The following is a 56,668-nucleotide window of genomic DNA, read 5'->3' as shown; positions in this document are numbered from 1 at the left end:
TGCTCACGGCATCTGCCTTTCCCAGGGTGTCCGTTGTGTCCCAGGCCACAGCTCATCAGACCCGGGGGCCCGATGACAAGGGCCGACCGAGAATTGGTTTAGACCTGTCGTCCGGGCTGGTCGACGAGGCCGCCCCCAGCGCCGTGGCCCGGGTCATCCGTACCCACGGAGGCCGACCGGGCGGGGTTCAGCGATGTGCTGCCACTCACACCCGCCCGGCGCCCCGATCAGGCGGACAGATCCGACACCCCCACATGGTCGAACACGCGCTTCTCACCCGTCTCGGCCAGCAGATACGCCTGCGCCTCACCCACATGGAAGTACATCCCGTGCAGTTCGAGCTTTCCCTCCCGCACGGCCCGTGCCACCGACGGGTGGGCGCTCAGGTGCTCCAACTGCTGGACGACATTGGTCAGGCACAGCTGCTCGACCGCGTCGGCGGGTGCCCGGCCGGCCAGACGGGCCCAGGGCCGACCGCCGTCGGCCATCCGCTCCAGACTCGGCAGTCCGTGCCGCAGCCACCGCTGGAGCGGTGTCCGGGCGCCGGTGGGCTCGGAGTTGAGCAGCGCCTGCATGGCTCCGCACCCGGAGTGCCCGCACACCGTGACGGACCGCACGCCCAGGACGTCCACCGCGTACTCGATAGCGGCCGCCACCGAGTCGTCGCCGCTCTCCCGACCGGGCGGCGGCACGAGATTGCCGACGTTGCGCACCACGAACAGGTCACCCGGACCACTGGAGGTGATCATCGACGTGACGAGCCGCGAGTCCGCACAGGTGAGGAACAGCTGGGAGGGCCGCTGCCCCTCCCTGGCCAGCCGCGCCAGCTCCCCCCGCACCAGCGGTGCGGTGTTGCGCTGGAACGCGCTGATGCCGCGGGCCAGTTGGTGACCTCCGGAGGTTCGGGCGGTGTGGGCGGTGTGGGCGGTGTCGGCGTCTGCGGATGCGCCGGGTACGCGCGAACCGGATCTGCCTGCACCGGATCTGCTCGCACCAGGGTCGCTCGGATCGGGTCTGCTGTGGTCGTTCGGATCGTCCGGAGTGGCTGACGCACCGCGGGTGCCGGGCGCGTCGAGGGCGTCGGACGCACCGGGGCTCGCACCGGGCCGCGCCCCGGGGGTTCTCGATGCGCCGGGCCGCGTATCGGGGGCGCCGGCCGCCTCGGACACACCGGAGTACGGCGCGGTGCGTGGGAGCTCGCACTGGTGGTTGCGCCAGGGCGTCCAGGGGCGGCAGCGGCAGCCGACGGAGGGGGGCGAGGCGGCGGTTGACGGGGCTGTCGGCTCCGTCCCGAGGCCGGGCTGAGGCTGAGGTGCTGTGGGCTCGGTGTCGCTCAACCCCGTGCGGCGGCCGGTGATGTCAGCGGTGCCGCCCTGTGCGGTGTGCGTGTTGTGCCAGTCCTGCAGTGACTCGTACGCCGCGTGGTCCATGAACGACCCGTCCAACTCCACGACGGCGTGCGCGCTGTGGGGAACGAGATGCAGGGCGCGGCTCAGCCGCGGTACCGCGAGGAACGTCAACTGGCCCCGGACATGTACGTGATGGACTCCCTCCTTCTCCTCGTGCGTGATGCGGGTGTGGGCGAGGCGCTGCATGGCGACGGCGACGGCCACGGCGATCCCCAGCGCCACGCCTTCCAGGACGCCGAAGACCACCACGCCGAGTGTGGTGACGGCGTACACCAGTACTTCGCGGTGGCGGGTCACCGTGCGGATGTGGTGCAGGGACACCATCTGGATGCCGACGGCCATCACCAGTGCGGCGAGTGCGGCGAGCGGAATGCACTCCAGGATCGGGACCATCAGCAGCGCGGCGATCACTACGAGAACGCCGTGCAGCATCGTGGAGTTCCGGCTGAGGGCACCCGCCCTCACATTCGCCGAACTTCTCACCGCCACCCCGGCGACCGGCAGTCCGCCGAGCGCGCCGGAGACCACGTTGGCGGCGCCCTGGCCCAGCAGTTCGCGGTCGAGGTCGGAGCGGCCCACCCGGGCCGGGAGGCCGGGGCGGGCGGCCGCCAGCTTGTCGACGGCGACGGCGCCGAGCAGCGACTGCACGCTGCAGACCAGGGTGGTGGTGAGCACGGCGGCGGTCAGCCCGAGCACCGGGCCCTCGGGCAGGCCGGCCAGGGCGTGACTGCTCCAGGACGGCAGGTCGACCCTGGGCAGGGTGAGGCCGGCGAGCGAGGCGGCCGTGGTGGCGCCGGCAACGGCGACGAGCGGGGCCGGGATCGTGCGCAGCAGGCGCCCGGCCCGGCCGGGAAGGCGCGGCCAGAGCAGCAGCAGGGTCAGGGTCAGCGCGCTGACGGTCACCGAGGCGGGCTGCAGCCCCGCCAACTGGGCGGGCAGAGCACGCAGGTTGGCGAGGACGGAGCTCTGTGGGGTGCCGCCGAGGACGATGTGCAGTTGGGCGACGGCGATGGTGACGCCGATGCCGGCGAGCATGCCGTGCACGATGGCGGGGCTGACGGCGAGCGCGGTGCGCGCCACGCGCAGGCAGCCGAGGCCGAGTTGGGCGAGGCCGGCGAGGACGGTGATGGCGCAGGTGGTACGCCAGCCGTAGCGGTGGATGAGGTCGGCGGTGACCACCGTCAGGCCCGCCGCCGGCCCGCTGACCTGGAGCGGGCAGCCGCCGAGCCGGCCGACGACGATGCCGCCGACGGCGGCCGCGACGAGGCCCGCCTGGAGCGGTGCGCCGGTGGCGAGGGCGATGCCCAGGGACAGCGGGAGGGCGATCAGGAAGACCGCGATCGAGGCGGACACGTCGGCGCCCGCGAGGCGGAAGCGACGGTGCGGGCCGGGGGGTGGACTGTGGGCTGGGTGGACGCGCGGGGGCCGATTCGGATCGGCGGCGTGGGTGGGGGCGCAGGCGGACATGGTTCCCGTCTCCTCCGGGGCAGCGCGGTCGCGGATCAGGTGGTCCCCGCCGGGGGCGGGGTCGGTACGCGGCCGTGGGTCACGGCGTACAGCGGGATGGATCTACATTCGGTAAACGAATCGTAATTCAGAGTAAAGGGCAGGCATAGACTTTTCTGGCAAATGGCGTATCGGCTCACCTAGATGGGTGAAGTGGGCATTTCATCGGCTTGTCGTACTAATTCCTTCTCGGCTCCGTGCGACCTTGACGGCGCTGCCGGGCCCGCCCGGCACATCGCCAGAAAACGCCCTTACCGGCGTCGGTCTGAGAGAAGGAAGAAGGTGGGCGGAAGATGGCCGCCACCCAGAGGATCGCCACCGGAGCAGTGATCGCCGCGGCCTGTGCCGTGTCGATCGCCGGCTGCGCGGTCGGCTCCAACGGCTCCAAGCCAGGTGCCTCCGGTCCCCAGAAGGCCAGGCCGGCCCAGGCGCCGGGCAGTGTGGTCCGACTGATCGGCGACGGCTCCACCGCGTACACCGGAGCGCAGCCGCACCTGCCCAGACCGGAGCGGCTCAAGCCCGGCCAGAAGCCCCCGCAGTTCGTCGTCTTCTCCTGGGACGGCGCCGGCGAGGACAGCCAGAAGCTCTTCTCGCACTTCCGCAAGGTCGCCAAGGCCAACCACGCGACGATGACGTACTTCCTCAGCGGCGTGTACATGCTCCCGGAGGAGAAGCGCGACCTGTACAAGCCGCCGCAGCACTCGCCGGGGCGCTCCGACATCGGCTTCAACGACGAGAAGGGCATCGCCGACACCGTCAAGCAGCTGCGCCTGGCGTGGCTGGAGGGCAACGAGATCGGCACCCACTTCAACGGCCACTTCTGCGGCAAGAACGGCGGCGTCGGCGAGTGGTCGGTCGACGAGTGGAAGGACGAGATCGCCCAGGCGAAGCAGTTCGTGAAGTCCTGGAAGACCAACGCCGGGATGAAGAACGCGGCCCCGCTGCCCTTCGACTACGACAAGGAGCTGATCGGCGCCCGCACGCCCTGTCTGGAGGGTCAGCAGAACTTCGTGAAGGCCGCGAGCCAGCTGGGCTTCCGCTACGACACCAGCGGGGTGAACGAGCAAGTCTGGCCGAAGAAGAGGGAGAACCTCTGGGACCTGTCGATGCAGCTCGTGCCCTTCCCCGGGCATTCCTACGAGCAGTTGACCATGGACTACAACTTCATGGTCAACCAGTCCGGCACCCGGACCCAGGGCGACCCCGACAAGTTCGCCTACTGGGGCGACCAGATGCGCGAGGGTCTGCTCGCCGGCTTCAAGCGCGCCTATGACGGCAACCGGGCGCCCCTGATCATCGGCAACCACTTCGAGTCGTGGAACGGCCGCACCTACATGCACGCCCTCGACGACGTCATCGCGGACGTCTGCAACAAGCCCGAGGTGCGCTGCGTCTCCTTCCACCAACTGGCCGACTGGCTGGACGCCCAGGACCCGCAGGTCCTGGCGAAGCTGCGCACCCTGAACGTCGGGGAGGCCCCGAAGCAGGGCTGGGCGTCCTTCCTGTCGGCACGCCCGGCCCCGGCGCCGAAGGGTGTACCGGGAGCGCCGGCGGCCAAGCAGTAGCCAACCCTCGGGCGCGGTCAGGCGGTTGCCGTCAGGCTCTCGCCCAGCACGAACCCGGGGTCGACCTGAGCCGCCAGGTCGGCCCCGGTGCGCGCGCTGCCCCAGGAGCCCGCGTTCTTCAGATGGAAGTGCACCATCTGCCGGGTGTAGCGCCCCCAGTCACGCAGTTCGTACGTCGCGTCCGCGGCGACCTGAAGGATGCGCAGGGCACGGCGGTTGGCGTCCTCCAGCAACTCGAACCGGGGCGGACGGCCCTTCTCCATGGCGCGCACCCAGTCCGAGTGCCCGACGGCCACCAGCAGGTCGTCCCCGACCTCGGCGCGCAGGAAATCCAGATCCTCCTGCCCCTGCACCTTGTTGCCGACGACCTTCAGGACGACCCCGAAGTCGCGGGCGTACTCCTTGTACTGGCGATAGACGGAGACCCCCTTCCGGGTCGGCTCGGCCACGAGGAACGTGATGTCGAAACGGGTGAACATGCCGGAGGCGAAGGAGTCCGAGCCCGCCGTCATGTCCACCACGACGTACTCGCCCTGCCCGTCCACCAGGTGGTTCAGGAACAGCTCCACCGCTCCCGTCTTGGAGTGGTAGCAGGCGATCCCCAGGTCGGCGTCGGTGAAGGGGCCGGTGACCATCAAACGGACGGCGCCGCCGTCGAGTTCCACCGGCCGGGCGCAGGCCTCGTACACCGGGTTGTCCTCGCGCACCCGCAGCAGCCGGGAGCCCTCGCCGGGCGGGGTCGTCTTGATCATCGTCTCGGCGGAGGCGATGCGGGGGTTGGAGCCGCGCAGATACTCCTTGATCAGGGGCAGCCGGCCGCCCATCGCGGGCAGTGCGGCGGCCGCCGTCTCGTCCAGGCCGAGGGCGGGTCCCAGGTGCTGGTTGATGTCCGCGTCGATCGCGACGACCGGCGCGCCGCCGGCCGCGAGGTGGCGGACGAACAGAGAGGACAGGGTGGTCTTTCCACTGCCGCCCTTACCGACGAAAGCAATTTTCATGTTCGCGAAGAGTAGTGGCGAGGTAGCTGTATGTGGCAGATGGGCGTGAAGAAGACCACTCATTCGTGGGGCACGCGCGCGGGGTGGCTACTGTCGTACTCATGAGTACGACAGGCGCGACCGCCGATCCGCTCGCCGCCCTGGGCTCGCTGCCCGGCGTGGCCGAGTCCGTGGAGTCCGTGCGCAAGGCCGTGGACCGGGTCTACGGGCACCGGGTCATGCGGCGCCGCAGCAACGAGATCACCTCCGAGGCGGCGCTGCGGGGCGCCCGCGGCTCGGCGGCGCTGTCCGGCGCCGACTGGGCTCTGGAGGAGGTGCGGCGGCGCACCGACTTCAGCGGCGACGGGGACGCGCGCGTGATGGGCGCGGCCCTCAGGCTGACCGCCGAGGCCGGACAGCTGTTGTCCATCTGGCGGCAGTCACCTCTGCGGGTGCTGGCCCGGCTGCACCTGGTGGCCGCCGCGACCAGCGGGGACGAGGTGGGGCGGCCCCGGCGGGCGGGCGAGCCGGTCGACGAGCCGTTGGTCGAGCTGCGGCTGCCGGACGCCGACGAGGTGCACGGCAGGCTGGATGGTCTGTCCGAACTGATCATCGCCGGCAGCTCGGCCCCGGCTCTGGTGACGGCGGCCGTCGTGCACGGCGAACTCCTAGCCCTGCGCCCCTTCACCTCCCACAACGGTCTCGTGGCACGCACCGCCGAGCGCATCGTCCTGGTGGGCAGTGGCCTCGACCCGAAGTCGGTCTGCCCGGCGGAGGTGGGCCACGCCGAACTGGGCCGGGCGGCCTATCTGGCGGCGCTGGAGGGGTACGTCTCCGGCACGCCGGAGGGAATGGCTGCCTGGATCGCGCACTGCGGTCGGGCGGTCGAGCTGGGTGCGCGCGAGTCGACGGCCGTGTGCGAGGCACTGCAGCGCGGGGCGGCGTAGAAAACTTCGGGAAAAGAGGTGCGGCGGTACGAGGATTCGTACCGCCGCTGGCATGCTCACCGGGTTACCAAGCGTCCTCGATATGTTGCCCATCAGGTCGGGAACTTTGCCCGTCACCTGGTGCGGCTGGCCCGTAATCGACGGGTCGACGTCGCGTGGGTGCCCGGTGTTCATGCTCGGTCCGTGGGGCCAAATGCGTTGTTTAAGGTGATCCTCTCGGATGTCCTTGGTCTCGCGGGCCGTTAACCCCTTTGTACTCCAGGCGTGATGCAAGCGGAACCCCCGCCCGCGCTTCTTTACTTTTGGTCTCAAATCAGTTTCAAACGGACTCCGGTCACATGGGTGTGGCCCGTCGCCTGCTCGCGTACCAGACGAAGCCCGCGGTGGCGGCCGCCGCGCCGATCGCCGCGACCGCGACAAGGGCCGGCCGCGGCGGCACCGAGAACGCCGGAATCCGCTGCTTGAGCCGGACCGGGCGGTGGAAGTCCAGAATCGGCCACCCGCGCGCGAGTGCCTCGCGGCGCAGCGCGCGGTCCGGGTTGACGGCATGCGGGTGGCCCACGGCCTGCAGCATCGGCAGATCGGTCGCGGAGTCGCTGTAGGCGTAGCAGCGTTCGAGGTCGTACCCCTCGGACTCGGCCAGCTCCCTGACCGCCTCCGCCTTGGTCGGGCCGTACGCGTAGTACTCCACCTCGCCGGTGTAACAGCCGTCCTCGCCCACGACCATACGGGTGGCCACCACCCGGTCCGCGCCCAGCAGTTCGCCGATCGGCTCGACCACCTCGGCGCCCGAGGTGGAGACGATGACGACGTCGCGGCCGGCCGTGTGGTGCTCCTCGATGAGGGAGGCGGCCTCGTCGTAGATGATCGGGTCGATCAGGCCGTGCAGGGTCTCGGCGACGATCTCCTTGACCTGCTGGACGTTCCAGCCGCGCACGAGCTGGGAGAGGTACTCGCGGGTCCGCTCCATCTGGTCGTGGTCCATACCGCCGACGAGGAAGACGAACTGGGCATAGGCGGTGCGCAGGGCGGCCCGGCGGTTGATCAGGCCGCCTTGGTAGAAGGACTTGCCGAAGGTGAGCGTGCTCGACTTCGCAATGACCGTCTTGTCCAGGTCAAAGAAGGCCGCTGTGCGGGGCAACGAGTGGTTTTCCACGACCCCGAGCATAGGCGCAGCCCATTCGGCGTAAGGTGGGCGCGTGGGTTTGCCTGAGAGGGCTCTCGGGTACACCATGGAAGTCACGGATCGTTCGCGACCGTGCTAACCCGGTCCGGCTCCTCCCCCCCCGAGTCGGCCGTGGAGACGACCCCCGCTCTCCCCCCCGGCGGGGGTCGTCGCATGTCCGGGTGGGTTTTTCCCCTTCTCTTCGCGCTCGTACGTCTGCTCAGGTGCCACTGCGGCCGCCGGTTCGGCATGCTCACGAAAGATTACTCAACGTAGTCGTCGCGCTGCTCTGTGGATGTCGTACGGGGATCCGTGCGGGGGTCACCGGTATGGGTGACGGCCATATTCACAACCGCCGGCTTGTCCACAGTTATCGATCAAGATCCACATCATTTCCGGGATCGCTGCACCGTGATTCCAACGCGTCCCGCACGGCCCGAGTTCATGACGGGTTCCGGTTAGTCGGGCGGGTTTGGCCGGTTCGTATCGGCCGTTCATATGGAGACCGCTTGCCGGTTCTTCAGATGTTTGGGAATCGCGGGGCCGCAGGGGCCTTCGCGAGACACAGCGAAGGGGGATGGACCACGTGACCGGAGCCGTCACACACGACCCACCGCCCGCCGTCCCGGGGCGGCAGGCCGGACCACTCATCGTCACGGAGGACGTCGAGCTGCTCGACGACCTGCTGCGGCTGTGCGCCGCGGCAGGAGCGACACCGGAGGTCCACCACTCCGTGCCGAAGAGGGCGGGCAGCTGGGAGGCCGCACCGCTCGTCCTCGTCGGCGACGACGCCGCGCGGCGGGTGCGCGGGGCCGCGCGCAGAAGGGGAGTGGTGCTGGTCGGCCGCGACCAGGACGACTCCGGGGTCTGGCGCCGGGCCGTCGAGATCGGCGCCGACCACGTCCTGATGCTGCCCGACGGCGAGCAGTGGCTGGTCGACCGCATCGCCGACGTCGCCGAGGGCGTCGGCCGGCCCGCCCTCACCGTCGGCGTGATCGGCGGACGCGGCGGGGCCGGGGCATCCACGCTCGCGTGCGCCCTCGCCGTCACCTCCGCACGCGAAGGACTGCGCACCCTGCTCGTGGACGCCGATCCGCTGGGCGGCGGACTCGACGTCCTCCTCGGCGGCGAGAGCGCGGAGGGACTGCGCTGGCCCGCCTTCGCCGCCTCGCGCGGAAGGGTCGGCGGCGGCGCCCTGGAGGAATCGCTGCCGGAACTGCACTCGCTGCGGGTGCTGAGCTGGGACCGCGGCGACTGCGTCGCCATCCCGGCCCAGGCCGTCCGCGCGGTGCTCGCCGCGGCCCGACGCCGCGGCGGCACGGTCGTCGTCGACCTGCCGCGCCGCATCGACGACGGGGTCGCCGAGGCCCTCGCCCAGATCGACCTCGGCATCCTCGTGGTCCCCGGCGAACTGCGGGCCGTCGCGGCGGCGGGGCGCGTCGCCTCGGCCGCAGGGATGGTCCTGCGCGACCTGCGCGTGGCGGTACGCGGCCCGTACGCCCCCGGCCTCGACGACCGCGAGGTGGCCCGGCTGCTCGGTCTGCCCCTGGTCGGCGAGGTGCCGGTGGAGGTCGGACTGGTGCGGCCGGGGGAGGGCAGGACACCGCCCGGAGCCGCCCGGCGCGGCCCCCTGGCGCGCTTCTGCAAGGAGTTCTGGGAGCGGGCGCTGATGGAAGCGGGTGCGGCGTGAGCGCATCCCCTGGGCTCCTCGACGGAGTCCGCCAATGGCTGGTGGAGAGCGGGGCCGAGCCGACGCCCGCGCGAGTGGCGCAGGCCCTTCGGGAACAGGGCCGGGTGCTGGGGGACGCCGAAGTCCTCGGCACGGCCGAGCAGTTGCGGTCCGAACTGGTCGGCAGCGGCCCCCTGGAACCGCTGCTCGCCGATCCCTCCGTCACCGACGTCCTGGTGTCGGCCCCGGACCGGGTGTGGGTGGACCGGGGCGGCGGCCTGGAACTGACCGGAGTCGCCTTCCCGGACGCCGCGGCCGTGCGACGCCTCGCGCAACGACTCGCCGCGGTGGCCGGACGCCGGCTCGACGACGCACGGCCCTGGGCGGACGCCCGGCTGCCCGACGGCACCCGGCTGCACGCGGTGCTGCCACCGGTGGCCGTGGGCTGCACCTGCCTCTCACTGCGCGTGGTACGGCCCCGGGCGTTCACGCTCGGTGAACTGGTCGCGGCGGGCACGGTGCCGCCGGGCGGGGACCGCGTGCTGCGGGCGCTGATCGAGGCCCGGCTGTCCTTCCTGGTCAGCGGCGGAACCGGCAGTGGCAAGACGACACTCCTGAGCGCGCTGCTGGGGCTCGTCGGACCCGGTGAGCGGATCGTGCTCGCCGAGGACTCCGCCGAGCTCAGGCCGGACCATCCGCACGTCGTCCGGCTGGAGACCAGACCCGCCAACCAGGAGGGCGCGGGGCTGGTCACGCTCCAGGACCTGGTGCGGCAGGCGCTGCGGATACGGCCGGACCGGCTGGTCGTCGGTGAGGTGCGGGGGCCTGAAGTGGTGCATCTGCTCGCGGCGTTGAACACCGGCCACGAAGGCGGCTCCGGCACTGTCCACGCCAATGCCGCCGCCGATGTCCCAGCCCGCCTGGAGGCGCTCGGTACGGCGGCCGGGCTCGACCGGGCCGCGCTGCACAGCCAGTTGGCTGCCGCGCTGTCGGTGGTGCTGCATCTCGTACGGGACCGGGCGGGACGGCGCCGCATCGCCGAGGTGCACGTGCTGGAGCGGGACCCGTCGGGCCTGGTCCGGACGGTGCCGGCGCTGCGGTGGGGCGCGCAGGAGTTCGAGCGGGAGCGCGGATGGGAGCGGCTGCGGGGGCTGCTCCGCGGCGGGATGTCGGGAGGAGAAGGGCAAGGGATGCGAGGAGAGGGGCACGGGATGTCGGGAGGAGAGGGGCACGGGATGTCGGGAGGAGTGGGGCATGGGTGAGATTGCCATGGGGGCCGCCGTGTTGTGCGTCGGTGCCGCGGCGCTGCTGCTGGGCGGTTGGCACTCCGGGGCCCGGCGGGCGCAGGTGCTGCTCGCCGGCGGTGGGGTGGTGGGAGCCGGGCCGCCGTCCTGGCGGGAGATCGCCGGGTGGCTGCGGCGGATGCGTGGGCGACTTGGGGCCGAATGGTGGGTGCTGGCGGCCGGGTTGGCGCTGGCGGTGCTGGGGGCCTCGGTGTTGCCGGTCGTCGCGGGGGCGGCCGGGGTGCCGTTGGCGCGGCGGGTCCGGGTGGCCGGGCAGGCCCGCCGGGCCCGGGAGTCACGCGGGAACGCGGTGATCGCGCTGTGCTCGGCGCTCGCCGGAGAAGTGCGGGCCGGGCGACAGCCGGGAGAGGCGCTGCTGCGTGCCGCGCGGGACTCCGGAGGGCTCGGCGACGCCCAGGCGGCGGTGCTGGCGGCCGCGCGGTTCGGCGGCGACGTGCCCGGCGCGCTCTCGGGCGCGGCACGGCAGCCTGGCGCCGAGGGCCTGTTGGGACTCGCCGCCTGCTGGCGGGTGGCCGTGGACCAGGGCGCGGGCCTCGCCGCCGGACTCGACCGGCTCGAAGCGGCGTTGCGGGCGGAGCGGGACCAACGGGCCGACCTGCGCGCCCAGTTGGCGGGCGCGCGCTCGACGGCACTGATGCTCGCGGGACTGCCGGTGCTCGGCCTCCTACTGGGCACGGCCCTGGGCGCCGACCCCCTCCACGTCCTGCTGCACAGCGGCGCAGGCCTTGGGTGCCTGCTGATCGGCGGTCTGCTGGAGGGGCTGGGGATGTGGTGGGCGCTGGGGATCGTACGGCGGGCGGGGGCGGCGTGAGGCGGTGGCGGGGTCGGTCGTAGGACGGGTGCGGTGCGAGGTCGGAGTTGGACGGACGGGGAGTGGGGTTCGGTGTGAGCGCGGATGTTGTCCACAGGCTGGGGGTGACCGTGGGGATCGTGGTCGTCCTCGGGTGGCTGCTGCGGTGGCTGGAGGCGGTGCGGCGGGAGCGGAGAGTGCGTCGGCGACTGACCGGGCTGGTGTCCGACGTGGAACGAGCGGTGGGCGGGCCTCGGTTCGAGGTCGGTGAGGCCGCGCGGCGGTGGGCGCCGGTGGCCGGGGTCGTGGGCGCCGGGTGGGTCCTGGTCGGCGGACTGGCCGGGTTCGCGGTCGGGTCGGTCGTAGGGGCGGGGTTGTGGTGGTGGCGCCGTCGGCAGGGTGCGCCCGCCGTCGCGGAGGTGGTCGACGCGGCCAAGGCTGCCGGGCAACTGCCGCTCGCCTCCGATCTGTTGGCGGCCTGCATCGCTGCGGGGGCCGCTCCGGTGGTCGCCGCGCAGGCGGTGGGGGAGGCCCTGGGCGGAGTGGTCGGGGAGGCGTTGGCGCGGGGCGCGGCCGAGGTACGGCTCGGGGGTGAACCGGGGGAGGCGTGGCGGAGGTTGGGCGCCCTGCCGGGTGCACAGCCCCTGGCCCGGCTCCTGGAACGGGCCGACGTGTCGGGTCTCCCCGCCGCCGCACCGGTGGCCCGGCTGGCGACCGAGGCCCGGGCCGACTGGGCCCGCGCCGCGACCGAGCGAGCCAGACGTGCGGCCGTCATGGTGACCGTGCCGGTAGGGCTGTGCTTCCTGCCCGCGTTCATCGCGGTCGGCGTACTGCCCGTGGTGATCGGGCTCGCGGGTGGGGTCCTGGGGGGAGGGGGTGGTGGCTGACGGTCGTGGAGCAAGCAGGTAGCAGCAAGTAGCAGTGGAGCAATCAAGCAGCTGAGCAATCCAGCAACAGCAATCAAGCAATCGAGCAACAGGAACGAACCTCACGGGGGTTGAGATGTGCAAGGCGGTACGGGCGCGGCTGCGCGCCCTGGTGTGCAGGGTGCGTGCGGTACGGAAGGACTCGGGAATGGTGACCTCCGAGTACGCGATGGGGATCGTGGCGGCGGTGGCGTTCGCGGTGGTCCTCTACAAGGTGGTGACGAGCGGGGCGGTCAGCGCGGAGCTGCAGGCCATCGTGAAGCGGGCGCTCGATGCGCGGACGTGAACGGCGGGACGCGGACCGTGGGTTCGTGACGGCGGAGTCGGCCGTGGTGCTGCCCGTGCTGGTGATGTTCGCGATGGCGCTGGTGTGGGGACTGCTCGTGGTCGCCGCGCAGATCCAGTGCGTGGACGCGGCGCGCACGGGGGCGCGGGCGGCCGCCCGTCAGGACCCGGCCGACGCGGTCGTCGAAGTGGCCCGCGAAGCCGCCCCGCGCGGCGCGTCGGTCACGGTCAGCCGGGAAGGCGACCAGGTCCGCGTCACCGTCGTGGCGAAGCCGCCGGCGCTGCACGGGCTGCCCTTCGAGGTACGCGAGGAGGCCGTGGCGTCGGCGGAGGAGACGGTGGGGGTGAGGGGGCCGTGACCGGCGCGTTCGCTCGACGTCGGCGGGACGCGGCGGCCGTACGGGAGCCGAGGCGCGGGCCGACGGTTGGGCGGCGCTCCTGCGGCAGCTCAGCCGGGGGCGGGCGCGGTGACCGTGACTTCCGTGGCCGTCGGCATGACGACCGTGGATCCGCCACCGTCTGGAGCGTCGGTGCCATCGCCGTGCTGTGTGTGGTGTTCGGGGTAGTGCTCGCCCTGGGGCAGGCCGTCGTGGTCCGGCACCGGGCGGCCGGTGGCGCGGATCTGGCGGCGCTCGCCGCAGCCGATCACTGGGCGGACGGCGGTGCGGCGGCCTGCGCCCGGGCCGACCGGGTGGCCAGAGCACAGGGCGTGCGGCTCGTGCGGTGTGTGATCGTGGGCGAGATCTCGGACGTGACGGCGGCTTCGGGAACGGGCCCGTTCGCCGCGGAGGTCAGGGCACGGGCAGGTCCTGCGGAGCCGAACGCGGCATCGGCCTCTCCACCGGCACCACGGGCTCCGCCACAGCCGCCGCTTCCGGAACCCGGCCCCGCCCAACCGGCGTCACCCCGGTGACCGAACCCGCTGCCGTCACGCCGACGGCCCGCTCGCCAGGCCGCGTTCCCGCGCCACGCCGGTGACCGAATCCGCCGGCGTCACCCCGACCGGCCGAGCTCCAGCCCCCTTCGGGCGTCACCCCGACCGCCCGGACTCCAAGCCCCCACCCTCCGGCACCCCCACCACTCCACCCTCCGCCGCACCCGCTACCCCATCCCCCGGCTTCTCCTCCGGTGCCCCCCGTAGCAGCGTCGTGAGGAGTCGTACCGCGCCCCTCTTGTGGAGTGGGTCGTTGCCGTTGCCGCACTTGGGGGACTGGATGCAGGACGGGCAGCCGGCGTCGCACTCGCAGGAGGCGATGGCCTGGCGGGTGGCGGTGAGCCAGGTGTGGGCGGTGTGGAAGGCGCGCTCGGCGAAGCCCGCACCGCCGGGGTGGCCGTCGTACACGAAGACCGTCGGCAGGAGCGTGTCGGGGTGGAGGGGGATCGACACGCCGCCGATGTCCCAGCGGTCGCAGGTCGCGAAGAGGGGCAGCATGCCGATCGACGCGTGTTCGGCGGCGTGCAGGGCGCCGCCGAGGATCTCGGGGTTGATGCGGGCCTCGTCGAGCTGGTCCTCGGTGACCGTCCACCACACCGCGCGCGTGCGCAGCGTACGAGGAGGGAGGTCGAGTTTCGTCTCGCCCAGGACCTCGCCGGTGATCAGACGCCGGCGGAGGAAGGAGACGACCTGGTTGGTGACCTCGACGGAGCCGTAGCACAGGCGGCCCGCGCCCCAGGGGATCTCGGTGTCGGTCTCCAGGACGGCGATGGAGGTCGTGTCCCGGGCGACCGTCGAGTAGGGCGGGTTCGCCTCCGAGACCAGGGCGACGGAGTCCTCCAGGTCGAGGGAGCGGACGAGGTAGGTGCGGCCCTGGTGGAGATGGACCGCGCCCTCGTGCACGGTCGTGTGCGCCGCGCCCGCGTCCACGGTGCCCAGCAGACGGCCCGTGCCGGCTTCGACGATCTGGACCGGGCGTCCGCCCTCGCCGCGGATGTCGGTGAGGTCGGCGGCCCGTTCCCGGCGGGTCCAGTGCCAGGCCTTCGTACGGCGGCGCAGGAGCTTCGCGGCCTCCAGCTGGGGCAGCAGGCCCTCGGTCTCGGGGCCGAAGAGGTCCAGGTCCTCGTCGGTCAGGGGCATCTCCGCCGCGGCCGCGCACAGGTGCGGGGCGAGGACGTACGGGTTGTCGGGATCGAGGACCGTGGATTCCACCGGCTGGTCGAAGAGGGCCTCGGGGTGGTGGACGAGGAAGGTGTCCAGGGGGTCGTCGCGGGCCACCAGGACGGCCAGCGCGCCCTGCCCGGCGCGACCGGCGCGGCCCGCCTGCTGCCACAGGGACGCGCGCGTGCCCGGGTAGCCGGCGATCACCACGGCGTCCAGGCCCGAGACGTCGATGCCGAGTTCGAGGGCGGTCGTCGCGGCGAGGCCCAGCAGCTCGCCGGAGTGGAGGGCCTGTTCCAGGGCGCGGCGTTCCTCCGGGAGGTAGCCGCCGCGGTAGGCCGCGACACGCCGGGCGAGGGAGCGGTCGACCTCGGCGAGACGCTCCTGGGCGATGACCGAGATCAGCTCGGCGCCGCGCCGGGAGCGGACGAAGGCGACCGAGCGCACGCCCTGCACGGCGAGGTCGGTGAGCAGGTCGGCGGTCTCGGCGGTGGCGGTACGGCGGACCGGGGCGCCCTTCTCGCCCTGCAGCTCGGTGAGCGGCGGCTCCCAGAGGGCGAACAGCAGCTCGCCGCGCGGGGAGGCGTCGTCGGCGACCTCGACGACCGGGAGGCCGGTGAGGCGGCGGGCGGCGACCGCGGGCTCGGCGGCGGTGGCGGAGGCGAGGAGGAAGACCGGAGAGGATCCGTAGCGGGCGCAGAGGCGGCGCAGCCGGCGCAGCACCTGGGCGACGTGGGAGCCGAACACGCCCCGGTAGGTGTGGCACTCGTCGATGACGACGTACTTCAGCGACTTCAGGAAGGAGGACCAGCGGGGGTGGGAGGGGAGTATCCCGCGGTGCAGCATGTCCGGATTGGTCAGGACGTAGTTGGCGTACTGGCGGATCCACTCGCGCTCCTCGAACGGCGTGTCGCCGTCGTAGACCGCGGGGCGCACCGCATTTCCCAGAGGATGTGAAAGTTCCTTCACTGATCGGCACTGGTCGGCCGCGAGCGCCTTGGTGGGGGCCAGGTAGAGGGTGGTGGCACCGCGGCCGTTCGGGGCCTCGGAGCCGTCCAGGAGGGTCGAGAGGACCGGTACGAGATACGCCAGGGACTTGCCGGACGCCGTGCCCGTGGCGACCACCACCGAGTCGCCGTCCAGGGCGTGCTCGGCGGCGATCGCCTGGTGGGCCCAGGGGTGTTCGATGCCGCAGGCCTGCACGGCCGCGACGACCTCCGAACGAATCCGGTCAGGCCAGACGGCATGCCGACCCTCGCGCGGGGGCAAGTGCTCCGTATGAGTGATGCGCGAAGCCCGGCTCGGCCCGGAGGCGAGCCGGTCCAGGACCGTGCCCGGCGAGAGCCGGGAGACGGGGTCCGTCGGGGATCGATCGGATCGGTGATTCTTGGCCATCGGCACCGAGTGTGTCACTGGCGTGACGGACAATGGGACCAAGGCGTCGTGCACGCCTGCCGGTAAGTGATTGAATGCCATCGCGGCTGGCGAACCGTTCCGGGGGCTGAAGCCGAGGTGCCCAACGGGCGACCGCTCGATAGCAAGGTGCTGGAGGATCCGTGGACCTGTCCCTGTCGACCCGTACCGTCGGCGATCGTACGGTCGTCGAGGTCGGTGGCGAAATCGACGTATATACCGCGCCCAAGCTGCGCGAGCAGCTGGTCGAGCTGGTGAACGACGGGAGTTTCCACCTCGTCGTTGACATGGAGGGCGTCGACTTCCTCGACTCCACCGGGCTCGGCGTGCTGGTCGGCGGCCTGAAGCGGGTACGAGCCCATGAGGGCTCGCTGCGCCTGGTCTGCAACCAGGAGCGCATTCTGAAGATCTTCCGCATCACCGGCCTCACCAAGGTGTTCCCGATCCACACCTCGGTCGAGGAAGCGGTGGCGGCGACCGACTGACCACCGCCCCATGGAGCGGGAAGGGTCCGCTCCCGGGACGGAAGATGTACCGACAGGGGGTCCGGGCTTTCGGCGGCCCGGTCCCCCCACAGCACGCCCGTAGTTCCGAGGGGGACGCATGGCCACCGTTGAACTCCGCTTCAGCGCGCTGCCCGAGCACGTCAGGACCGCCCGACTGGTGGCGGCAGCGGTGGCGCGCAGGGCCGGAGTGGACGAGGCCGTCCTCGACGAGGTCAGGCTCGCCGTCGGCGAGGCCTGTTCCCGTGCCGTCGGACTGCACCAGAGCGCCGGCATCACCACGCCGGTGCAGGTGAAGCTGATCGAGGAGGAGAAGCAGTTCTCCATCGAGGTCGGTGACGAGGCCCCGCGCTCGGCGCCCGGCGACCGGGCACCCGGGTCCCTGGGTGACGACGTGGAGGCCGAGGAGGACGAGATGGGCCTCGCGGTCATCAGCGGCCTCGTCGACGACGTGGAGGTCACCGCTGGGGAGAACGGCGGGTCGATCCGGATGACCTGGCCGACCACTCCGCCGGTCGCGGTACTCCCCTGACCCCACCGTCGAACCACCCGAAGACCACCTGAAGACCGCCGGAAGGGCCCTGCTGAGCAGGGCCCTTTCTGCTTTTCCGATCAGCCCTTGGAATTCGTGAATTAATTCACGATCAATGAGCTGATAATTCGATCAAGCGGCAATGCGGCCGTCAATGCCTTTGGGGCGTTACCTCTTTCGGGTTCCATGGCGTGACGTCGATCATTTGCTGAGGGGCAGGTGAAGGTTAATTCCGTTTCCCGTGCTCTGTTTTGATCAGGTCGGGGTACCTAGAATCCGTCCACATCTTGAGCTCAGCCCAAGCGTCAAGGAGGACGAATGGCGGGGCTTTCTACCCCTCATCAGTTGGACCACCCCACAACCCTCGCAGCCGCGGTGCTCACCGACGACAACCGGATCATCGTGACGGTCATCGGGGTCGTCGCGCTGGCCGCGCTCGTGGTCGCGGGCATCCTGGTGCGCCAGGTGCTGGCCGCGGGCGAGGGCACCGACAGCATGAAGAAGATCGCGGAAGCGGTCCAGGAAGGCGCCAACGCCTATCTGGGACGCCAGCTGCGCACGCTCGGCGTATTCGCCGTCGTCGTGTTCTTCCTGCTCATGCTGCTGCCCGCGGACGACTGGAATCAGCGCGCAGGCCGATCGGTGTTCTTCTTGATCGGCGCCGCGTTCTCGGCGGCCACCGGTTATATCGGCATGTGGCTGGCGGTGCGCAGCAATGTGCGTGTTGCCGCGGCGGCCCGGGAAGCGACCCCGGCGGAGGGTGAGCCGGAAAAGGATCTCACCACCGTCTCGCACAAAGCCATGAAGATCGCTTTCCGCACGGGCGGCGTCGTCGGCATGTTCACGGTGGGGCTCGGTCTGCTGGGCGCCTCCTGTGTGGTGCTGGTGTACGCGGCCGACGCGCCGAAGGTGCTCGAGGGCTTCGGCCTCGGGGCCGCTCTGATCGCCATGTTCATGCGTGTCGGCGGCGGCATCTTCACCAAGGCCGCCGACGTCGGCGCCGACCTGGTAGGCAAGGTCGAGCAGGGCATTCCGGAGGACGACCCGCGCAATGCCGCGACCATCGCCGACAACGTGGGCGACAACGTCGGCGACTGCGCCGGCATGGCGGCCGACCTCTTCGAGTCGTACGCCGTGACGCTGGTCGCCGCGCTGATCCTCGGCAAGGCGGCCTTCGGCGACTCCGGGCTCGCCTTCCCGCTGATCGTGCCGGCCATCGGCGTGATCACGGCCATGATCGGCATCTTCGCGGTCGCCCCGCGCCGGGCCGACCGCAGCGGCATGTCCGCGATCAACCGGGGCTTCTTCATCTCCGCGGTGATCTCGCTCGGTCTGGTGGCGGCGGCCGTCTTCATCTATCTCCCGGCGAAGTACAGCGACCTCGACGGCATCAGCGACGCGGCGATCCGGGCCAAGGACGGCGACCCGCGCATCCTCGCGCTCGTCGCGGTGGCGATCGGCATCCTGCTGGCGGCCGTGATCCAGCAGCTGACCGGCTACTTCACCGAGACCAACCGCCGCCCTGTCATGGACATCGGCAAGACCTCGCTGACCGGCCCGGCCACCGTCGTCCTCGCCGGTATCTCGGTGGGTCTGGAGTCGGCCGTCTACACCGCCCTGCTGATCGGCCTCAGCGTCTACGGGGCCTTCCTGCTCGGCGGTACGTCGATCATGCTCGCGCTGTTCGCGGTGGCGCTGGCCGGCACCGGTCTGCTCACCACGGTCGGCGTGATCGTCGCCATGGACACCTTCGGCCCGGTCTCCGACAACGCGCAGGGCATCGCCGAGATGTCCGGCGACGTCGAGGGCGCCGGCGCCCAGGTGCTCACCAACCTGGACGCCGTCGGCAACACGACGAAGGCCATCACCAAGGGCATCGCCATCGCCACCGCCGTCCTGGCGGCGTCGGCGCTCTTCGGGTCGTACCGGGACGCGATCACCACGAACGTTCAGGACGTGGGCGAGAAGCTGACCGGCAAGGGCGCCCCGCTGAGCCTGTCCCTGGACATCTCGCAGCCCAACAACCTCGTCGGCCTCATCGCGGGCGCGGCGGTCGTCTTCCTCTTCTCGGGGCTGGCGATCAACGCGGTGTCGCGGTCGGCGGGCTCGGTGGTCTACGAGGTGCGGCGGCAGTTCCGTGAGAAGCCCGGGATCATGGACTTCACGGAGAAGCCCGAGTACGGCAAGGTCGTCGACATCTGCACCAAGGACGCCCTGCGGGAGCTGGCCACGCCCGGTCTGCTCGCCGTGATGGCGCCCATCTTCATCGGGTTCACGCTCGGAGTCGGCGCGCTCGGCTCCTACCTCGCGGGCGCGATCGGCGCGGGCACGCTGATGGCGGTGTTCCTCGCCAACTCCGGTGGCGCCTGGGACAACGCCAAGAAACTCGTCGAGGACGGCCACCACGGCGGCAAGGGCAGCGAGGCCCACGCGGCCACGGTCATCGGCGACACGGTGGGCGACCCCTTCAAGGACACCGCGGGTCCGGCGATCAACCCGCTGCTGAAGGTGATGAACCTGGTGTCGCTGCTCATCGCCCCGGCGGTGATCAAGTTCTCCTACGGCGACGACAAGAACATCGGGGTGCGGATCCTGATCGCGATCCTCTCCCTGCTCGTCATCGTCACGGCGGTCTACATCTCCAAGCGGCGCGGCATCGCCGTGGGCGACGAGGAGGGCAAGTCGGATCGAGTGGCCAACTCGACGGATCCCGCGGTGGTTTCGTAGGCGGTCTTACGACGGTCCGCTGCAAGGGGCGGGCGGGAGACGCGTGTTGACGCGTCGACCGCCCGCCCTCGGCTGTGCGCCCTGCTGTGTGCAGGCTCATGGTGAGCCTTCTCTCGCCTGGTGCAAACGGATCCAAAAGGGTCTCTAGTGGACGCTCGGCATGGGGTCGCCGTCTGTGTGGCGTGTATGTTCCGGGGCCGAGAGCCATGGAAGGGACCAAACCGGTGAACAAGAAGCTCGCGGCCGCACTGTCCGGCGGTACGGTACTGGTACTGGCGCTGTCGGGATGCGGCAGCAGCGACAAGAACGACAAGCTGGACTCCTGGGCCAAGCAGGTCTGCGACGGCGTACAGCCGCAGGCCAAGAAGATCGAGGCCGCCAACGCCGCGATCCAGAAGGAGACCTCGGACAACAGCACGCCGGAGCAGGTCCAGCAGACCGACGCGCAGGCCTTCCAGGACATGTCCGACGCGTACAAGGCGATCGGGGCCGCGGTCCAGAACGCCGGGGCGCCGAACGTCGACGACGGGGCGAAGAAGCAGCAGGACGCGGTCAAGGAACTCAACGACATCTCCGCGTCCTACGCCTCGCTGAAGGCGCAGGTCGACAAGCTCGAGACCAAGGACCAGGCCAAGTTCGCCGACGGGCTCAAGGGCATCGCGACCTCACTGGACAAGCTGAGCCAGAGCGGGAACGACGCGCTGAAGACACTCGAGGAGGGCGAGGTCGGCAAGGCGATGGCGAAGCAGGAGAGCTGCAAGGCGGCCTCGGCGACGCCCTCCTCGGCGGCGACGGCGAGCTGAGCCGGGGCTGCGGACGGTCACCGCTGCCCGCCACAATGGGGGCGTGAGTATCTCCGGTCTGCCCGCCCTGCCCGCCTCCGACCGTCCCGACGTCGCCACCCGGCTGCGGGACGCCCTGCTCGGGGCCTCCTTCACCGCCGACGGCCTGCTCGACCTGCTCGGCGCTCCCGCGTACGCGGCGCTGGCGCGCAGCGAGACCGTGCCGGCGCTGCGGGCGACGCGCGGGGACACCCCGCTCGAGGTGCTCGTACGGCTGTTCCTGCTGCAGCAGCCCGTGCCGCACGCGCGCGTGGAGGCCGTTCTGCCGCTCGACGCCTGTCTGGAGAGCGGGTGGCTCGTCCCGGCGGGCGCGGACGAGGTGGCCGCGACCGTGGACGTACGGCCGTACGGCGGGCCCGACGGCGAGGACTGGTTCATCGTGTCCGACCTGGGCTGTGCCGTCGGCGGCGCCGGCGGCATCGGCAGCCGCGAGGAGGGCGTCGTCCTCGGCGTCGGCGGCGCCTCCACGACCCTGGCCGGCATCACCGTCCGTACGCCCGTCTCCAGCGCCCTGGACCTCGGCACGGGGTCCGGCATCCAGGCGCTGCACGCCTCCCGGCACGCCACGCGCGTGACGGCGACCGACCTCAACCCGCGCGCGTTGCACATCACCGCGCTCACCCTGGCCCTGTCCGGCGCCCCCGCGGCCGATCTGCGCGAGGGCTCGCTGTACGAGCCGGTGCGGGACGACGAGACCTACGACCTGATCGTCTCCAACCCGCCTTTCGTCATCTCGCCCGGCGCGCGGCTGACGTACCGGGACGGCGGGATGGGCGGGGACGATCTGTGCCGCTCGCTCGTTCAGGGTGCGGGGGACCGTTTGAACGAGGGCGGGTTCGCGCAGTTCCTCGCCAACTGGCAGCACGTGGAGGGGGAGGACTGGCAGGACAGGCTCAGGTCGTGGGTCCCGCGCGGCTGCGACGCGTGGATCGTGCAGCGCGAGACGCAGGACGTCACGCAGTACGCCGAGTTGTGGCTCCGGGACGCCGGTGACCATCGGGGCGACCCGGCCGAGTACCAGGCGCGGTACGACGCGTGGCTGGACGAGTTCGAGGCGCGCAAGGTGAAGGCCGTCGGCTTCGGCTGGATCACGCTGCGCAGGACGGGCGCCGCCGTGCCCTCCATCACGGTGGAGGAGTGGCCGCATTCGGTCGAGCAGCCGCTCGGAGAGGCGGTGCGGACGCACTTCGACCGCCTCGACTACCTGCGCTCGCACGACGACGCGGCCCTGCTGGAGGGGCACTTCAGGCTCGTCACCGAGGTCGTCCAGGAACAGGTGGGGCTGCCCGGCGCCGAGGACCCGGATCACGTCGTGCTGCGCCAGCACCGGGGCATGCGCCGCGCCACCAAGGTGGACACGGTCGGCGCGGGCTTCGCGGGCGTGTGCGACGGCTCGCTGAGCGCCGGCCGCATCCTGGACGCCATCGCCCAACTGGTCGGCGAGGACCCGGTGTTGCTGCGCGACCGGACACCGGCGCAGATCAGGCTGCTGGTGGAACAGGGGTTCCTCGAGCCGGTGGAGTGACGGGCGGGCCGGTAGCGGCTGATCCGGAGGCCGGACGCCGGGCGCGGGCGGCACGGGGACCAAGAACGCGGAGAAGCTCCGCACCGACGAGTTCGAGTCGACCTGGTCACCCGGCGCACGACGGAACGCGCCGAGGGCAGAAGTCGACCGGACATCTGATCCCGGCCGCCGTCCGGCTCGGCGTGACCGTCCCGTTTGGGCAACGCATGATGGTCCGGACCCCTGGCATTCACCCACGGTTCGCCCGCGCGTCTTCCGTCGCTGCGAACGTCCGGGTCCTGCACCCCCGCACGGCACGGCACGGGAGGGACCCACCATGGAGAGCGGTCCGGCGATCTTCACCGGCACGGTGTTCGCCCTGTTCGGAGCCGCCCTGCTGGCCTGGGTCGCCGTCCGGCTGCGCCACCGGCGGCCCGTCGCCCTCGGTGTGAGCCCGGTCGCATCCGCGGCCCTCGCCGCCATCGCCGGCGCGGGCGCGCTCGCCCTGGGCGTCCGGTGCCTCGCAAGCGTCTGACGACGCGATCTCCGAAGCGGCAGGGGGATGGCCGGGAGTGACCGGTACGTGACGTTCCGCGCGCTGCCCGAACGCCGCTGACCACTCCGTGCGGCAGGAATGGCGCGACTCGGGTTACCGTTCGAGTGGCCGTTGCGGGCTTTTCCCGTTTGACACGGGGGCGGGATGTACCGTCACACTCCGCAGCGTCACCATGACACGACCCCGGGAGGAACGCCTGGGGAGGCCCAGCGTCGACCGGAGAGAAGAGCGAAGTTGTCCCCGACCAGCGAGACCGCACACGGCGGCCGCCGACTCGTCATCGTCGAGTCGCCTGCCAAGGCGAAGACGATCAAGGGCTACCTCGGCCCTGGTTACGTCGTCGAGGCGAGCGTCGGGCACATCCGCGACCTCCCCAACGGCGCCGCCGAGGTGCCCGAGAAGTACACCGGCGAGGTCCGCCGCCTCGGTGTGGACGTCGAGCACGACTTCGAGCCGATCTATGTCGTCAACGCCGACAAGCGGGCCCAGGTCAAGAAGCTCAAGGATCTGCTGAAGGACTCCGACGAGCTCTACCTCGCCACCGATGAGGACCGCGAGGGCGAGGCCATCGCCTGGCACCTGCAGGAGGTGCTCAAGCCCAAGGTCCCGGTCAAGCGGATGGTCTTCCACGAGATCACCAAGTCCGCGATCCAGGCCGCCGTCGCCAACCCGCGCCAGCTCAACCAGAAGCTCGTCGACGCCCAGGAGACCCGCCGCATCCTCGACCGTCTCTACGGCTACGAGGTCTCACCGGTCCTGTGGAAGAAGGTCATGCCGCGCCTGTCGGCGGGCCGGGTCCAGTCCGTCGCCACCCGGCTCGTGGTCGAGCGGGAACGCGAGCGCATCGCTTTTCGTTCGGCTGAGTACTGGGACCTGACGGGCACCTTCGCGACCGGCCGCGCGGGGGACCCCTCGGACCCGTCGTCGCTGGTCGCCCGCCTGCAGACCGTCGACGGCAGGCGGGTCGCGCAGGGCCGCGACTTCGACTCCCTGGGACAACTCAAGAGCGAGCAGGTCCTCCACCTCGACGAGGCGAACGCCCGCGCGCTGGCCGCCGCCCTGGAGCAGACGCGGTTCGCCGTCCGCTCGGTCGAGTCGAAGCCGTACCGCCGCTCGCCGTACGCCCCGTTCCGTACGACGACGCTGCAGCAGGAAGCCTCCCGCAAGCTCGGCTTCGGCGCGAAGGCGACCATGCAGGTGGCCCAGAAGCTGTACGAGAACGGCTTCATCACCTACATGCGTACGGACTCCACGACGCTGAGCGACACCGCCGTGGCCGCGGCCCGCGCCCAGGTCACCCAGCTCTACGGTGCCGACTACCTGCCGTCGAGCCCGCGGACGTACGCCGCCAAGGTCAAGAACGCGCAGGAGGCGCACGAGGCGATCCGCCCCTCGGGTGATCGTTTCCGCACGCCCGCCGAGACCGGCCTGACCGGCGACCAGTTCAAGCTCTACGAGCTGATCTGGAAGCGGACCGTCGCCTCCCAGATGAAGGACGCGACCGGCAACAGCGTGACCGTGAAGATCGGTGGCACGGCCGCCGACGGCCGGGACGTCGAGTTCAGCGCGTCCGGCAAGACGATCACCTTCCACGGCTTCCTGAAGGCCTACGTCGAGGGCGCCGACGACCCGAACGCCGAGCTGGACGACCGCGAGCGGCGGCTGCCGCAGGTCGCCGAGGGCGACCGGCTCACCGCCGAGGAGATCACGGTCGACGGCCACGCCACCAAGCCCCCGGCCCGCTACACCGAGGCCAGCCTGGTCAAGGAGCTCGAAGAGCGCGAGATCGGCCGCCCGTCGACGTACGCGTCGATCATCGGCACGATCCTCGACCGCGGCTACGTCTTCAAGAAGGGCACGGCACTCGTCCCCTCCTTCCTGTCCTTCGCCGTCGTCAACCTTCTGGAGAAGCACTTCGGGCGGCTCGTCGACTACGACTTCACCGCCCGCATGGAGGACGACCTCGACCGGATCGCCGCCGGGCAGGCGCAGTCCGTGCCGTGGCTGAAGCGCTTCTACTTCGGCGAGGGCGGCGGCGAGGGCGGCGCGGCCGACGCCGGCAACGGCGACGGGGACCACCTCGGCGGCCTCAAGGAGCTGGTGACCGACCTGGGCGCGATCGACGCGCGCGAGGTGTCGTCGTTCCCGGTGGGCAACGGCATCGTGCTCCGCGTCGGGCGCTACGGCCCGTACATCGAGCGCGGCGAGAAGGACTCCGAGGGCCACCAGCGGGCGGACGTGCCCGAGGACCTGGCCCCCGACGAGCTGTCCGTCGAGCTCGCGGAGGAGCTGCTCGCCAAGCCGAGCGGCGACTTCGAGCTCGGCGCCGACCCGAAGACGGGCCACCAGATCATCGCCCGGGACGGCCGCTACGGCCCGTACGTCACCGAGGTGCTCCCCGAGGGCACCCCGAAGACCGGCAAGAACGCCGTGAAGCCGCGTACGGCCTCGCTGTTCAAGTCGATGTCGCTGGACACGGTGACCCTCGAGGACGCGCTGCGGCTGATGTCCCTGCCGAGGGTCGTCGGCACCGACGCCGAGGGCCAGGAGATCACCGCGCAGAACGGCCGCTACGGGCCGTACCTGAAGAAGGGCACGGACTCGCGCTCGCTGCAGTCGGAGGAGCAGCTCTTCACGATCACCCTCGAAGAGGCGCTGCAGATCTACTCCCAGCCCAAGCAGCGCGGCCGGGCCGCCGCCAAGCCGCCGCTGAAGGAGCTGGGCACCGACCCGGTCAGCGAGAAGCCCGTGGTGGTGAAGGACGGCCGCTTCGGGCCGTACGTCACCGACGGGGAGACCAACGCGACCCTGCGCTCCGGCGACAGCGTCGAGACCATCACCCCCGAGCGCGGCTTCGAACTCCTCGCCGAGAAGCGGGCCAAGGGCCCCGCCAAGAAGACGGCGAAGAAGGCTCCCGCGAAGAAGGCGGCCCCGGCCAAGAAGACGACGGCCGCCAAGAAGACCGCGGCGAAGAAGACGACGACGGCCGCGAAGAAGACGACCGCCAAGACCGCGGCGAAGAAGGCCACGGCATCCAAGTCCGCGGAGGAGTAAGGGCGTTCGGGACCCGCCAGGTCACGGCCGGGTCCTTCACCCCTCGTTCGCGAAACGAACGCCCCGGTATCGCTTTGGTGTCGGGGCGTGCGCACGTGCGGCCGCGCCCCCCGGGCTGTCAGTCGGTCCCGATAGGCTGAAAGCATGACGCGAGCCGAGCAGCCAACGGCCCACCACCCGGCCCCCGACGACGCCCTTGTCGCGGACTCCCGCGAGCGCGCCGTCCGCGCCCTGCTGCGCCAGCCCCAGCTGAAGCGGCTGTGGAGCGCCCACCTCGTGGGGTCGGTCGGCGACGCCCTCGCCCTCCTCGTGCTGGTCCTGCTCGCCCTCCAGGCGGCGATCAGCGAAGGCTCCTTCGGGGGGAACTACCGGGGCGTGGCGTTCGCAGTGGCGACCGTTTTCGGAGTGCGCATCCTGGCGACGCTGCTCTTCGGAGCGGTCCTGCTCGGCCCGCTGACTTCGCTCACTTCGCAGGAGGGTCCGCTCGACCGCCGCTGGACGATGGTCGGCGCCGACGCCGTCCGGGTCCTCGCGCTCATCGTCGCGCCCCTGTGGATCGACTGGACGCCGGACAACGCGTTGGCGATCCTTCTGGTCACCGCGTTCGTCACCGGCGTCGCCGAGCGCTTCTGGACCGTCTCCCGCGAGAGCGCCGCGCCCGCTCTGCTGCCGGCCCCGCCGCTGGAGGGCGCGACGGTACGGCCGCTGCCGGACCACATGGACGCCCTGCGCCGGCTGGCGCTGCGCACGGCCTTCGTGGCGATCCCGCTCGCGGCCGCCGTGCTCGTCGTCGCCGGACTGCTCAACAACCTGCTGGGTTCCGGGATCGCCTGGTTCGCCCAGCACCAGGCGGCCCTCGCCTCGTACGTGGCGGCGGGCCTGTTCGCCGCGTCCCTGTCCGTGCTGACCTACCTGGAGCTGCCGGCCACGCGCACCCCACGCGCGCGTTCCCCGCTCGAGGGACTGCGCCGCCCGCGCACCGGCGAGGGCGTCGACACGGGCCGCACGGGCGCCGTCCCGCTGCTGGTGCTCGCCTGCGCCGCCGTCGCCGGAGCGGTCTCCGCGGCCGTCGCCGTGACGGTGCTGCACGCCAAGGACCTGCACGGCGGCCCGGTGCTCTACGGCCTGCTGGTGCTCGCCCTGACCGGCGGAGTCGTCGTCGGCATCCGTACGGCGCCCAAGGTGCTGGTGTCGCTGTCGCGGCGCCGGCTGCTCGCGCTGGCCATCGCCTTCACCGGCGTCGCGCTGCTGGCCGCGGGTCTCGTACCGGACGTGACGACCGTCCTGCTCATCCTCGCCCTGGCCGGCATCGGCGCGGGCGTGGCCGCCAACACCGGGCACACCCTGCTCGACCAGGAGGCCGAGGACCACCGGCGCGCCCGCATGACCGAGCACCTGCACGCCGTCGTCCGCGTCTCCGTGGCGCTCGCCGCGGTCATCGCCCCGGTCGTGGCGGCGGGGATCGGGCCGCACCGCCTGGAGAACGGCAGGTTCGTCTTCGCGCACGGCGGCGCCGCCTTCACCCTGATGCTGGTCGGCGCGCTGCTGCTGCCGGTGGCCGCACTGGTGCTGGCCAAGGTCGACGACCGCTCCGGGGTCCCGCTGCGGCACGACCTGCGGGACGCGCTGCGCGGCGGCGACGACCCGGTGACGGCACCCGCCGCGAACGGTTTCTTCATCGCCCTGGAGGGCGGCGACGGCGCCGGCAAGTCCACCCAGGCCGAGGCGCTCGCCGAGTGGATCCGGGCCAAGGGCCACGAGGTCGTCGTGACCCGCGAGCCGGGCGCCACGCCGGTGGGCAAGCGGCTGCGGTCGATCCTGCTGGACGTCTCCAGCGCCGGGCTCTCGCACCGCGCGGAGGCCCTGCTGTACGCGGCGGACCGCGCGGAGCACGTGGACACGGTGGTGCGGCCGGCGCTGGAGCGCGGCGCCGTGGTCATCTCCGACCGCTACATCGACTCCTCGGTGGCCTACCAGGGGGCGGGCCGCGACCTGTCCCCGACCGAGATAGCCCGCATCAACCGCTGGGCGACCGACGGCCTCGTACCGCATCTGACCGTCCTGCTGGACATCTCCCCCGAGATCGCCCGCGAGCGGTTCACCGAGGCGCCGGACCGGCTGGAGTCGGAGCCCGCCGAGTTCCACGCACGCGTGCGCTCCGGTTTCCTCACGCTGGCCGCCGCCGACCCCGGCCGCTACCTCGTGGTGGACGCGGGCCAGGAGCCCGAGGCCGTCACCACCGTCGTACGGCACCGGCTCGACCAGATGCTGCCGCTGTCCGAGCAGGAGATCCGGGAGCAGGAGGAGGCCCGCAAGGCCGCCGAGGAGGAGGCCCGCCGCAAGGCCGAGGAGGAGGCCGCCCGCAAGGCCGAGGAGGAGCGGCTGGAGCGTGAGCGCCAGGAGCAGCTCGCCAAGCTGCGCGCCGAGGAGGAGGAGCGCAAGCGGCGCGAGCTGGAGGAGGCGCAGCGGCGCGAGGCCGAACGGCAGGCGGAGGAGGCCCGGCGACGGGCCGAGGAGGCCGCCCGGCGCGCGGAGGAGGAGCGGCAGCGGCTGCTCGCCGAGGAGAAGGCACGCGCCGAGGAGGAGGCCCGCCGCAAGGCGGAGGAGGAGCGGCGGCGCAAGCAGGCCGAGGAGGAGGCACGGCTGCGGGCCGAGGCGGAGGCGCTTCGGCTGGAGAAGCAGCGCAAGGCCGAGGAGGCGCTGCTGCGGGCCGAGGAGGCACGCCGGCTCGCCGAGCAGGCCGCGGCCGCCGCGGAGGCGGGGCCCAGGCAGCCGACGGCGCCCGCGGTCGCGCCGGAGGCCTCGACCGTGCCGACACCGGTGGTGACGCCGACGAACGCCTCGGGCGGACCGGCCGAGGAGACGGCCGTGCTGCGGCCGGTACGGGAGGACGACGCCGGGGACGCCGACGCCGCGGGCCGGGGCCGTAAGCGGTCCGTCGGCGAATCGGACTCCGAGGTGACGACGAAGCTGCCGCAGCCGCCGGCACCGACCGGCGCGACGGATGAGACGGCGGTGCTGCCGCCTGTGGTGCCGGGTGCGGCGGACGAGACGGCGGTGCTGCCGCCCGTGGTGCCGGGTGCCGCTGACGAGACGGCGGTGTTGCCGCCGGTGCGCGAGGAAGGGCCCGCGGACCGGGTGCCGCCGGGGTACTTCCGGGACGAGCGGGCGGGAGGTGCGCGGCCGGACGGCGGCGAGGAGCGTACGCGGGAGATGCCCCAGGTCGACGCGGAGGGGGCGCCTCGGCGCCGGACCCGGTCGGACTGGGCCGAAGAGACACCGCTCGACGACCTGCCGTCACTGGCCGACGAGCTGCTCGGGCCGCACCAAGATGATTACGACGAGGACCAGGGCCGGGGCAGGCGCCGCGGCCGGGGACGCTGAGCGTTCCCGCTCGGGCGGCACGAGGACGAGTACGGAGGGTCCGGGGCGGGGCCGACGCCGTGGGCAGGGTGCTGAGCCTCCCACTTGGCCACACGTGCCGGCAGTGCATCTGCGCGCGCTCTGCAACCTGCGGGGTGAGTGGTTCCTGCTCGCTCGTCCACGCGGTGTGAGTGCTCTCTGCGCGCTCGGCTCCCCGGGCCCTGGGTGTGTCCCCTTGCATGCTGGGTCACTCCGACGCCAGGGCCTGTGCGCGGGGCAGGCGCCGCGGCCGGGGGCGCTGTATCTGGCGGCGCACTCGGCGGCCCGTCGTGACCGCCTCCCCGGACACTCGGCGCCCGTTGTCAGTGCCGCCCCGCACAATGGAACCCGCAACACGAACCGTGGTGAAAGGGCGGGGGACGCATGACGGTCTGGGATGACCTCGTGGGCCAGGAGAAGGTGGCCGAGCAGCTGGACGCCGCCGCTCGGGACGCCGACGCGCTCGTCACCGCGGCCGCCACTGACGCGCCTCCGCCCGAGGCGTCGAAGATGACGCACGCCTGGTTGTTCACCGGGCCCCCGGGGGCCGGGCGGAACCAGGCGGCGCGGGCGTTCGCCGCCGCGCTGCAGTGCGTGTCGCCCGACCGCGCGCTCGGCGGATCACCGGGCTGCGGGTTCTGCGACGGATGCCACACGGCCCTGGTCGGCACGCACGCGGACGTCACCAGCGTCGCCGCCGTCGGCTCGCAGATCCTCGCCGAGGACATGCGGGACACCGTACGGAAGTCGTTCACCTCGCCGGCGAACGGCCGCTGGCAGATCATCCTCGTCGAGGACGCCGAGCGGCTGAACGAGAAGTCGGCCAACGCCGTCCTGAAGGCGGTCGAGGAACCCGCCCCGCGCACGGTCTGGCTGCTGTGCGCGCCCTCCATCGAGGACGTCCTGCCCACCATCCGCTCCCGCTGCCGGCACCTGAACCTGCTGACGCCGTCGGTGGACGCGGTCGCCGACATGCTCGTAGGGCGCGAGGGCGTGGAGCCGGCCGTCGCCGCCGCGGCGGCCCGCGCCACCCAGGGGCACGTCGACCGGGCCCGCCGGCTGGCCACCGACCCGGCGGCCCGTGAGCGCCGTGCCGCCGTGCTGAAGCTGCCGCTGCGGGTCGAGGAGATCGGCGGCGCGTTGAAGGCCGCCCAGGAGCTGGTGGACGCGGCCGCCGAGGACGCCAAGCAGCTCGCCGAGGAGATGGACGGCAAGGAGACCGAGGAGCTGAAGGCGGCACTGGGCGCGGCTCAGGGCGGCCGGATGCCGCGCGGAACGGCGGGCGTGATGAAGGACCTGGAGGACAAGCAGAAGCGGCGCCGGACAAGAACCCAGCGCGACAGCCTCGACCTCGCCCTGACCGACCTCACCGCGTTCTACCGGGACGTCCTGGCCCTGCAGCTCGGCACGCGCGTGGCGCTTGCGAACGCGGATGCCGAGGACGCCCTGGAGCGTCTGGCCCGCGGCAGCTCCCCGGAGTCGACCCTGCGCCGCATCGAGGCGATCGCCGCCTGCCGCGACGCCCTCGACCGCAATGTTGCCCCGCTGCTCGCGGTGGAGGCGATGACGATGGCCCTCAGAGCGGGCTGACCACCGAACACCGCGCGGCAACGACCCCACGGCCGATCAACGGAGGTTGACCATGTAACTCGTACGAGGCACGACGCGCACGCACGGCGTCCGCGCGGCTGCGCACGGTTAGGCTCGCCAGATGTACATCAGGCGCAGCCCCCGTCCCCGCCGGCCCCGAACCGCCGCCGCCTCTCTCCTCGCCACCGCCGCCCTGCTCGTCTCCGCCTGCTCCTCCGGTAGTACGACGACCAGCGCGGGCGGCGCCGCCGATGCGGCCCTGGCCGCGCTGCCGCAGTCGACGCCGTCCGCCCTGGCGCCGTACTACGAACAGAAGCTGAGCTGGCGCAGCTGCGGGGTGCCCGGCTTCCAGTGCGCCACGATGAAGGCGCCGCTCGACTACGCCAAGCCGGGCGCGGGGGACGTACGGCTCGCCGTCGCCCGCAAGAAGGCCACGGGCAAGGGCCGCCCGCTGGGGTCGCTGCTGGTGAACCCGGGTGGGCCGGGCGGCTCGGCGATCGGCTACCTGGAGCAGTACGCGGGCGTCGGCTATCCGGCGGAGGTGCGGGCCCGGTACGACATGGTCGCGGTCGATCCGCGCGGGGTCGCCCGCAGCGAGCCCGTCGAATGCCTGAGCGGGCGCCGGATGGACGCCTTCACGCAGACGGACACGACACCCGACGACAGGAAGGAGACCGACGAACTCGTCGACGCCTACAAGAACTTCGCCGAGGGGTGCGGGGCGCACTCGGCGGACCTGCTGCGGCACGTGTCCACGGTGGAGGCGGCCCGGGACATGGACATCCTGCGCGCGGTCCTGGGGGACCGGAAACTGACGTACGTCGGGGCGTCGTACGGGACGTTCCTCGGGGCGACGTACGCCGGGCTGTTCCCGGAGCGGGTGGGCCGGCTGGTGCTGGACGGCGCGATGGACCCCTCCCTGTCCGCCCGCCGGATGAACCTGGACCAGACGGCCGGTTTCGAGACGGCGTTCCAGTCCTTCGCGAAGGACTGCGTACGGCAGCCGGACTGTCCGCTCGGCACCAGGGGCACCACGCCGGCGCAGGTCGGCGACAACCTCAGCGCGTTCTTCAAGAAGCTGGACGCCCACCCCATCCCCACCGGCGACGCGGCCGGCCGCAAGCTCGGCGAGGCCCTCGCCACCACCGGCGTCATCGCGGCGATGTACGACGAGGGCTCGTGGGGCCAGCTGCGTGAGGCCCTGACGTCGGCGATGAAGGAGAACGACGGCGCGGGCCTGCTGGTCCTGTCCGACAGCTACTACGAGCGCGACGCCGAGGGCCGTTACTCGAACCTGATGTTCGCCAACGCGGCCGTGAACTGCCTGGACCTGCCCCCTGCCTTCTCCTCTCCCGACCAGGTCGAAAAGGCGCTCCCCGCCTTCGAGAAGGCCTCCCCGGTCTTCGGCGAGGGCCTTGCCTGGGCCTCCCTGAACTGCGCGTACTGGCCGGTCAGAGCCACGGGTGAGCCGCACCGCATCGAGGCGAAGGGTGCGGCGCCGATCGTCGTGGTCGGCACCACCCGCGACCCGGCGACCCCGTACCGCTGGGCACAGTCCCTCTCCCGCCAGCTCTCCTCGGCCCGCCTGCTCACCTACGTGGGCGACGGCCACACCGCGTACGGCCGCGGCAGCGACTGCATCGACTCCGCGATCGACACCTACCTGCTCGACGGCACCCCTCCGCCGCAGGGAAAACGCTGCTCATAGCCCCGCCGCCCGCCCCGGGAGCGCCTGCCCCGGGGCGTGGTCGGAGCACCCCCCGAAACTGTGTAGACTTACCGACGTTGCTGATCGCACCATAGTGCGGACGGCGCGCCGCCTTAGCTCAGATGGCCAGAGCAACGCACTCGTAATGCGTAGGTCTCGGGTTCGAATCCCGAAGGCGGCTCCATGGTGAACCCCAGGTTAGGCCTTTGACCTGGGGTTTTTCTCTTTCGTTGACCTTGGGATCCGGGTGAATCGGTCACCTGTGGTCTGTGCATCGTAATGCGTAGGTCAGAGGTGCCGCTTCTGTAACGAGAATCCAGCTTTGAGCCTCTGACCCGGTCTTCTATCTGCTTGAGAGGGATGGGTCAGGGTCGCGCCAAGGCTCTCGGTGGACAGCCGGTGGACAGCCGTGCGTGACAGTCCATCAGGCACCTATCGCTGCCGTACAGCGACCGATGAGATGAACTGGTCTTCGACGGGACGGTCGGCGGCGTTGGGACTGTCCGGTCCTGACAGGTCTCACGTCCAGCGGGGAACGAAGGAGCGGCTTACGGGCCGCGCTATCCGAGATTGGGGCAAGTCGCCGTGATCTCGGTCGTCGGTTCGGCACAGCGGCGTCGCGAACTGTGCGGTCTCGACACGGGCCTGGATGCTGCGCCCGTCCCAAGTCGCGCGCTCGCCCATTAAATCGGTGACTCCCTGGGATTGGGGGAGACCGTCTGCCGGTGTCCCGAAGGAGCGCAGTCGCCCTCGCGAAGACGGCGATGATCAACGTGGCCGGTTCGGCTGCCCCCGATAGAAGGCAGCCCTCGCTCGACATCAAGTCGCCCACCTGTGCGCCGTGCTGAACGCGGCTCTCTCTGTCAGCGGCATGGCGGCGATCACGATCCTCGTTCAGCCGAGCGGAGCGTCCTCCGGCTCCGTAGTTGTTGGTGCTGCCAAGCCGAATACTGGAACCGGTCGCAAGAGCGCTCCACGGGAGCCACATGGCTTCCTTAAAGAATCTCAAATCTTGGCAATGCGGAGTCGGGTGGGCTCGGCCGTAGATGGCTGGTTCTCGTTGCGGGACGGTGCGTCGATGTCCGCATTTGCATGGGCGTGAAATGTCATGGATGCCAGGAAAACATTCCAGATCGGTCATTTGGCGTCTGTGGCTGAAGATCTCCGATTGGCGTGTCCAGACGCTGCGGCCCGGGCGTTTCTCTCTTGACGTGCGCAAGTAAGACGCAGTTAAGGTCCTTTAACTTTTGAGGCTCATGTGACTCCGGGGTGGGGATTCTGTGAGGGCGGGGGAGGGCGGGGGAAATGAGTGCGTCCCGAAGACGGCGTGATGGCGGAAGAGCACTGATCGCTGTGGTCGCGTCGGCCGTGGTTGCGACTGTCGTGCCGTCGATGGGAGCCAGTAACCCAGCCCATGCGGTGGAGCGATCGACAGCCATGACGGAGGCCGGAGGCACCAAGGCGGCCGCGACACTGTCAGCCGCTGAGAAGGCCGCGGCGACAACTGATACGAATGTCGAAGTCACTTCCCTGCGGAGTGAGTCGGGTGAGATCTACGCGACGCCGGACGGCCAATTGGAGGCTGTGCAGCACCTGAAGCCGGTACGTACGCGGGTGGACGGGGCATGGACGGCGGTCGACAACACCCTGTCGAAGCGGAGCGACGGCAGTGTGATGCCGAAGGCCGCCGCTGTGGGGCTGTCGTTCTCAGGTGGTGGACAGAATCCACTGGTGACCCTGGAGAGGGCCGGGCGGAAGCTGTCATTCTGGTGGCCTGCGTCGTTGCCGGCACCGACGCTGGCGGGGGACACCGCCACGTACACAAATGTTCTGCCGGATGTGGACCTGAAGGTCCGCTCGGTGACCGATGGCTTCAGCGAGTTGCTGGTGGTGAAGACCGCCGACGCGGCGAAGAACCCGGCGTTGGCCCAATTGAAGTTGGGCGTCGATTCTCCAGGCCTCGACCTGCAGGAGACCGCATCGGGCGGCCTGGAAGCGGTGGACCGGACAGCAGGCGGCGTCGTCTTCCAGGCGGCCAAGCCCGTCATGTGGGACTCGGCGGAGGCTTCCGGCACGCAAACGCAGCTGGTTCGGGGAGCGGCCGGTGAGAAGGCCGTCGCCGCAGTATCCGGTTCCGCGGCAGCCGATACCGAAGATGGTCCCGGGGATGCGGCGAAGGTGGCACCGATCGACGTCGACGTGTCCTCCGACGACAGCGAGCTTCGACTGACACCGGACCATACGCTGCTGACGGATCCGGGTACGACGTTCCCCGTCTACATCGACCCGCAGACCTACACCCCCAAGGCCGGGGAATGGACGATGGTGTCGCGGTACTGGGCATCTTCGCCGCAGTGGCGGTTCAACGGTGACTCGGACGCGGGCGTGGGGTATTGCGGCTGGGACTACTGCGCGCCTTACGACGTGAAGCGGCTGTTCTTCAAGTTCCCGACCTCGCGATTCGGTGGCAAGTCGATCATTTCGGCGACCTTTGTCGGACATGAGACCTGGTCCGGTTCGTGTGACGGGCGTTCGGTGCAGCTGTGGCGGACGAAGTCGTTCGACTCGGGCACGACCTGGAACAGCTCTGCGGACAACTGGCTGGACCAGTTGGACTCACGGGACGTGGCCAAGGGCGGCAGCGCCAGCTGCCCGTCCGGCGATGTGGAGTTCGACGCAACCGCTGGGGTGAAGTATGCGGCCGCGCACGATTCGGCGTATACGTCTTTCGGTCTGCGTGCGGCGAACGAGGGTGACAAGTACGGCTGGAAGCGTTTCTCGGACGACGCGTACCTGCGGGTGAAGTACAACCAACCGCCCAAGCAGATCGCGATGAGTCAGTTGACCATGTCTCCGGGCGCGACCTGTAAAAAGCCCGAGAGCAAGGTTCGGATCCGCTCGCTGCCGAAGATCACGGCGAGTGACGTGAAGGACCCTGACGGCGATCAGGTGAGTGTGCAGTTCCAGCTGGCGTGGGATGCGGGCAGTGGGTTCAAGGTCCAGTGGGTCTCGGCGAAGATGACTCCGAAGAAGTCCGGCTCGGATTTCAGTACGTCCTTGATCGAGCAGATCACGTCCACCAAGAAGATTCCGAAGAACACCACGCTGGCTTGGTACGCGCGGGCTGTTGACTACGACGAGGGCAAGTACTACAGCTATTCGCCCTGGTCGGGCGCGGGTTCGGCGACGGGCTGTTACTTCGTCTGGGACACGAGTGTGCCTGCGGGGCCCACGATCACGTCGAGCGACTACCCGGCTGCGGACGACAGCGATCCCAACGATCCCACCTATGACGGTGTCGGCCGGTACGGCACCTTCACGATCGACGCCCCGAGTTCGGACGTGACGAAGTACTGGTTCGGGGTCAATGAAGAGCCATCCTCGGCCAATGAGGTGACCACGTCCGGTGGGGTGGCAAAGACGGTGAGTTTTCGACCGACCCGGTCCGGTACGAACTTCCTCTATGCGCAGGCGTTTGACTCGGCGGGCAACGGCAGTGAGCCGACACGCTACAAGTTCCGGGTGAAGTCGGGTCAGCCCGCCCGCGCGGAATGGAAGCTGGACGACGCGTCCGGCACAACCCAGGCCGAGGGAACGTCCGGAGATCGGACCCTCGACCTCAAGGGCGGCCCCACTTTGGGCGCGGCAGGCGTCAACGGCACCGCGGTGTCGCTGGACGGCGTCGACGACTATCTGGTGTCGGACATTCCGACGGTGGACACCTCCGGCAGTTTCTCCGTGGCGGCGTGGGTGAAACTCGACAAGATGCCGGACAACGCGGCGGTGATCGCCGCACAACCCGGCAACCACGCTCCTGGGTTCGAGCTGTACTACTCCAAGGGGTACGACCGATGGGTGTTCAACCAGTATTCGGCGGACACCACATCGGCGACACCGGTGCGAGCGATGCAGGCGGCGGCCGGCGGGGTCAAGGCCGGTGAGTGGGTGCACTTGACCGGCACCTACGCCTCGGGCTCCGATCTGCTGTCGCTGTACGTGAACGGCACCCTGGCCGGCACCGCGGCCTACTCCACGCCGTGGGACGCGCGGCGCGGGCTGCAGATCGGCGCGGGCAACTACAGCGGCACTCCGGCCAGTTTCTTCCCCGGCACCATCGACGAAGTACGCATCTTCGACAAGCCCCTTTCTGCGGCAGAGGTGACCAACCTCTACAACAAGAAGCCGATCGGCAACGGCCGCCCGGCGCGAGCCGTGTTCCCGTTGGACGAGCCGGCCACGACGGACGACGGTACGCCGACCGCGAAGGTGACGGGCCGTGCGGACGTGCACCCGGCGGTGTTCAAGGGCGGGGCTGTTCCCGGCGCCCCGGGGCGGGCGGGTGCAGCTCTGACCTTGGACGGTGTGGATGACTACGCCGCCACTCCTGGGCCGGCCGTGAACAACCAGGCGAGTTTCTCCGTGGCGGCCTGGGCGAAGCTGCCCAAGACCAAGCCCACCCACGCGGCGATCATCGCGACCCAGACGGGCACCGTGATGCCCGGCTTCGAGCTGTACTACTCGGCCGCCTACGGCTGGACGTTCAACCAGTACTCGGCCGACAGCGCGAGCGGTACTCCCGTGCGCGCAACCCAGGGGGACCCCGACAAGGCGCCGGGCGGGGAGTGGACCCAGGTGGTGGGCTCCTACGACGCGGTCACCGACGATCTGCGGCTTTATGTGCAGGGCAAGTGGGTCGCCACGACGAAGTTCAGCGCGCCCTTCTACGGCAGCGGTCCCCTACAGATCGGTGCGGGCAAGTACAGCGGAACTCCGGGCAGCTTCTTCCCCGGCCAGATCTCGGACGTACAGCTGTACGACCGATCCTTGTCGGGCCCGGAGATCGCGGAGATGTTCGACAGCCGGCCGACGGTCGAGGGCCGCTGGAAATTGGACGCGGCATCGGGGTCTCCGGCGACCAGCGCGGACGACCTGGTACGCGAGGACCACACCTCCCACCCGCTGACACTCGGCGCCGGAGCGAGCATCGACGCCACGGGCAACAGCAACAGGGTCGGAGATGGGGGTCTGCTGCTGAACGGCACCAGCACCGGCTATGCGTCCACGTCGGTCTCGCCGATCGACACCAGCGCCAGCTTCACCGCCTCGGCATGGGTCACCGCACCCAGCCGCCCCACCAAAACGGTGACGGTGATGAGCATGGCCGGATCCAACGCGAACGGGTTCGTGGTGCGCTACGTCCCCGACGCCACCGATCCGGCGAACGCCGGCCGCTGGCAGCTGGAGATGGCCGATGCCGACACCCTCACTACGGCGAAGTCGACGGCCGAACACACCAACTTCCAGAACTACGACTCCTGGAACCATCTGGCGGTCGTCTACGACGCGTACGCCGGGCAGTTGCGGCTGTACGTGGACGGTGCGCTGAGGACGACGCTGTGCGCGGACGGCGACGATGATGGGGTGCCGGACATTCCCACCTGCACTGAGGCGGTGTCGTGGAACTCGTCGGTGCTGCCCTTCGCCGCGACGAAGGGACTTCAGCTCGGCCGGGCCAAGACCGGCGCCAGCAGCTGGGGTGAGTACTGGAGCGGCGCTATCGACGACGTGTGGGTCTTCCAGGGCGCGGCCAGCGACAGCCAGATCGCCCAGCTGGCCAGCGGCGCCGACATCGGCACCATTCCCGGCCCGTGACCTCAACGGGGGGCGGGACCGCCAGAACTGAGCCGATTCCACCCCCCGGTTCAGGTCACCAGCGGTCAGCAGAGCACGAGCAAGGTCTCTTTCTTCAGTGGGGAACCCCGCCGGGCGGGGCCCGTGTGGCATGCGCGGCAGGGACGGACACAGTGAGGCGAACAGACATGGCAGCGACGGCACGCAGACGGATACGCCGCAGAATCGCGCTGACGGTTTCGACCGTTCTGGTCGGCACGCTGCTGCAGGCGACGGTCACCGCGAACGCCGAGGCGAACAACCTGGCGAAGGTGCCGGCGTCCGAGAAGCCGTTGTCCGGTCATGGCGTCACGGCGTTGCCTCGCAAGACCGATGGCGAGCCACGAGTGCCGAAGAAGGAGCCCAGGCACACCTGGGCCAAGGCTGGTTCGGCCACGGTGACGCTCGCGCCACACACCAAGTCAGTCACCGCCGGTGACCTGCCCGTCTCACTGACCGCTCCTAAACCGGTCCGAGACAGGTCATTCTCGATCAGGAGTAAGAAGACCGCTCCCACCCCGTTGTCGGGCAGCGCGACCGTCCAGGTCTTGGACGCGAAGACCACGAAGCGGGCCGGTGTCGACGGACTGCTGTTCACGGTCCAGCCGAACAAGGGTGCCGTGGGCAGCACGGTGGGCGTCAGCGTCGACTACGCATCCTTCGCCCAGGCCTACGGCGGCTCCTACGCGGCCCGACTGAAACTGGTCCGCCTGCCGGCCTGTGCGGTGACCAGCCCAGGGACCGAGAAGTGCTCCACTGCCACACCGCTTACCACCGATAACGACACCGCGACACATACGCTCACCACCTCCGCGCTGTCCTTGAAGAGCTCGAACGGCGTCGCGGCGACGCCGATGGTCCTTGCGGCGACCACAGGTACCTCCAGTGATCAGGGTGACTACAAGGCCACCCAGCTTTCGGCCTCCTCCGCGTGGCAGACCAACCTGAACACCGGTGACTTTTCCTGGTCGTACGACATGCCCGTGCCCGACGTGCCGGGCTCGTTCACCCCTCAAGTGGGCCTGTCGTACTCGTCCGGAAACCTCGACGGCCGGACGTCCAACACCAACAACCAGGGATCCTGGGTGGGTGACGGGTTCGATCTGTGGCCCGGCTTCATCGAGCGCAGCTACAAGTCGTGCGCCGACGACGGGGTGAAGAACGCCGACGGCACCAAGCCAGGCGACTTGTGCTGGGCGTACGACAACGCGACGTTGTCGTTCAACGGGCACTCCGGCGAGCTGATCGCGACGGGTAAGAACACCTTTAGGATCAAGGGCGACGACGGCACCAAGGTCGATCGCGTCTACGGCGCGGACACCAACGACGTCCGGTCCAACGGCACTCACAATGACGAGTACTGGCGCGTCACAACGACGGACGGCACGCAGTACTTCTTCGGCTACAACCGGCTCCCGGGCTGGACTTCCGGTAAATCGGAAACGAACTCCGTCTGGACCGCCCCGGTCTTCGGCAACGACGACACCGAACCGTGCCATGCTTCCACGTTCGCCGCGTCCTGGTGCCAGCAGGGCTGGCGTTGGAACCTGGACTACGCGGTCGACACGCACGGCAACGCGATCACCTACTACTACAGCAAGGAATCCAATTACTACGCGAGGAACCTGAAATCGGCTGACAAGACGGTCTATGACCGTGGCGGCTACCTGGACCACATCGAGTACGGGCTGCGGTCATCGGCCGTGTACTCGGCCAAGGCCCTGGCACGGGTGGATTTCACCTCAGCTGAACGTTGCCTGCCCGAAACGGGGGTGTCCTGCGACGCCTCGACGATCGACGACAAGAAGTTCTACTGGTATGACACGCCCTGGGATCTGAACTGCAAGTCCGACGCCGACTGCTACAACGCCAGCCCGTCCTTCTTCAGCCGTAAGCGGCTGATAGCGGTCACCACCAAGGTGCTGCAGACCGGCGGCACCTACACGGCAGTCGACGACTGGGCGCTCGGCCACCGTTGGGGCATGTCGGACATCGACTACCAGCTGCTGCTGGACTCGATCCAGCACACCGGCAAGTCCACCACCCCTGAGATCGCCCTGCCCAAGGTCACCTTCGCCTACGACCAGCGCACCAATCGCCTCAAGGTCGACGGAGACGACACGTCCCCCTTCATCAAGGAGCGCCTGTCGGGGATTTCCGATGAGACCGGCGGCCAGGTGTCGGTGCAGTACTCCACGGCGGCCTGTGATGCCTCCAACCTGCCGAAGCCGGAGACGAACACCACCCGGTGCTTCCCCGCGTACTACACCAAGGAAGGCGCCACCGCTCCGACCCTGCAGTGGTTCAACAAGTACGTCGTCGACTCGGTCACCCAGACCGACCGCACCAAATCCTCCCCGGACATGGTCACCCGCTACAGCTATCTGGACGGGGCTGCCTGGCATTACGACGACGATGACGGGCTGACCAAGGAGAAGTACAAGACCTGGTCCACCTGGCGCGGCTACGCACACGTGCGGGTCCAGACCGGCGGCCAGGACCCGGTCGGCATGAAATCGCAGGAAGATCACTACTTCCTGCGCGGTATGGACGGCGACAAGGCATCCCCGTCCGGCGGCACCAAGTCGGTCGCCGTCTCCGATGACAACGGCGGAACCGTCACCGACCACGACTCGGCGGCCGGCTTCGAGTACAAGACCGAGCAGTACAGCGGCCCCGGGGGCAAGGTCCTGGAGAAGACCGTCAACACTCCATGGCACCACCAGACTGCGGTGCGTCTCCGGATCTGGGGCACTGCCACTGCCAACCTGACCGGTACCGCTTCGACCCGTACATGGATCTCCCTGGACAACGGAGCGGGTAGCAAGTGGCGCACCACGTATCAGACTAACGCCTTCGACGATACGGCTGGCCGCGTCACCCAGACGGACGACTTCGGAGACGAGTCAGTCTTGACGGACAACCAGTGCACACGCACCACCTACGTCGACAACACCAAGGACTGGATCCTCGACGCCCCCTCCCGGGTGGAGACGGTCGCGGTCAAGTGCGCGGACACCCCTGATCGGTCCAAGGACGTCATTGTCGACATCCGCACGGCCTACGACGGGCAGGACTATGGAGCCGCCCCCACCAAGGGGGATGCCAGTCGCACGGCGACGCTCAAGTCACACGACGGGACCACCGCCACCTACACCGAAGCGGGCGCGACCTACGACAGTTACGGCCGCCAGGCCTCCGCGACGGACATCACCGGCACGGTCACCGCGACCGAGACCACTGCGCCGGTGCGGGCCGACCGTACCGGCGGGCTCACCACCACGACGGCCTACACCCCGACGACCGGTTTCCCCACCAGTTCCACCGTCACCGTCACCCCGGCTTCGGTGACAGGGAGCACCGCCACCGCACAGACGACGACGACCACGTATGACACCGTCCGTGGACTGCCCGTAACGGTGGTGGACACCAACAGCAAACGCACGGACACCACCTACGACGCGCTGGGCCGCAAGCTGAAGGAATGGCTCCCCAACCGCTCCAAGGCCAACAGCGACACCCCGAACTACGAGTTCTCCTACACCATCACCGACGGCAAGCCGGTCGCGGTCGGCACGACCACGCTGTACGGGACCGGACGCAAGACCTCATTCACCCTCTACGACGGCTTCCTGCAGCCCCGCCAGACGCAAGCCCCGGGCCCGAGCGGCGGCCGGCTCATCAGCGACGTCTTCTACGACGAACGCGGCCTGGCCGCCAAGACCTTCGCCCCGTACTACAACACCAGCGCACCGTCCACGAACCTGCTGACTCTGGACGACGCGCTTGCGGTGGAGACGCAGACCTGGAACACCTTTGACGGCCTGGGGCGCACCGTTAAGTCGCAGCAGATAGCGGGCAATGGTGACGGCGGGTCCGTACTGTCGACCACGGTCACGGCCTACGGCGGTGACCGCGTCACAGTTACCCCACCCAAGGGCGCCACCCCCACCACGACCATCACGGACGCCCGGGGCAACACCACTGACCTGCTGCAGTATCACGCCGCCACCCCGACCGGCGCGTACGGCCAGACCCACTACGAGTACAACCCCGCGGGCAAGCTGACCAAACTCACCGACCCGGCCGGCAGCACGTGGACGTACCAGTACGACCAGCGCGGCAACCAGAAACAGGCGACCGACCCGGACAAGGGCACCACCAACTCCGAATACGACGACCGCAACCAGCTGGTCTCCACCACCGACAACCGCGGCAAGAAGATCACACGCATCTACGACGGCCTCGGGCGCGAGACCGAAACTCATGACGGCGACGCCTCCGGCCCCCTGCTGACCAAGCACGTCTGGGACCCCAGCGGCTTCAAGGGCCAGCTCTCCTCGGCTACTCGCTACGTCGGCGGAGCGAGCGGCTCTGCCTACACCACCACCTACAGCCTGTACGACACCCTCTACCGGCCCAACCGCACCACCGTCACCATCCCCCCCGTCACGGGGGAGGAGAAGCTCGCCGGCTCGTACCAGTCGAACATCAAGTACAACGTCGACGGAACCGTTCAGTCCTCGAGTTACCCCGCAGCCGGAAGCCTCGCCTCCGAAGTCATCACACCGACGTACGACGACGTGCTGCGCCCCAAGGCCCTTTCCGGCACCGGCGGTCTCACCTACGTCACCGACACGGTGTACAGCTACACCGGCAAGCCGCTGCAGTACACGTACCAGGCAGCCGGAGCGAAGAAGGCCCAGGTCACCAACAGTTATCAGTGGGGCACCCAGCGCCTGGCCAACTCCAACGTCACCCGCGAGAACGTTGCAGGCACTGACAAGTCGGCCACCTACGGCTACGACGAGGCAGGCAACATCACCTCCCTTGCGGACGTCTCCCGGGACGGCACCGACAACCAGTGCTTCAGCTACGACTACCTCGGCCGCCTCAATGAGGCCTGGACCCAGAACACCACCACCTGCGCGGCAACACCGTCCGCCTCCGTGCTCGGCGGACCGGCCCCTTACTGGCAGTCCTACTCCTACGACCTCAGCGGTAACCGGCTCACGGAAACCCAGCACGATGTCACTGGCGACTCGGCCAAGGACATCAAGCGCAACTACAACTACCCGCCCCCAAGCGGCAAACAGCCCCATACCCTGACCAAGGTCGACACCACTGGCCCCAACGGTGTCGCCCAGGACGCCTACACCTACGACGGCGCCGGCAACACGCAGACGCGCACCATCAGCGGCGACAAGCAGACCTTCACCTGGGACGCGGAAGGCCACCTCACGCAGGCGACCAAACCCGACGGCAGCGGCGGCACCAAGACCACCTCCTACGTCTACGACGCCGCCGGCAATCGCCTGATCACCCGCACCGACACGGACACCACGCTCTACCTCGGCAGCACACAGATCACCCTGGCCAAGGGCGCCACCACACCGAAGGCGACCCGCTACTACGACCTCGGCGGCGGCAACCAGGCCATCCGCACTGACGACAACAAGCTGTCCTTCCTCATCGGCGACCACCACGGCACATCCGAACTCGCCATCAACTCAACCGACCTGACCTTGCAACAGCGCCGCTCCACACCCTTCGGCGCAGCCCGGGGCAAAGCACCGACAAGCTGGCCGGGCGACAAGGGCTTCGTCGGCGGCACCCAGGACGCCGGCACAGGCCTCACCCATCTGGGCGCCCGCGACTACGACCCGGCCACCGGACGCTTCCTGTCCGCCGACCCTGTGCTGGACGCTTCGGATCCGCAGCAGATCAACGGCTACAGCTACAGCGACAACAGTCCGGTCACCCGCTCCGACCCCACGGGGCTCGAAAGCTGCGGCCCAAGCAATCCAGGGTGCTCGCAAGACAACATCGACAGCATCAACCACACCGGTAGGTACCGCACCGCCAAGGGCAACAACAACTCCACGAGGTCCAGCGACAACACCAAGTCCCGTGTGCACACCGCCAAGGACGGCCAGCCGATCGTCCAGGGGGTCAGACTCCCCACGAGGAAAGAACTCGTGGCCCGCTACGCCGTTCTCGACCCGCGCCGCACCACCTACAGCCAGTACCTGGCGCGCTTCGCCACGGACCTGTGCTACATCAGGGACGACAAGAACGGCGGCTTCTGCGACACCGCGAAACGGGCGGGCCTCCTGCCCGGCCCCCAGAACGACCCCTGGGGCGTCAAGGCCACCATCCACTGCATCACCGGACGCGGCGACTGCGGCGAGGCGATCGTCTCAGACGTGATCACCGTCGCGACGATGGCCTGGGGATCTGTCGGCAAGGGGCTCCTGGCCCGCGGGGCATCGACAGCGGTCGCGGCGGAGGCCGAAGAAGGCGCTGCAGCGGCGATCGTCGACTCGGGGAAGTGGGACTACTTCTTCGGTAGGGTGAAAACCGGTAGCCACAATGCACCCCGATCCGCACAGAACCTAACTCAGCTTAACCGGATCGGAATCAGAGACAATCCCGAAGGCCGTAAGGTGTTGACAGATTTCTTCGATGATCAAGTGGCGCGGACGGATAATGTTCTGAAAGAATTTACGAATCAATACGGAACGTATCAGGTTCGTGACGGGCTACTTGCTGGACCTGGCGGATTTCTTCATGTAGAGACTACGTGGGAGGTCTCGGAAAGCGGGTTCCGCCTTACTACGATCATTCCTCGCGGAGGTCAGCCGTGATAAATATCCAGTTCCTTGTCCCGGACGATTCCGAACTTCTTGAGGTTTTTGGTGTTACGTCAGAGGCAACGGATGGTGTGGACTCGACGAGATCTCTTTATCTTGAAACCGGATCCGATGATGAGATTCGGTTGACATACGATATTCCGGGACGCTCGATCCATCTTCAGTGGTACCGGAAAGGCTCTCGTATGCTCGATATGTTCCGTGAAGGAGCTGCGCGACTTGCGGTGGGTGGTCGCACGGGTGAAACGATGCTATCTGTCTTCTTTGAGTCGGACTCTTTGACGGGCGAATTGCACGTCCGTGTGTGGCCAGCAGTCTGCATTGACGATCGAGTACTGACTCGCTGAGGTTTCTGCTCGGCTGTCTTGAATAGAGGTGAGGGGTCGGTTACGACCCCTCACCCGGGGCATGGTATGGCTATTTCCCTTCCAGGCGCCTACGGCTGCGCCCGGTGGACAGCGCCTCCTCTGCGTCGGCCTTCGTCTGGCGCGCCTCCTTGTTGCTGTGCCAGAGGTAGTAGCAGGAGCGGGCCCAAACCGGCATATCGCACATCCGCTTCAGCACGTGGGCGTTCCGGTGCTCGTCGACGAAACGGAAGCGGATCACTGTGTCGTCTCCCGTACGAAATAGGCAGCGGCCTTCCGGAGGGTCTCGTTGTCCTCCCTGAGCCGGACGTTCTCCCGCGGCAGGCGCTTGAGCTTTTCCTTATCGTCAGGGGTCACGCCGGCGTCACCCCCGCCGCGCGAGGCGGGCTACGTCCTCGTGGACCCAATTTCGCAAGGTCTCCAGGTGTATGCCAAAACGGTGGGATGCGCATCTGAATGTAACGGACATGCCATGAGAGCTAAAGTTAACTACTTCTTCAGTCCCGACGTCGACCTGGACAATTTTCATCCAGATGACACCAAGAATTTCTCTTTTCTGCTGCAAGCGATGGTGGGACCTGCCGACGTACCCGACAGCGGCGAGTCGCTTCAGTTCATTGTCTGCACGCCACAGAACCTTGAAGAACGAGTGGCTGCTGATTCGGTAATCTTCGGTCGCGCTCTAGTGGTCGTTGGATCATCGAACGCTGATGAGATAACAGGGAAGGTGAGAAAGGTAATTGAGCAGATTCAGGCACCCACCTGGCAGGAACTTGCTCAGAAACTTGCCCGACTTGGCATATACGAGTTCGAGGACTTTTGAAAGAGTGCTTGTCGTCAGAGCTCGTAAATCAAGATCGACAGTTAGGATTGCAGCCATTATGCCGATGAGAATGTCGAATGCTCTTCTTGTTCTGACGCTAGCTCTGGTGTGCGGCTGTGCCGGTACGCATGCAGCGCATAAATCGGCAGAGAGCACAACGGGAGCAGGTGACGCTGACGCCGGTGTGCGTCCCGCGAGTATGGCGCAACTCCTGAACCTTACCCTCCGGGATCGCGAGGTCCCGCAGGCGCGCGAAATCACGACCGAACAGTTTCATCCGAAGACTGAAAAGAATTCACTCCCTCCGGTTTCTGATGTGAATTGTCAAAAGGTCCTGCAAATTATTAACGGTGCGGGCTCCTATGCCTCCGTCCATCAAATCTTTAATTGGAAGGGTGACATCTTCCCGGGTGATTCGTTGATTTCTTCCTATGAGGGGACGAGGGCGACGGATTACTTTCGAATCCTGGTGAAGGCGATTAATTCCTGTAATTCCTACTCGGGTACTGGATATGCTGGGAGGTATAGAGCAACGCTAACTGTCGAGCCTCCTCCAGATGTCGGTGACCAGGGTGCAAGTTTTCGCATAGTTATTCCGACGGAAAATGGATTGCGCACTGAAGGGCATGTTGTTGTCCGAACGGGGAACCTTATCGCTATGTTCGAGAACTTGAACGTCGGCGGTACTGCGGAGTTTCCCCCGGGGCTGGTCGTCAAGCAGATCCAGCGTCTGGATGAAGCACGGAAAGGCTGATGGAGGACCCTCAGTTGGGATCCGAAGGTGCCGAGCTGCATTCCAGGTGCGTAAAGAGGTATTCGCGAAGCGGCGATGAATTCCTGGCGGTGAGAACCGTAGGCCCAACCGGATTTGGTTCCGGTGGAGCCTCCAGGGCTGACGGCATAACAGCAGTGCCCCGCACTCGGCGGCCCCTTTGGTACGTGAGCAGCACTGAACCGGCGGTCGGAACGGTTGCTGCCTTTTGAGGGTATGCAGGGGGCGGTCTGGCAGTCCCCTGCCGACAAGGACGGGGAGTTCACCACTGTGCGGATAATGAACCCCACCCGTCGATACCCGGACAGCTATGTGCGATTCCCCAACAAGCACAATCAGCCGATTGGGCTGGACGGAAACCGGGAGACCGAGGGTCTACTCATATTCCCATGAACCTGACGGAACTCACCCCCTGCCAGCGGGATGGTAATCGTGGACCTCAATCTGCAGGGCAAATCCGTGAAGTCAGGGTGGAGCCTGAGGCTGCGCTTATAGCTTCGAGGGGCTTCCATCGTTTTCGATCCGCAGAGATTGCAGAACGTGCCAGAGGTACTGATGGATGCCGTGCAGGGCTCTATTTCTTCCGCCTGCTTCACTCCCGAAGGGGAATTACATATTGAGTTCGAAGGCGGAATCGGACGAGCACACAGCGTGCGGTAGATCCGGGAGGAAGACGGCGCGGGTCAGTTCGAAGAGGTTCCACCTCGGCGGGACCAGCCCAGAACCGGCAGGGAGCCGAGCGGAGCCAGACTGCACAGCGCGCTGAGGCAGGAGCTCATCGGTCGGCGCTGCCGGGCGGGACGACCCATTCGGTGGGTTGGCCGGTGACGGAGGCGATCATGTCGAAATCGCCGTCGTAGTGGAGGACCGTTCGCCGGTGCAGTTCCGCCGTGGCCGCGATCAGCAGGTCGGGGAGGGACAGAGCGCGGTGGAAGCCTGCGTTGAGGGCATGGCGCTGGATCTCGAGAGCGCGGCTGAACGTGTCGTCGTCGGTGCGGAGGTAGTCGAAGGCATGCAACCAGGTGCTGATCCGTGTTGCTTCCGAGCTGTTCCGTGCGGAGTGGACCATCTCGAACTCGGTGGGCTGGCACACGGCGAGGAGGTAACGCTCATGCAGGGGCTTGAGCACCTCTTTGACGCTCGGCTTCGTCCAGCGGGCGAGGGCGGACTTGTCGATCAGGTAGCGATCCTGCATCAGGCGGCCCGACCTCCGTCGCGGTCGCCGCTGTGCTTGAGGGAGCCGTCTGCGTTGCGGGGGCCGGTGCTCTCGACGATCTCACTGAAGTCGAGCTCGCCGGCGTCCATGGCGTCGAAGCCCTCCTGCCGCAGGTGTCGCTTGACCGCGTCTTCCATGGCGAGACGGACGGCTTTGGCCTTCGTCTTGGTCCCGAAGATGCGCATGGCCTCGGTGACCATGTCTTCATCGAGGTCGATGACGGTCCTGGCCATGTGAGTGGTCCCTTCGCAGACGCTCCTGTCAGTGAAACGATACCATTTACCCGCTGTGGAAGATATCGTTTTGGTCGGAGGTCTCGTCGTGGATGGAGACTGCGGCGTTCGTGGTCAGCGCCGAGCGGTCGCTCCTTTGGGGGAAATGAATAGTCGTCCTCATGCTGGGCTCCGCCCTTGCCAGGGCTCCAGTCAGAAGTGATGGAACGGCGAGAGGCAGTGACCAAGCAGCCCGGCCGGTGGACAGCCGGTGGACAGACGCCTGTGGACGACGCATCACGGGATGGTACGGGTTAACCTGCTGCACATGCTCTGATCAGCCAAAATGTCACTGGGTAGCACGACGGGGCATCACGCAACACGAACGCTCATGGTCTCGTAATGCGTAGGTCTCGGGTTCGAATCCCGAAGGCGGCTCCATGGTGAACCCCAGGTTGGGCATCTGACCTGGGGTTTCTTGTGTCGGGTGACCTTGGAATCTCGGAAGAACGGGCACTATCTGTCTGTGCATCGTAATGCGTAGGTCGGAGGTTTGGTTTCTGTGACGGGATCGACGATCTAGCGCTTTGACCTGGCCCTTTACTTGCTCGTAGGGGATGGATCATGCTTGCGCAAAGGGTCCCGGTGGACAACCGGTGGACAACCGTGCGTGACACTCCATCAGGGGACTCTTGCTGTTCCTGGGGCGATGTGCGAAATCCGCAGGTCTCCGATGGGACGATAGGCGTCGTCGGGACTGTCCGATCCGGACAGATCTCATGTCCGGATCGGGTCCTGGGACGCTTGGGACTGACCGCCTCGCAGACCGGCAAGTACGAGAGCCTGAACGAAGACGGCCGGTCGGTAGCTCACGCCATGGACATGGCTACCGAGATCGGGGCGGCCATAGCGGCTGATGGCCCGAGCGCTGACGGCGACGCCCTGGTTCCCTGGGCGATCTGGGTGCGGCAGGAGAAGCCGTCGGTGACCACGATGTGATCGTCTTGGGCCGCGCGGATCTTTGGGTGGAGCTCACTTTCGGCGCAGCTCTGGGGGCCGCACCGACTCCGTCCCAGGCCGCTCGGCTGACCCGCGCCCAGCTGCAGGCAGTCCTCAAGTGCGCAGGCCGGAAGCGCGGCATCGCTGCCGAGACCGAGCGTCTGCGCAATGTCCTGCGCGCCGAGTGGGCCCACCAGCCTCCCCTGGTCGCGGAAGCGCTCGGCAAGCAGACGCTTGCCGTCCTGGTCCAGCTGGAGGCCGCCAGCACCGCCGCCGGCCAGCTCGCCGAAGCGGTGGAAGAGGCGTTCCTTCAACCCCCGGACGCGGAGATACTGCTGAGCTTCCCTGTGCTCGGCATTCAGCTCGCCGCCGGATCCTGGCCGAGATCGGGGACGATCGCACCGCTTCGCCGACGCCCAGGGGCGGAAGGCGTACGCGGGCTCCTCGTCCATCACTCGCGCCTCCGGCAAGAGGTCGAGCATCACGCGCCGCTGGGTGAAGAGCGACCGGCTCAACCACGCGGACCACCTGTGGGCCTTCGCCGCTCCAAACGGATCAACCGGGGCCAAGGCCCGCTATCGCCGACGTCGCGACGAGCACGGTGACTGGCACGCGGCCGCCCTTCGGCACCTGTTCAATCGCATGCTCGGTCAGCTCTATCACTGCCTTCAGAGGCGTGAGCTGTTCGATGAACAAACCGCCTTCCCCACCGAACTCGCCGCCGCAGCTGGACACGTCGGCAACGTGAGGTGTCTGACGGATCCTCACCAAGGGCCGCATGAACGCCCGACACGCGACCATGCTCCACGATAGGGCCGAGGACATGAATCTGCACCACTCCCCCTTATTGGTACGTTTCATTCCGCTTGGTGCCGGAATGTGAAACTCCCCTTCCCTCAAGGTCTGGCGTGAATGTAACCCTGAGTGACCGTTCGACTATATCAGGGTTCTGGCTTGAAGCCAGTGGGTTGTTTCATTGGGAATGCAGTGTTTACCAGGTGGAGCAGTTGCTGTTACCGATCTCACTTCGGCCGGGAAGGCGGAAAGCCACGGTGGGTGATTCACCGTGGCTCTCTCGGGTGGTGCGGCGTCCATGAATGGAATTCGGGAAACTGCTCAGGGAGACGGCTCCAGGGCGCCCAGGAGAGCGATCGCCCGCTCCAGGTATTCCTCGAACCGGGCCAGCTCGTCCGGCGTGAACTCGGCGCTCAGCGCGCCCTCGACGTGCAGGGCCGCCTTGTCGGCCTTCCGGGCGACCGCGCGGCCCGCGCGGGTCGCCCGGTTCACCACGACCTTCTGATGGAGCTCCGAAGGCTCGCGCACCACCAGGCCGGCCTTCTCCAGGTTCGTCAGGACCGTGGCCATCGTCTGCGGAGTGACCATGCACTCGCGTGCGAGCTGGGCCGCGGACATGCCGTCGGAGAGCGACAGCAGCAGCAGGACCGAGTACTGCGGCACCGTCAGGTCGAATTCCCGCAGGACCTGGGTCTTGCGTGCGATGAGAGCCTGCTCGGCTCTCTTGATCGTGTGCCCGAGTCGGCCTGCGGCGACCGTCTCCGTCGTCGTGTTCGCCATATCAATAGTCTTGCATACGACAGAGGACGAAGCATGGGTCGCGCGCTGCCGCCTCCCCGTGGTCCCCCGGCTCCCGGAGGGGGCGGTCACCGTTGCTTCCGACGCCGGGCCGAGGGGAGCGCACACGTGAGTCTGGCCGTGCAGGTACGCCGGCCCCGCTCGTCGGTGACGACGATCTCGTAGGTCGCCGTGTGCGTGCCCACGTGCAGCGGCCGGCAGACGCCGGTGACCCGGCCCGAACGGGCGCCCGCGTGATGGGTGCAGGACAACTCCTGGCCGACGATGATCCGATCCGCACCCGCGTGCGTCCAGGCCGCGAGCGAGCCGAGCGTCTCGGCGAGAACCGCGTTGGCTCCGCCGTGCAACAGCCCGACGGGCTGCCGGTTGCCGTCCACCGGCATGGTGCCGACGACCAGGTCCGGCTCGCAGACGGTGATCTCGATGCCGAGACGCTCCACCAACTGCTGGTCGGCGTAAGGGGGCAGGACCTCGACGGGCCCCAGGGCGGTCTGGGTCATGGCCGGCCCCTCACGCCGTAGCGGGCTCGGGAGCCGCCGCCGTGCCGGGCTCGGCGGGTGCGTCGCCGGACGGCTTCGTACCCGAGAGCAGGACCCCGACGACGAGCGCGCTGACGGCGCACGCCGCCGCGACGATCCACATCGTGGTGTGCAGCCCGCTGCCGTACGCGTCGGCCATCGCGCCCACCACCCGGTCACGCACCTCGCCGGCCGGCAGTGTCCCGGCTGCCTCGGTCAGACCGCCCTGGAGCGCACGGGACGTCAGCTCATCGCCGCCGCCCGGGTACGCCGAGACCGCGCCGTCGTCGAGGGCGCTCTTGGTGAGCGCGGTGACCAGGGCGCCCAGACCGGCCATGGAGACCGCGTCGGAGGCGAGCCGGACGGTGTTGAACATGCCCGCCGCCATGCCCATCCGCTCCGGTTCGACGGCCGAGACCGCGGCACCGTCGAGGATGCCGAGCGAGATGCCGTAACCGATGCCCAGCAGGAGCAGCGGGCCGGCCAGCGCGGCGGCCGACGCGCCCGGGTCCACCTGGGTCAGCCAGGCCGCGCCGACCGCGGAACAGCCCAGCAGCACCATGAACAGGGCGCGCTGCGAGACCTTCTGCGCGAGCAGCCCGGTGAGCGCGGGCATCACCAGGGACGGGCCGGTCAGCAGCAGCAGGACCACGCCGATGCGTAGCGCCGACATTCCGCTGGTGGAGGTCAGATACGGCGGGAGCACGATGACCAGCGCGACGAAGCTGAACGCCAGGACCAGCGGCACCACGCAGACGGCGAGGAACTGCGGCCGGGCGAACAGGCCCAGGTCGAACATGGGGTGCTCGGTGCGGCGCTCCACCGTCACGAACGCCACCAGCAGGGCCAGGCAGCCGACCGCCGCGCCGAGCACCACCGGGTCGGTCCAGCCCCGGCCCGGGCCCTCCACCAGAGCCAGCACGAACAGGGCGACGGCGAAGCCGAAGGTGAAGCTGCCGGCCCAGTCGAAGCGCGGCCCCTTGTTCGGCTCCGAGCGCGGCAGCAGTGGGGTGCTCAGCAGGACGAGCGCGGAGACCGCGGCCAGGACGAGGAAGACCGAGCGCCAGCCCCACAGGTTGACCAGGGCGCCGCCGAACGCGGGTCCGAAGGCGAGGCCCGCGCCGAGGAACGTACCGAAGAGGCCGAACGCCTTGGCACGGGCGGCGCCGTCGAAGGCCTGGGCGAGGATCGCGGTGATGGAGGCGAGCGCGGCGCCACTGCCGAAACCGGCGATGGCGCGGGCCAGATCGAGCAGCAGGATGCTGTTCGCCAGGCCGGAGACGGTCATCCAGAAGGCGAAGAAGGCCATGCCCCAGGTGAACATGCGCCGATGGCCCACGCGGTCGGCGAGCGAGCCCATGGCCGCGAGGCTGCTGGACGCGGTGAGCATGTAGCCGTCGACCACCCACTGGGCGGCGGCGAGTGAACTGTGCAGATCGGCGCCGATGTCGGGGACGGCCACGGACGGGCCGGTGACCACGAGGGTCATGAGCGGGCCGACGACGCACGCCGCGGCGAGCGTGGCCCGCGGGTTGCCGGTGGACACGGAGGATCACCTCTGTCTGTACGGATGTCAGGGACTGTCGGACGTCTGACTCTTCGGTCTCGGCTATGAGCCAGAACCCTGTCATAGGTTAGAGGGCTAACCATCCGTGATGTCAATCGTATGCCAGAGTTCTGTGTAAAGATGAGGGCCTGTCATCCGTCGGCAGGTACGGGACACAGCGAGAACGGGAAGGGCGGTGCGCACCGCGATGCGCAGGATCCAACTGGGTGGCTCACAGCGGACCTTCGCAGCCGTGGGCCTCGGCTGCATGGGCATGTCGTGGGGCTACGACGAGCTGGGCCGGGACGAGAACGAGTCCATCGGAGTGATACGCCGCGGCGTCGAACTCGGCGTCGACCTGATCGACACCGCGGACCAGTACGGCCCGTTCACCAACGAACTGCTGGTCGGCAAGGCACTGAAGGGCCACCGCGACAAGGTGCTGCTCGCCACCAAGGGCGGACTCGTCGTGGACGACCCCGCGACCTACCGCAGTCACCGCGACGGCCGGCCGGAATATCTGCGCTCCGCCGTCGAGGCGAGTCTGCGCCGCCTGGACGTGGACCACGTGGACCTTTACCAACTGCACCGCATCGACCCCGAGGTACCGGTCGAGGAGAGCTGGGGCGCGCTCGCGGAGCTGGTGAAGGAGGGCAAGCTCGGCGCGCTCGGGCTGTCCGAGGCGTCGGCCCGGGAGATCGGCCGGGCGCACGCCGTCCACCCGGTCGCCTCGGTGCAGAGCGAGCTGTCCCTGTGGAGCCGTGAGGCCCTGACGGACGGGGTGGTGGAGTACTGCGGGCGCGAGGGCATCGCGTTCATCGCGTTCGCCCCGCTCGGCCGGGGCTTCCTGTCCGGGCTGATCGGCGGCCCGAAGGACCTGCCCGAGGCGGACGGACGGCACCGGCTCCCGCGCTTCCAGGCCGAGGCCATCACCGCCAACCAGGCCATCGTCGACCGGATGCGGGCCGTGGCCGATGCCCTCGGCGCGACCGTGGCCCAGGTGGCGATCGCCTGGGTGCTGGCCCAGGGCGACCACGTGGGCGTCATCCCCGGCACGAAGACCCGCCGCTACCTGGAGGACAACGTCACCGCCGGCTCCCTGACCCTGCCGCCGGAGGCCCTGGCGGACTTGTCGGCGCTCCCGGAGGCGACGGGCTCGCGCTGAACCCCACGCCCCTGAAAGGGGCGCGGGGAACTGCGCGAGCAACCAGATCGAACCCGCACCCGCCCCACAACCCCCGTCTCCCGAGCTGGTAGGCGGGGGTTGAAGGGGCGCGGCCCCTGGATGGGGGTCCCCCGGTCGGGCGAAGCCGAGAGTGGGGGAGGGACGGGTAGGGGCGGCGGGGGCGACCGCGCCCCCGTCACACCGGCTGCCGCTGCGTCCCCGAGGCAAGCGTGGCCGGAATGACGGGCCACCCACGTTCGGCGGCGTGGGCCAGCATCGTCGGGTTCGCGCCGACCACCGTCGGGTGGCCCACCAGCCCCAGCATGGTCAGGTCGCCCGGGTCGTCACCGTAGGCGTGGCAGTCCGCCGGGTCCGCGCCGAACTTCTCCAGCGCCTCCCGCACCGCGTCCGCCTTCGCCGGACCGAACATCGCGTGCCGGATCGCCCCGGTCATCCGCCGGCTCTCGTCCAGCTCCGGCTCGCTGCACAGCACCAGGTCGATGCCCAGGTCGTCGGTGATCGGAAGCAGCGTCGCCGGCCACGAGCCCGAGATCACCACCGTGTGATGGCCCGCCTGCTGATGGCCGCGCAACCGGGCGACGGTGGGCTCGATGAACGGCGCACCGTGTTCCCGCAGTTCGGCGTACCAGGCGCGGGCCTCCGCCAGCACATGGTCCCACGGGGTGCCGGCGTGCAGCTCGTAGAACTTGGACACCACCTCGACCGGGGTGACGCCCATCGACGCCAGCCGCCGCAGTGGTTCCACCATCCGCTCGTACGCGGCTCCCGTGACGTCCCCCTGGCGCCGCAGCCGGTAGCGCAGCAGGGAGAACGGGCTCTTCATGGCGATGAGCGTCTCGTCGGCGTCGAAGAACGCCACGACCGGACGGGAGTGGCCGGTCGCCGGGGGAGTGGGGGTGGAAAACGTCGTCATGGCCGACTCCTTGGGTCTACCGCTCGGTCGAGCAGTCGTGCGATCTCCGTCGGCCGCCCGGGGGCGCACCGGGCCAGCAGATGACCGTCCGGGCGGACCACCGCCACGGTCGGCGCCGGGCCCAGTGCCCGGGCCGGACCCGAGGGCAGCGCCCGGGTCAGGTCGAGGACGGGGGTGCCCTCGGGCAGCGCCGCGCGCACCCGCTCGCGGGTGCGCCGCCAGTCGGCCGGCGGTGTCCGGGTCCCGGGCCACAGCAGCACCGTGTGCCGGTCCCGGGCGATCACCGGCCAGCCCCCGCTCGCCAGATGGGGCGCGTCGTCGGCCTGGCCCGCGACCTTCACCGGCAGCCGGGGATGACGGTCACCGTCGTAACTGACCGCGGTCTGGCCGAGCTGCGGGGCGAGCCTGCGCTGGAAAAGACCTGTCCGGTCGGCCGCCATGAACGCCGCGTCGCGCAGCGCGACCTTCGCCGGTGTGTTGACCAGCCCGGCCTTGGTCAGCCACCCGGTCGAGCGCGCCACATCGTGCGAGACCGCCCGCCGCTCGCTGTCGTAGGAGTCGAGGATGCCCTCCCCGAACTCCCCGAGGACCACCCCGGACAGCTTCCACGCCAGATTGAACGCGTCCTGCATCCCGGTGTTCATGCCCTGGCCGCCGGCCGGGCTGATCACATGGGCGGCGTCGCCCACCAGGAAGCAACGGTCGCGGCGGAACCGGGATGCGATCCGGACCCGTACCCGGAAGGAACCGCTCCACAGCAGCTCCTCGACCACGCTGCGACGGGCCGCCCGGTCGTCGACGACCCGCTGGAACATCTCGCGCGGCGGCGGACTGTGCTGGTCGTAGGCGTCGTGCGGCACGTTCAGCGCGATCCGGTGGACGCCGTCGCCCATCGGGCCGAGCACGATGGCACCGCTCGGCGCGTAGCAGTAGTGCGAGAGGTCCTCGGGGAGGCTGGTGGTCAACCGGGCGTCGGTGATGGCGAACGACACATCGACCGGCGGACCCGCGTAGTCGATGCCCAGCTCCTTGCGGACGGTGCTGTGCGCGCCGTCCGCGCCGACCAGCCAGCCCGGTTCGAGCTCCTCGACCCGTCCGCCGTCGTGCTCCAGCTTGACCGACGGCACACCGCCCGCGTTGTCCAACGACGTCAGCCGCACCCCGTCCTCGACGGTGCCGCCGAGCTCGCCGAGCCGCCGCCGGAGCACCCGCTCGGTCTCGTTCTGCGAGATCGTCAGCGCGAACGGGTACGGCGAGTCGGGCAGTCTGCTCATCCACGCCGTGGCCAGCCGCCGACCACGCGAGTAGAACGCCGTCCCCGCCAGCCGGTGGCCGAGGCCGAGCAGCTCGTCGGTCACCCCGATCCGGTCGAGGAGTTCGAGGTTGCGCGGCCATACGACGTTCGCCCGGGAGTGCGCCGACACACCGCGCCCGGCGTCCACGACACGTACCGCGACTCCGCGCTGGAGCAGCTCGCAGGCGAGGACCAGACCCACCGGGCCCGCGCCGACGACCAGTACGGACCCCTCGGGCCCGGCCTTGGTCAGGCCGCCCACATCAACCCCCCGTTGACCTCGACCACACTGCCGTTGACGTACGAGCTGTCCCGGGAAGCGAGGAACACCGCCGTGGCGCCGACCTCCTCGGGCCGGCCGAGCCGCCCGGAGAGCAGCCGCCCGCGGTAGCTCTCCCACGCGCGCTCGTTGGCGGCCAGCTCCTTGCCCATGCCCTCG

General features: G+C 69.3%; 37 protein-coding genes, 1 tRNA gene and 1 pseudogene (1 of these 39 cut by a window edge). 26 read left to right on the top strand and 13 right to left on the bottom strand.

Annotated features, from left to right (window positions below; translation table 11 throughout):
* Nucleotides 1–227 precede the first annotated feature (227 nt).
* Complete coding sequence (locus MKW14_RS25525) at nt 228–2,876, bottom strand: SulP family inorganic anion transporter (protein WP_240865653.1); 2,649 nt, start codon at nt 2,874–2,876, stop codon at nt 228–230.
* A 332-nt stretch (nt 2,877–3,208) separates the two neighbouring features.
* On the opposite strand from MKW14_RS25525, the gene MKW14_RS25520 reads away from it, so the two are divergent.
* Nucleotides 3,209–4,480, top strand: coding sequence for a polysaccharide deacetylase family protein (locus MKW14_RS25520; protein ID WP_240865651.1), 1,272 nt, complete (start codon nt 3,209–3,211; stop codon nt 4,478–4,480).
* A gap of 17 nt (nt 4,481–4,497) precedes the next feature.
* Here the strand turns inward: MKW14_RS25520 and MKW14_RS25515 are convergent, their stop codons facing one another.
* Nucleotides 4,498–5,478, bottom strand: a complete 981-nt coding sequence (locus tag MKW14_RS25515; protein WP_240865649.1) for an ATP-binding protein — start codon at nt 5,476–5,478, stop codon at nt 4,498–4,500.
* Nucleotides 5,479–5,579: 101 nt separating this feature from the next.
* On the opposite strand from MKW14_RS25515, the gene MKW14_RS25510 reads away from it, so the two are divergent.
* Complete coding sequence (locus MKW14_RS25510) at nt 5,580–6,404, top strand: Fic family protein (RefSeq protein WP_240865646.1); 825 nt, start codon at nt 5,580–5,582, stop codon at nt 6,402–6,404.
* A 334-nt stretch (nt 6,405–6,738) separates the two neighbouring features.
* Here the strand turns inward: MKW14_RS25510 and MKW14_RS25505 are convergent, their stop codons facing one another.
* Nucleotides 6,739–7,572, bottom strand: coding sequence for an HAD family hydrolase (locus MKW14_RS25505; protein ID WP_240865644.1), 834 nt, complete (start codon nt 7,570–7,572; stop codon nt 6,739–6,741).
* A 574-nt stretch (nt 7,573–8,146) separates the two neighbouring features.
* On the opposite strand from MKW14_RS25505, the gene ssd reads away from it, so the two are divergent.
* The 7 genes from ssd to MKW14_RS25470 all read left to right on the top strand — a co-directional run bounded on the left by ssd (nt 8,147) and on the right by MKW14_RS25470 (nt 13,456).
* Nucleotides 8,147–9,259, top strand: a complete 1,113-nt coding sequence (gene ssd / locus MKW14_RS25500; protein WP_240865641.1) for a septum site-determining protein Ssd — start codon at nt 8,147–8,149, stop codon at nt 9,257–9,259.
* Entirely contained in the window at nt 9,256–10,500 is a 1,245-nt protein-coding gene (locus MKW14_RS25495) for a TadA family conjugal transfer-associated ATPase (protein WP_374116594.1), read from the top strand. The genes ssd and MKW14_RS25495 overlap by 4 nt, the downstream gene beginning before the upstream one ends.
* On the top strand, nt 10,493–11,353 hold the full coding sequence (locus MKW14_RS25490) for a type II secretion system F family protein (RefSeq protein WP_240865638.1): 861 nt from the start codon (nt 10,493–10,495) through the stop codon (nt 11,351–11,353). The genes MKW14_RS25495 and MKW14_RS25490 overlap by 8 nt, the downstream gene beginning before the upstream one ends.
* A 74-nt stretch (nt 11,354–11,427) precedes the next feature.
* On the top strand, nt 11,428–12,219 hold the full coding sequence (locus MKW14_RS25485) for a type II secretion system F family protein (RefSeq protein WP_240865635.1): 792 nt from the start codon (nt 11,428–11,430) through the stop codon (nt 12,217–12,219).
* Nucleotides 12,220–12,334: 115 nt separating this feature from the next.
* Nucleotides 12,335–12,544, top strand: a complete 210-nt coding sequence (locus MKW14_RS25480) for a DUF4244 domain-containing protein (protein WP_240865633.1) — start codon at nt 12,335–12,337, stop codon at nt 12,542–12,544.
* Entirely contained in the window at nt 12,531–12,902 is a 372-nt protein-coding gene (locus MKW14_RS25475) for a TadE family type IV pilus minor pilin (protein WP_240865631.1), read from the top strand. The genes MKW14_RS25480 and MKW14_RS25475 overlap by 14 nt, the downstream gene beginning before the upstream one ends.
* Nucleotides 12,903–13,078: 176 nt before the next feature.
* Nucleotides 13,079–13,456 (top strand): Rv3654c family TadE-like protein, encoded by a 378-nt coding sequence (locus MKW14_RS25470; RefSeq protein ID WP_240865677.1) that lies wholly within the window; start codon nt 13,079–13,081, stop codon nt 13,454–13,456.
* A gap of 117 nt (nt 13,457–13,573) precedes the next feature.
* Here MKW14_RS25470 and MKW14_RS25465 read toward each other — a convergent pair whose 3' ends face one another.
* Nucleotides 13,574–16,114 carry a DEAD/DEAH box helicase gene (locus MKW14_RS25465; RefSeq protein ID WP_240865629.1) on the bottom strand — a complete coding sequence of 847 codons (2,541 nt, stop codon included), beginning with the start codon at nt 16,112–16,114 and terminating at the stop codon, nt 13,574–13,576.
* An 80-nt stretch (nt 16,115–16,194) separates the two neighbouring features.
* Here MKW14_RS25465 and bldG point away from each other — a divergent pair, with 80 nt between their 5' ends.
* From bldG to MKW14_RS41325, 13 genes are all read left to right on the top strand, one after another.
* Nucleotides 16,195–16,536 carry an anti-sigma factor antagonist BldG gene (gene bldG / locus MKW14_RS25460; RefSeq protein WP_003975386.1) on the top strand — a complete coding sequence of 114 codons (342 nt, stop codon included), beginning with the start codon at nt 16,195–16,197 and terminating at the stop codon, nt 16,534–16,536.
* 118 nt (nt 16,537–16,654) lie between these two features.
* Nucleotides 16,655–17,086 (top strand): ATP-binding protein, encoded by a 432-nt coding sequence (locus MKW14_RS25455; protein ID WP_240865626.1) that lies wholly within the window; start codon nt 16,655–16,657, stop codon nt 17,084–17,086.
* 318 nt (nt 17,087–17,404) lie between these two features.
* Nucleotides 17,405–19,813 (top strand): sodium-translocating pyrophosphatase, encoded by a 2,409-nt coding sequence (locus MKW14_RS25450; protein ID WP_240865624.1) that lies wholly within the window; start codon nt 17,405–17,407, stop codon nt 19,811–19,813.
* A gap of 206 nt (nt 19,814–20,019) precedes the next feature.
* The gene (locus tag MKW14_RS25445; RefSeq protein ID WP_240865622.1) at nt 20,020–20,616 is read left to right on the top strand and encodes a small secreted protein; all 597 of its coding nucleotides are present in this window, start codon (nt 20,020–20,022) and stop codon (nt 20,614–20,616) included.
* A 43-nt stretch (nt 20,617–20,659) separates the two neighbouring features.
* A complete protein-coding gene (locus tag MKW14_RS25440; RefSeq protein ID WP_240865621.1) occupies nt 20,660–22,180 on the top strand; it encodes a DUF7059 domain-containing protein in 1,521 nt (506 codons plus the stop codon).
* 316 nt (nt 22,181–22,496) lie between these two features.
* Nucleotides 22,497–22,694: a hypothetical protein gene (locus MKW14_RS25435; protein WP_240865619.1), complete on the top strand. Its 198-nt coding sequence runs from the start codon at nt 22,497–22,499 to the stop codon at nt 22,692–22,694.
* A gap of 255 nt (nt 22,695–22,949) precedes the next feature.
* A complete protein-coding gene (gene topA, locus MKW14_RS25430) occupies nt 22,950–25,769 on the top strand; it encodes a type I DNA topoisomerase (RefSeq protein WP_240865617.1) in 2,820 nt (939 codons plus the stop codon).
* A gap of 144 nt (nt 25,770–25,913) precedes the next feature.
* Entirely contained in the window at nt 25,914–29,153 is a 3,240-nt protein-coding gene (tmk, locus tag MKW14_RS25425; RefSeq protein ID WP_240865615.1) for a dTMP kinase, read from the top strand.
* A 402-nt stretch (nt 29,154–29,555) separates the two neighbouring features.
* Nucleotides 29,556–30,761: a DNA polymerase III subunit delta' gene (locus MKW14_RS25420; protein WP_240865612.1), complete on the top strand. Its 1,206-nt coding sequence runs from the start codon at nt 29,556–29,558 to the stop codon at nt 30,759–30,761.
* Between the two features lie 121 nt (nt 30,762–30,882).
* On the top strand, nt 30,883–32,469 hold the full coding sequence (locus MKW14_RS25415) for an alpha/beta hydrolase (protein ID WP_240865610.1): 1,587 nt from the start codon (nt 30,883–30,885) through the stop codon (nt 32,467–32,469).
* A 107-nt stretch (nt 32,470–32,576) separates the two neighbouring features.
* Nucleotides 32,577–32,653: transfer RNA gene (locus tag MKW14_RS25410), tRNA-Thr, on the top strand.
* Nucleotides 32,654–33,906: 1,253 nt separating this feature from the next.
* Entirely contained in the window at nt 33,907–38,121 is a 4,215-nt protein-coding gene (locus MKW14_RS25405) for a LamG-like jellyroll fold domain-containing protein (RefSeq protein ID WP_240865608.1), read from the top strand.
* The gene (locus MKW14_RS41325; RefSeq protein WP_240865607.1) at nt 38,037–44,786 is read left to right on the top strand and encodes an RHS repeat-associated core domain-containing protein; all 6,750 of its coding nucleotides are present in this window, start codon (nt 38,037–38,039) and stop codon (nt 44,784–44,786) included. The genes MKW14_RS25405 and MKW14_RS41325 overlap by 85 nt, the downstream gene beginning before the upstream one ends.
* Before the next feature lie 423 nt (nt 44,787–45,209).
* On the opposite strand, the gene MKW14_RS25395 is transcribed toward MKW14_RS41325, so the two are convergent.
* Nucleotides 45,210–45,398, bottom strand: a complete 189-nt coding sequence (locus MKW14_RS25395) for a hypothetical protein (RefSeq protein WP_240865605.1) — start codon at nt 45,396–45,398, stop codon at nt 45,210–45,212.
* A gap of 231 nt (nt 45,399–45,629) precedes the next feature.
* Between MKW14_RS25395 and MKW14_RS25390 the strand changes: the two genes are divergently transcribed.
* Together MKW14_RS25390 and MKW14_RS25385 are read left to right on the top strand one after the other, a co-directional pair.
* Nucleotides 45,630–45,980 (top strand): Imm8 family immunity protein, encoded by a 351-nt coding sequence (locus MKW14_RS25390; RefSeq protein ID WP_240865602.1) that lies wholly within the window; start codon nt 45,630–45,632, stop codon nt 45,978–45,980.
* 70 nt (nt 45,981–46,050) lie between these two features.
* Nucleotides 46,051–46,734 carry a hypothetical protein gene (locus MKW14_RS25385; protein ID WP_240865600.1) on the top strand — a complete coding sequence of 228 codons (684 nt, stop codon included), beginning with the start codon at nt 46,051–46,053 and terminating at the stop codon, nt 46,732–46,734.
* Nucleotides 46,735–47,527: 793 nt separating this feature from the next.
* Here the strand turns inward: MKW14_RS25385 and MKW14_RS25380 are convergent.
* Both MKW14_RS25380 and MKW14_RS25375 read right to left on the bottom strand, forming a co-directional pair.
* Nucleotides 47,528–47,947: a PIN domain nuclease gene (locus MKW14_RS25380; protein ID WP_240865597.1), complete on the bottom strand. Its 420-nt coding sequence runs from the start codon at nt 47,945–47,947 to the stop codon at nt 47,528–47,530.
* Nucleotides 47,947–48,201, bottom strand: coding sequence for a type II toxin-antitoxin system VapB family antitoxin (locus tag MKW14_RS25375; RefSeq protein WP_240865595.1), 255 nt, complete (start codon nt 48,199–48,201; stop codon nt 47,947–47,949). The genes MKW14_RS25380 and MKW14_RS25375 overlap by 1 nt, the downstream gene beginning before the upstream one ends.
* Nucleotides 48,202–49,229: 1,028 nt before the next feature.
* On the opposite strand from MKW14_RS25375, the pseudogene MKW14_RS25370 reads away from it, so the two are divergent.
* Nucleotides 49,230–49,908 (top strand): annotated as a pseudogene (locus MKW14_RS25370) (transposase); the annotation flags it as partial.
* Nucleotides 49,909–50,295: 387 nt separating this feature from the next.
* On the opposite strand, the gene MKW14_RS25365 reads toward MKW14_RS25370, so the two are convergent.
* The 3 genes from MKW14_RS25365 to MKW14_RS25355 form a co-directional block, all read right to left on the bottom strand.
* A complete protein-coding gene (locus tag MKW14_RS25365) occupies nt 50,296–50,754 on the bottom strand; it encodes a MarR family winged helix-turn-helix transcriptional regulator (protein ID WP_240865593.1) in 459 nt (152 codons plus the stop codon).
* 86 nt (nt 50,755–50,840) lie between these two features.
* Entirely contained in the window at nt 50,841–51,272 is a 432-nt protein-coding gene (locus tag MKW14_RS25360) for a hotdog fold thioesterase (protein WP_240865591.1), read from the bottom strand.
* 10 nt (nt 51,273–51,282) lie between these two features.
* Nucleotides 51,283–52,836, bottom strand: a complete 1,554-nt coding sequence (locus tag MKW14_RS25355) for an MFS transporter (protein ID WP_240865588.1) — start codon at nt 52,834–52,836, stop codon at nt 51,283–51,285.
* A 196-nt stretch (nt 52,837–53,032) separates the two neighbouring features.
* On the opposite strand from MKW14_RS25355, the gene MKW14_RS25350 reads away from it, so the two are divergent.
* On the top strand, nt 53,033–54,001 hold the full coding sequence (locus MKW14_RS25350) for an aldo/keto reductase (RefSeq protein WP_308314628.1): 969 nt from the start codon (nt 53,033–53,035) through the stop codon (nt 53,999–54,001).
* Between the two features lie 196 nt (nt 54,002–54,197).
* On the opposite strand, the gene MKW14_RS25345 is transcribed toward MKW14_RS25350, so the two are convergent.
* The 3 genes in view from MKW14_RS25345 to MKW14_RS25335 are tightly spaced (each overlapping or abutting the next) and all read right to left on the bottom strand, a layout consistent with a single transcriptional unit that may run on beyond the window.
* Nucleotides 54,198–54,935 carry an HAD family hydrolase gene (locus tag MKW14_RS25345; protein ID WP_240865585.1) on the bottom strand — a complete coding sequence of 246 codons (738 nt, stop codon included), beginning with the start codon at nt 54,933–54,935 and terminating at the stop codon, nt 54,198–54,200.
* Complete coding sequence (locus MKW14_RS25340) at nt 54,932–56,491, bottom strand: FAD-dependent monooxygenase (RefSeq protein ID WP_240865582.1); 1,560 nt, start codon at nt 56,489–56,491, stop codon at nt 54,932–54,934. Before MKW14_RS25340 ends, MKW14_RS25345 begins: the two co-directional genes overlap by 4 nt.
* Nucleotides 56,479–56,668, bottom strand: the final stretch of a protein-coding gene (locus MKW14_RS25335; protein ID WP_240865580.1) for an SDR family NAD(P)-dependent oxidoreductase. It continues 569 nt past the right edge of the window; 190 of the gene's 759 nt are visible here — the last part of the coding sequence; the start codon falls outside the window, past its right edge; it ends in the stop codon at nt 56,479–56,481. The genes MKW14_RS25340 and MKW14_RS25335 overlap by 13 nt, the downstream gene beginning before the upstream one ends.

Source organism: Streptomyces gilvus, from assembly GCF_022513565.1.
GTDB lineage: Bacteria > Actinomycetota > Actinomycetes > Streptomycetales > Streptomycetaceae > Streptomyces > Streptomyces gilvus.
The sequence above is the reverse complement of the archived record's forward strand: the minus strand, read 5'-3'. Positions and strand labels throughout refer to the sequence as shown.

Excerpts from the sequence above, each read along its gene's own strand:
- MKW14_RS25510 (WP_240865646.1), top strand. The coding sequence starts at position 5,580 with ATGAGTACGACAGGCGCGACCGCCGATCCGCTCGCCGCCCTGGGCTCG.
- MKW14_RS25345 (WP_240865585.1), bottom strand. The coding sequence starts at position 54,935 with ATGACGACGTTTTCCACCCCCACTCCCCCGGCGACCGGCCACTCCCGT.
- MKW14_RS25445 (WP_240865622.1), top strand. The coding sequence starts at position 20,020 with ATGGAAGGGACCAAACCGGTGAACAAGAAGCTCGCGGCCGCACTGTCC.
- MKW14_RS25505 (WP_240865644.1), bottom strand. The coding sequence starts at position 7,572 with ATGCTCGGGGTCGTGGAAAACCACTCGTTGCCCCGCACAGCGGCCTTC.
- ssd (WP_240865641.1), top strand. The coding sequence starts at position 8,147 with ATGGACCACGTGACCGGAGCCGTCACACACGACCCACCGCCCGCCGTC.
- MKW14_RS25465 (WP_240865629.1), bottom strand. The coding sequence starts at position 16,114 with ATGGCATTCAATCACTTACCGGCAGGCGTGCACGACGCCTTGGTCCCA.
- MKW14_RS25390 (WP_240865602.1), top strand. The coding sequence starts at position 45,630 with ATGAGAGCTAAAGTTAACTACTTCTTCAGTCCCGACGTCGACCTGGAC.
- MKW14_RS25435 (WP_240865619.1), top strand. The coding sequence starts at position 22,497 with ATGGAGAGCGGTCCGGCGATCTTCACCGGCACGGTGTTCGCCCTGTTC.
- MKW14_RS25520 (WP_240865651.1), top strand. The coding sequence starts at position 3,209 with ATGGCCGCCACCCAGAGGATCGCCACCGGAGCAGTGATCGCCGCGGCC.
- MKW14_RS25455 (WP_240865626.1), top strand. The coding sequence starts at position 16,655 with ATGGCCACCGTTGAACTCCGCTTCAGCGCGCTGCCCGAGCACGTCAGG.
- MKW14_RS25475 (WP_240865631.1), top strand. The coding sequence starts at position 12,531 with ATGCGCGGACGTGAACGGCGGGACGCGGACCGTGGGTTCGTGACGGCG.
- MKW14_RS25360 (WP_240865591.1), bottom strand. The coding sequence starts at position 51,272 with ATGACCCAGACCGCCCTGGGGCCCGTCGAGGTCCTGCCCCCTTACGCC.
- MKW14_RS25380 (WP_240865597.1), bottom strand. The coding sequence starts at position 47,947 with ATGCAGGATCGCTACCTGATCGACAAGTCCGCCCTCGCCCGCTGGACG.
- MKW14_RS25450 (WP_240865624.1), top strand. The coding sequence starts at position 17,405 with ATGGCGGGGCTTTCTACCCCTCATCAGTTGGACCACCCCACAACCCTC.
- MKW14_RS25385 (WP_240865600.1), top strand. The coding sequence starts at position 46,051 with ATGTCGAATGCTCTTCTTGTTCTGACGCTAGCTCTGGTGTGCGGCTGT.
- MKW14_RS25415 (WP_240865610.1), top strand. The coding sequence starts at position 30,883 with ATGTACATCAGGCGCAGCCCCCGTCCCCGCCGGCCCCGAACCGCCGCC.
- MKW14_RS25515 (WP_240865649.1), bottom strand. The coding sequence starts at position 5,478 with ATGAAAATTGCTTTCGTCGGTAAGGGCGGCAGTGGAAAGACCACCCTG.
- MKW14_RS25480 (WP_240865633.1), top strand. The coding sequence starts at position 12,335 with ATGTGCAAGGCGGTACGGGCGCGGCTGCGCGCCCTGGTGTGCAGGGTG.
- MKW14_RS25420 (WP_240865612.1), top strand. The coding sequence starts at position 29,556 with ATGACGGTCTGGGATGACCTCGTGGGCCAGGAGAAGGTGGCCGAGCAG.
- MKW14_RS25365 (WP_240865593.1), bottom strand. The coding sequence starts at position 50,754 with ATGGCGAACACGACGACGGAGACGGTCGCCGCAGGCCGACTCGGGCAC.
- tmk (WP_240865615.1), top strand. The coding sequence starts at position 25,914 with ATGACGCGAGCCGAGCAGCCAACGGCCCACCACCCGGCCCCCGACGAC.
- MKW14_RS25490 (WP_240865638.1), top strand. The coding sequence starts at position 10,493 with ATGGGTGAGATTGCCATGGGGGCCGCCGTGTTGTGCGTCGGTGCCGCG.
- MKW14_RS25405 (WP_240865608.1), top strand. The coding sequence starts at position 33,907 with ATGACGGAGGCCGGAGGCACCAAGGCGGCCGCGACACTGTCAGCCGCT.
- MKW14_RS25375 (WP_240865595.1), bottom strand. The coding sequence starts at position 48,201 with ATGGCCAGGACCGTCATCGACCTCGATGAAGACATGGTCACCGAGGCC.
- MKW14_RS25525 (WP_240865653.1), bottom strand. The coding sequence starts at position 2,876 with ATGTCCGCCTGCGCCCCCACCCACGCCGCCGATCCGAATCGGCCCCCG.